General features: G+C 70.8%; 45 protein-coding genes (2 of these 45 only partly in view). 29 read left to right on the forward strand and 16 right to left on the reverse strand.

Translation table 11 applies throughout. The features are described from left to right. Both ACFYXC_RS32615 and ACFYXC_RS32620 read left to right on the forward strand, forming a co-directional pair. Positions 1-606: the 3' portion of a glycosyltransferase gene (locus ACFYXC_RS32615; RefSeq protein WP_389555725.1), read on the forward strand. The gene continues 960 nt to the left of window position 1, outside the view; only the last 606 of its 1,566 coding nucleotides appear in the window; its start codon lies off the left edge, out of view; the stop codon is at positions 604-606. Then, entirely contained in the window at positions 606-1,496 is an 891-nt protein-coding gene (locus tag ACFYXC_RS32620; RefSeq protein WP_389555726.1) for a glycosyltransferase family 2 protein, read from the forward strand. The genes ACFYXC_RS32615 and ACFYXC_RS32620 overlap by 1 nt, the downstream gene beginning before the upstream one ends. Positions 1,497-1,505: 9 nt before the next feature. On the opposite strand, the gene ACFYXC_RS32625 is transcribed toward ACFYXC_RS32620, so the two are convergent. Beyond that, positions 1,506-2,314, reverse strand: a protein-coding gene (locus ACFYXC_RS32625) for an IS5 family transposase (RefSeq protein ID WP_389555727.1) whose coding sequence is annotated in 2 segments (ribosomal slippage) — positions 1,506-1,967 and positions 1,970-2,314 — 807 coding nt in all. Because the reading frame shifts where the segments join, the coding sequence is not laid out codon by codon here. Between the two features lie 256 nt (positions 2,315-2,570). Here ACFYXC_RS32625 and ACFYXC_RS32630 point away from each other — a divergent pair. From ACFYXC_RS32630 to ACFYXC_RS32655, 6 genes are all read left to right on the forward strand, one after another. Then, positions 2,571-3,242 carry an ANTAR domain-containing protein gene (locus ACFYXC_RS32630; RefSeq protein ID WP_389555729.1) on the forward strand — a complete coding sequence of 224 codons (672 nt, stop codon included), beginning with the start codon at positions 2,571-2,573 and terminating at the stop codon, positions 3,240-3,242. Between the two features lie 73 nt (positions 3,243-3,315). After that, positions 3,316-3,552 (forward strand): hypothetical protein, encoded by a 237-nt coding sequence (locus ACFYXC_RS32635; protein WP_389555730.1) that lies wholly within the window; start codon positions 3,316-3,318, stop codon positions 3,550-3,552. 119 nt (positions 3,553-3,671) lie between these two features. Further along, positions 3,672-4,124 carry an ANTAR domain-containing protein gene (locus ACFYXC_RS32640; RefSeq protein WP_389555731.1) on the forward strand — a complete coding sequence of 151 codons (453 nt, stop codon included), beginning with the start codon at positions 3,672-3,674 and terminating at the stop codon, positions 4,122-4,124. Between the two features lie 123 nt (positions 4,125-4,247). Beyond that, a complete protein-coding gene (locus tag ACFYXC_RS32645) occupies positions 4,248-5,768 on the forward strand; it encodes a cryptochrome/photolyase family protein (RefSeq protein WP_389555733.1) in 1,521 nt (506 codons plus the stop codon). 20 nt (positions 5,769-5,788) lie between these two features. Further along, complete coding sequence (locus ACFYXC_RS32650; RefSeq protein WP_389555735.1) at positions 5,789-6,964, forward strand: spore photoproduct lyase family protein; 1,176 nt, start codon at positions 5,789-5,791, stop codon at positions 6,962-6,964. 142 nt (positions 6,965-7,106) lie between these two features. Continuing rightward, positions 7,107-8,123, forward strand: a complete 1,017-nt coding sequence (locus tag ACFYXC_RS32655; protein ID WP_389555737.1) for a DNA topoisomerase IB — start codon at positions 7,107-7,109, stop codon at positions 8,121-8,123. A 93-nt stretch (positions 8,124-8,216) separates the two neighbouring features. Here the strand turns inward: ACFYXC_RS32655 and katG are convergent, their stop codons facing one another. Both katG and ACFYXC_RS32665 read right to left on the reverse strand, forming a co-directional pair. Next, positions 8,217-10,448 carry a catalase/peroxidase HPI gene (gene katG / locus ACFYXC_RS32660; protein WP_389555739.1) on the reverse strand — a complete coding sequence of 744 codons (2,232 nt, stop codon included), beginning with the start codon at positions 10,446-10,448 and terminating at the stop codon, positions 8,217-8,219. Positions 10,449-10,481: 33 nt separating this feature from the next. Then, complete coding sequence (locus ACFYXC_RS32665; protein ID WP_388908159.1) at positions 10,482-10,934, reverse strand: Fur family transcriptional regulator; 453 nt, start codon at positions 10,932-10,934, stop codon at positions 10,482-10,484. A gap of 245 nt (positions 10,935-11,179) precedes the next feature. On the opposite strand from ACFYXC_RS32665, the gene ACFYXC_RS32670 reads away from it, so the two are divergent. The 7 genes from ACFYXC_RS32670 (at position 11,180) to ACFYXC_RS32700 (ending at position 19,264) form a co-directional block, all read left to right on the forward strand. Further along, a complete protein-coding gene (locus ACFYXC_RS32670; RefSeq protein ID WP_388908157.1) occupies positions 11,180-11,614 on the forward strand; it encodes a cell division protein SepF in 435 nt (144 codons plus the stop codon). A gap of 148 nt (positions 11,615-11,762) precedes the next feature. Then, positions 11,763-12,929 carry an ATP-binding protein gene (locus ACFYXC_RS32675; protein ID WP_389555741.1) on the forward strand — a complete coding sequence of 389 codons (1,167 nt, stop codon included), beginning with the start codon at positions 11,763-11,765 and terminating at the stop codon, positions 12,927-12,929. Continuing rightward, entirely contained in the window at positions 12,926-13,252 is a 327-nt protein-coding gene (locus ACFYXC_RS32680) for a nucleotide pyrophosphohydrolase (RefSeq protein ID WP_389555743.1), read from the forward strand. The genes ACFYXC_RS32675 and ACFYXC_RS32680 overlap by 4 nt, the downstream gene beginning before the upstream one ends. A gap of 223 nt (positions 13,253-13,475) precedes the next feature. Next, positions 13,476-13,937, forward strand: a complete 462-nt coding sequence (locus ACFYXC_RS32685; RefSeq protein WP_388908151.1) for a DUF6099 family protein — start codon at positions 13,476-13,478, stop codon at positions 13,935-13,937. A gap of 101 nt (positions 13,938-14,038) precedes the next feature. Beyond that, positions 14,039-14,959 (forward strand): LLM class F420-dependent oxidoreductase, encoded by a 921-nt coding sequence (locus ACFYXC_RS32690; protein WP_388908149.1) that lies wholly within the window; start codon positions 14,039-14,041, stop codon positions 14,957-14,959. 205 nt (positions 14,960-15,164) lie between these two features. After that, complete coding sequence (locus tag ACFYXC_RS32695; RefSeq protein WP_389555820.1) at positions 15,165-16,646, forward strand: 3' terminal RNA ribose 2'-O-methyltransferase Hen1; 1,482 nt, start codon at positions 15,165-15,167, stop codon at positions 16,644-16,646. Beyond that, entirely contained in the window at positions 16,643-19,264 is a 2,622-nt protein-coding gene (locus ACFYXC_RS32700) for a polynucleotide kinase-phosphatase (protein ID WP_389555744.1), read from the forward strand. Before ACFYXC_RS32695 ends, ACFYXC_RS32700 begins: the two co-directional genes overlap by 4 nt. A 128-nt stretch (positions 19,265-19,392) precedes the next feature. Here ACFYXC_RS32700 and ACFYXC_RS32705 read toward each other — a convergent pair whose 3' ends face one another. Together ACFYXC_RS32705 and ACFYXC_RS32710 are read right to left on the reverse strand one after the other, a co-directional pair. Then, complete coding sequence (locus ACFYXC_RS32705; RefSeq protein WP_389555746.1) at positions 19,393-20,355, reverse strand: hypothetical protein; 963 nt, start codon at positions 20,353-20,355, stop codon at positions 19,393-19,395. Next, positions 20,352-21,389, reverse strand: a complete 1,038-nt coding sequence (locus ACFYXC_RS32710) for an SPFH domain-containing protein (RefSeq protein ID WP_389555747.1) — start codon at positions 21,387-21,389, stop codon at positions 20,352-20,354. Before ACFYXC_RS32710 ends, ACFYXC_RS32705 begins: the two co-directional genes overlap by 4 nt. A gap of 139 nt (positions 21,390-21,528) precedes the next feature. Here ACFYXC_RS32710 and ACFYXC_RS32715 point away from each other — a divergent pair, with 139 nt between their 5' ends. Together ACFYXC_RS32715 and argF are read left to right on the forward strand one after the other, a co-directional pair. Beyond that, positions 21,529-22,755 (forward strand): arginine deiminase, encoded by a 1,227-nt coding sequence (locus tag ACFYXC_RS32715; protein ID WP_389555749.1) that lies wholly within the window; start codon positions 21,529-21,531, stop codon positions 22,753-22,755. A 188-nt stretch (positions 22,756-22,943) separates the two neighbouring features. Then, on the forward strand, positions 22,944-23,951 hold the full coding sequence (gene argF / locus ACFYXC_RS32720) for an ornithine carbamoyltransferase (RefSeq protein ID WP_389555750.1): 1,008 nt from the start codon (positions 22,944-22,946) through the stop codon (positions 23,949-23,951). A 6-nt stretch (positions 23,952-23,957) separates the two neighbouring features. Here argF and ACFYXC_RS32725 read toward each other — a convergent pair whose 3' ends face one another. The 3 genes from ACFYXC_RS32725 to ACFYXC_RS32735 all read right to left on the reverse strand — a co-directional run bounded on the left by ACFYXC_RS32725 (position 23,958) and on the right by ACFYXC_RS32735 (position 25,931). Further along, positions 23,958-24,431: an ATP-binding protein gene (locus tag ACFYXC_RS32725; protein ID WP_389555752.1), complete on the reverse strand. Its 474-nt coding sequence runs from the start codon at positions 24,429-24,431 to the stop codon at positions 23,958-23,960. A gap of 209 nt (positions 24,432-24,640) precedes the next feature. Then, the gene (locus ACFYXC_RS32730) at positions 24,641-25,480 is read right to left on the reverse strand and encodes a PaaX family transcriptional regulator C-terminal domain-containing protein (protein ID WP_389555753.1); all 840 of its coding nucleotides are present in this window, start codon (positions 25,478-25,480) and stop codon (positions 24,641-24,643) included. Between the two features lie 247 nt (positions 25,481-25,727). Beyond that, entirely contained in the window at positions 25,728-25,931 is a 204-nt protein-coding gene (locus ACFYXC_RS32735; protein ID WP_388908131.1) for a DUF5999 family protein, read from the reverse strand. Positions 25,932-26,163: 232 nt separating this feature from the next. On the opposite strand from ACFYXC_RS32735, the gene ACFYXC_RS32740 reads away from it, so the two are divergent. After that, positions 26,164-26,604, forward strand: coding sequence for a DUF6299 family protein (locus ACFYXC_RS32740; RefSeq protein WP_389555755.1), 441 nt, complete (start codon positions 26,164-26,166; stop codon positions 26,602-26,604). Positions 26,605-26,906: 302 nt separating this feature from the next. On the opposite strand, the gene ACFYXC_RS32745 is transcribed toward ACFYXC_RS32740, so the two are convergent. Together ACFYXC_RS32745 and ACFYXC_RS32750 are read right to left on the reverse strand one after the other, a co-directional pair. Further along, entirely contained in the window at positions 26,907-28,436 is a 1,530-nt protein-coding gene (locus ACFYXC_RS32745) for a helix-turn-helix domain-containing protein (protein WP_388908127.1), read from the reverse strand. 63 nt (positions 28,437-28,499) lie between these two features. Next, entirely contained in the window at positions 28,500-28,697 is a 198-nt protein-coding gene (locus tag ACFYXC_RS32750; RefSeq protein WP_389555757.1) for a DUF4236 domain-containing protein, read from the reverse strand. A gap of 406 nt (positions 28,698-29,103) precedes the next feature. Between ACFYXC_RS32750 and ACFYXC_RS32755 the strand changes: the two genes are divergently transcribed. Beyond that, positions 29,104-31,953 carry an aconitate hydratase gene (locus tag ACFYXC_RS32755; protein ID WP_388908123.1) on the forward strand — a complete coding sequence of 950 codons (2,850 nt, stop codon included), beginning with the start codon at positions 29,104-29,106 and terminating at the stop codon, positions 31,951-31,953. A gap of 813 nt (positions 31,954-32,766) precedes the next feature. Here the strand turns inward: ACFYXC_RS32755 and ACFYXC_RS32760 are convergent. Beyond that, the gene (locus ACFYXC_RS32760) at positions 32,767-36,507 is read right to left on the reverse strand and encodes a GH92 family glycosyl hydrolase (RefSeq protein WP_389555822.1); all 3,741 of its coding nucleotides are present in this window, start codon (positions 36,505-36,507) and stop codon (positions 32,767-32,769) included. Positions 36,508-37,203: 696 nt separating this feature from the next. Here ACFYXC_RS32760 and ngcE point away from each other — a divergent pair. The 9 genes from ngcE to ACFYXC_RS32805 all read left to right on the forward strand — a co-directional run bounded on the left by ngcE (position 37,204) and on the right by ACFYXC_RS32805 (position 49,428). Then, entirely contained in the window at positions 37,204-38,652 is a 1,449-nt protein-coding gene (gene ngcE, locus ACFYXC_RS32765) for an N-acetylglucosamine/diacetylchitobiose ABC transporter substrate-binding protein (protein WP_388908121.1), read from the forward strand. 136 nt (positions 38,653-38,788) lie between these two features. Next, positions 38,789-39,718: a carbohydrate ABC transporter permease gene (locus ACFYXC_RS32770; RefSeq protein WP_388908119.1), complete on the forward strand. Its 930-nt coding sequence runs from the start codon at positions 38,789-38,791 to the stop codon at positions 39,716-39,718. A gap of 37 nt (positions 39,719-39,755) precedes the next feature. Beyond that, the gene (locus ACFYXC_RS32775) at positions 39,756-40,670 is read left to right on the forward strand and encodes a carbohydrate ABC transporter permease (RefSeq protein ID WP_389555760.1); all 915 of its coding nucleotides are present in this window, start codon (positions 39,756-39,758) and stop codon (positions 40,668-40,670) included. Positions 40,671-40,865: 195 nt separating this feature from the next. Then, complete coding sequence (locus ACFYXC_RS32780; protein WP_389555761.1) at positions 40,866-42,065, forward strand: ROK family protein; 1,200 nt, start codon at positions 40,866-40,868, stop codon at positions 42,063-42,065. Positions 42,066-42,198: 133 nt separating this feature from the next. Beyond that, positions 42,199-43,308, forward strand: a complete 1,110-nt coding sequence (locus ACFYXC_RS32785; RefSeq protein ID WP_389555824.1) for a sugar ABC transporter substrate-binding protein — start codon at positions 42,199-42,201, stop codon at positions 43,306-43,308. A 160-nt stretch (positions 43,309-43,468) separates the two neighbouring features. Then, positions 43,469-44,260, forward strand: coding sequence for an ATP-binding cassette domain-containing protein (locus ACFYXC_RS32790; RefSeq protein ID WP_388908115.1), 792 nt, complete (start codon positions 43,469-43,471; stop codon positions 44,258-44,260). Then, positions 44,257-45,549, forward strand: coding sequence for a sugar ABC transporter permease (locus ACFYXC_RS32795; protein ID WP_388908113.1), 1,293 nt, complete (start codon positions 44,257-44,259; stop codon positions 45,547-45,549). The genes ACFYXC_RS32790 and ACFYXC_RS32795 overlap by 4 nt, the downstream gene beginning before the upstream one ends. Before the next feature lie 298 nt (positions 45,550-45,847). Next, positions 45,848-47,776: a 1-deoxy-D-xylulose-5-phosphate synthase gene (gene dxs / locus ACFYXC_RS32800; protein ID WP_389555763.1), complete on the forward strand. Its 1,929-nt coding sequence runs from the start codon at positions 45,848-45,850 to the stop codon at positions 47,774-47,776. Between the two features lie 137 nt (positions 47,777-47,913). Next, positions 47,914-49,428, forward strand: coding sequence for an amino acid permease (locus ACFYXC_RS32805; RefSeq protein ID WP_388908109.1), 1,515 nt, complete (start codon positions 47,914-47,916; stop codon positions 49,426-49,428). A 91-nt stretch (positions 49,429-49,519) separates the two neighbouring features. On the opposite strand, the gene ACFYXC_RS32810 is transcribed toward ACFYXC_RS32805, so the two are convergent. Beyond that, positions 49,520-49,894, reverse strand: coding sequence for an NTP pyrophosphohydrolase (locus ACFYXC_RS32810; protein ID WP_389555764.1), 375 nt, complete (start codon positions 49,892-49,894; stop codon positions 49,520-49,522). Positions 49,895-49,951: 57 nt separating this feature from the next. Here ACFYXC_RS32810 and ACFYXC_RS32815 point away from each other — a divergent pair, with 57 nt between their 5' ends. Further along, the gene (locus ACFYXC_RS32815; protein ID WP_388908105.1) at positions 49,952-50,983 is read left to right on the forward strand and encodes a hypothetical protein; all 1,032 of its coding nucleotides are present in this window, start codon (positions 49,952-49,954) and stop codon (positions 50,981-50,983) included. Positions 50,984-51,097: 114 nt separating this feature from the next. Here the strand turns inward: ACFYXC_RS32815 and ACFYXC_RS32820 are convergent, their stop codons facing one another. From ACFYXC_RS32820 to ACFYXC_RS32835, 4 genes are all read right to left on the reverse strand, one after another. After that, positions 51,098-53,224, reverse strand: a complete 2,127-nt coding sequence (locus ACFYXC_RS32820; protein ID WP_389555766.1) for a 3-hydroxyacyl-CoA dehydrogenase NAD-binding domain-containing protein — start codon at positions 53,222-53,224, stop codon at positions 51,098-51,100. Beyond that, on the reverse strand, positions 53,221-54,447 hold the full coding sequence (locus ACFYXC_RS32825; RefSeq protein WP_389555768.1) for a thiolase family protein: 1,227 nt from the start codon (positions 54,445-54,447) through the stop codon (positions 53,221-53,223). The genes ACFYXC_RS32820 and ACFYXC_RS32825 overlap by 4 nt, the downstream gene beginning before the upstream one ends. 399 nt (positions 54,448-54,846) lie before the next feature. Continuing rightward, positions 54,847-55,884 (reverse strand): LacI family DNA-binding transcriptional regulator, encoded by a 1,038-nt coding sequence (locus tag ACFYXC_RS32830; RefSeq protein WP_389555770.1) that lies wholly within the window; start codon positions 55,882-55,884, stop codon positions 54,847-54,849. Then, positions 55,881-57,671, reverse strand: the 3' portion of a protein-coding gene (locus tag ACFYXC_RS32835; protein ID WP_389555772.1) for a glycoside hydrolase family 2 protein. The gene runs 684 nt beyond the window's last position; only the last 1,791 of its 2,475 coding nucleotides appear in the window; the start codon falls outside the window, past its right edge; the stop codon is at positions 55,881-55,883. Before ACFYXC_RS32835 ends, ACFYXC_RS32830 begins: the two co-directional genes overlap by 4 nt.

Genomic DNA, 57,671 nt, shown 5'->3' on the forward strand with positions numbered 1-57,671 from the left:
GGCAACGGCGCCACCCACGCCGCCACAGCCCTGACCAAAACAGCCGGATCCACGCCCGACCCGCCTGCGACAGCCGGGTCTGCGACCGACGCGCCTGTGCCGGCCAAGTCCGCGACCGACCGGTCTGTGTCGGCCAGGTCCGCGACCGACTTGCCTGCGGCAGCCGGGTCCACGACCGACCGGCCTGTGTCGGCCAGGTCCGCGACCGACCGGCCCGCGGCAGCCCGGTCCGTGACCGACCCACCCGCGCCGGCGACGCCCGCGACAGCCTCGCCCGAAACGGCGGCCCCGCCAACCCCGTCTCCGCTGTCGGCCAGGTCCGCGACCGACTCGCCTGCGACAGCCGCGGCCGACCGGCCTGCGACAGCCGCGACCGACCGGCCTGCGACAGCCGCGACCGACCGGCCTGCGACAGCCGCGGCCGACCGGTCTGCGACAGCCCGGTCCGTGACCGACCCACCCACGCCGGGGCGGCCCGCACCGGCGACGCCCGCGACAGCGGCCACGCCAGCCTCGCCCGCGACAGCGGCCCCGCCGACCCCGTCCCCGACAACCCGGCCAACCCCGCACAAGGGCGCCCCCGTAGCAGACGAGCGGTTTCTCTGATGCGTACCGCTGTGGTCACTCTCGCGGCCGGGCGGCACGGGCATCTCTCGCTGCAGCAGGCCGGACTCGCCGGCGGGACGTGCGTGCCGGACCAGTACGTCGTCGTCGCCATGGACGACCCGGACCTCGGCGCCGTCCTCGCCGACGGGCGGCCCGCCGCGACCGTCGTCGACTGCCCGGTGCGTGCCGGGAACCTGCCCCTGGCCCGCGCCCGGAACCTGGGCGCAGCCCACGCCTTGGAGCGCGGTGCCGACCTGCTGGTCTTCCTGGACGTCGACTGCGTCCCCGGCGAACGACTGCTCGAACGCTATACGCAGGTGGCCCGCGACCCCGCCCACCAGCGTTCGCTGCTCTGCGGCACCGTCGCCCATCTGCCCCCGCCGGGCCCGGCCGGCTACCGCCTGCGCGAGCTCCCCGCGCTCGCCGGGCCGCACCCCGCCCGGCCGGCCCCGGCGCCCGGCGAGACCCGTGCCGGTACGGACCACACGCTGTTCTGGTCGCTGTCCTTCGCGCTGACGGCCGACACCTGGCACGCGGTCGGCGGCTTCGGCGAGGAGTACGAGGGCTACGGCGGCGAGGACACCGACTACGGCCAGCGGGCCCGCGCGGCCGGTGTCCGGCTCACCTGGGTCGGCGGGGCTCCGGCCTTCCACCAGTACCACCCGGTCGCCAGTCCGCCGGTCGGGCACCTGCACGACATCCTGCGCAACGCCGAGATCTTCCACCGCCGCTGGGGATGGTGGCCGATGACCGGCTGGCTCGACGCGTTCGCCGAGCGCGGACTGATCCACTGGAACCGCTCCGCCGCCCGCTGGGAACCCCGCGAGGAGTCCTGCCGGGCTCCGGCGGAGGACCCGCCGACCGCCGACCTGCGCGGGCGGCACGCCTAAGAGACCATCTCATTTGGCGAGTCTGCGGTAGCAGATGAGGGTGCAGGCGATGCTGGTGAAGGCCAGGAAGTGGTCGGCTTTGCGTTCGTAGCGGCGGTGTAGGCGTCGGCATCCGGCGAGCCAGGACATGGTGCGTTCGATGGTCCAGCGGTGCCGGCCGAGTCGTTGCGAGGTCTCGATGCCCCTGCGGGCGATGCGATGCCGGATCCCTCGGCTGGATAGCCATCGTCGCAGGTGGTTGTAGTCGTAGCCCTTGTCGGCGTGGAGTTTGTGGGGTCTGCGCCGCCGGGGTCCCCGGTGGGAACGGATCGGCGGTATGCCCCTCACCAGCGGGATCAGTGCCTGGCTGTCATGCGTGTTGGCACCCGAGATGCCGATGGACAGGGGCAGTCCCGACCGCTCCGTGATCAAGTGGATCTTTGACCCGTACTTGCCCCGGTCTACAGGATTCGGACCTGTCAGCTCCCCCTTTTCAGAGCCCGCATGTTGACCGAGTCGATCGCGCACCGGGACCAGTCCAGCTCGCCGCGGGATCCGAGTTCGTCGAGCACCAGGCGGTGGAGTTTGGCCCACACCCGGGCCTTCGACCACTCGGTGAACCGCCGGTGGGCCGTCGCGCCGGACGGGCCGAACGACGCGGTCGGCACTTGCTGCCACGTGCAGCCCGAGGTCGCCACGAAGACGATCGCGGCCAGCACTTCACGGTCGCCGTGCCGACGCCGGCCGCCACCCTGCGGCCGCGACGGCGCCTCCGGAACCACTCGCTGGAACAGCTCCCACAGCTCGTCCGGCACCAGCCGCTCAACGATCTTCGACATGCCACAAGTCTAGCTAGCCAAATGAGATGATCTCTAAAGCCTTCTAGAGCCCCGAGCCCCGAGCCCTAGAGCCCCGGAGCCCGCCCCGTCGGCCGTGCGGGAACCGGCGCATACCGGCAGCCGCTGCCAGTTGCGGCGGATGAGTCAACTGCCTGTCACGGACGGTACGTTCGTCACTACGCTGAGAGCGTGCGGCCAGTGCGGCCGGCGTGGCCGACGCCGCACCGGAGAAACCGGGAGGGCGGCGGACGGCGGGATGGGTGCCACTGTCAGAGAACTGCTGGACAACCTCCGCCCCGCGGCGGACGAGGAAGAGCGCCGCCGGTGGGCCGGGGCCTGCGCGCACGCCCTGGGACTCGGCGGGATCGCCGTCTCGCTGGGACGCGAACTGGTCTGGTTCAGCGACCGCACCAGCGCGCGCCTGGAGGATCTGCAGTTCGTCCTGGGACAGGGCCCCAGCCTCTCGTTCCACGACGAGACACAGGTGCGGCAGGTGCCCGACCTCGGCCGGCTGCCGGCCCGCCAGTGGCCGCAGTTCGCCGCCGAGGCGGAAGAACTCGAGATCGCGGCGCTGTTCGTCTGGCCCGTGCACATCGGCGCCGTACAGGCGGGGACGATGACGGGCCACCGACGCGTACCGGGACCGCTCAGCCCGCGGCAGCTGGCGGAGGGCCGGCTGGTCGCCGACACGCTCGCCGAGCAGGTGCTCGAACAGTGGCCGGCCGTCTCCGCCCACGACAACTCCGGCCACACGGGCACGGTGGACCTGCACCGGGCCGAGGTGCACCAGGCCACCGGAGTCCTCAGCGCGCGGCTCGGCGTCCCCCTGGCCGAGGCCCTGGACCGGCTGCGGAGCCAGGCGTACACCTCCAGCCGGTCCCTGGCGGAGACCGCCCGATCCGTCATCCATCGGGACCTGCCGCGATGACACCAGCAGACCCACCACCAGACCCGGTCGACCGCACCGAGGACACCCTGTGTGGGGGGCAAGGAGCCCGCCCATGAGCAGGGAGCAGCACATCGCCCGCAGCTTCGTGGAGCTCGCCGACACGCTGGTGGAGGACTTCGACGTCATCGGCTTCCTGCAGCAGATGACCGTCCGCTGCCAGGAACTCCTCGACGTCACCGACGCCGCGGTCTTCCTGTCGCACCCCGGCCCCCACCTGTACAGCCCGGCGCCGTGCGACCCGAATCCCGCCCTGCAGCGCGTACTGGAGGCCGCCTGCGTGCAGGGCTAGGCGGTGGACGCGCACCGCACCGCCCGGGCGGTCGACGCCCAGTACGCGCACGACCCCGGCGACCCCGGCGAGGTCGGCGAGGTCGGCGAGGCCGGCGGGGCCGACGGCCCGGTCGGCCGGTGGCCGGAGTTCACCACACACCTGCACCAGGCCGGCTACGCCAGCGCCACCGCCACCGCCCTGCCGCTGCGGCTGCGGCAGGACACCCTCGGAAGCCTGCTGCTCCTGCACTCCGCCGCCCGGCCCTGGCCGCCGACGACCTCGCCCTCGCGCAGGCCCTCGCCGACGCCGCCACCATCGGCCCGCTGCACTCCCGCACCCTCCAGCGGCCGGACACCGTCAACGAACACCTCCACACCGCCCTGCAGAGCCGCATCGTCATCGAACAGGCGAAGGGCCTGCTCGCCGCCCGCCGCGCCATCGGCCTCAACCGGGCCTTCGGCCTCATGCGCCGACACGCGCAGGACCACCGGATGCTGCTCAGCGATGTCGCCCGGGACACCATCGCGAACGGCTCCGCGCTCCCCGCCCCGCCCGGCCGGTCCGAGGCGAACCCGGCCGACGCCGAGTGACACGCGGCCCGCCTCGGCGTGTGCCGCGTACCGCCCGTGCTGTCGTGCGCTTTGATCTGCGAAGGAAGCGTCGCGCCACGCAGGGCGCCGGCGAGGCGACGACGCGTCGACGGAGCGCTCGGCATGACTGAGGAAGAGTCCGGCACCCCCCACTGGCTGTTCGGCGACCAGCTCGGCCCCCACTTCGCCGATCCCGCACGCGGCGGCCCGCGCCGGGACGCGCCGCTGCTGATGATCGAGGCCCGCAGCGTCCTGCGGCGGCGCCGGTTCCACCGCGCCAAGGCCCACCTGATCCTCTCGGCGATGCGCCACCGTGCCGCCGAGCTCGGTGACCGCGTGCGGTACGTCAAGGCGGACACCTACCGCCAGGGTTTGCGCGAGGCGGTGGGGGACGGCAGGGTGACCGTGCACCACCCCACCTCCCACGCGGCCCTCGCCCTCGTCCGCGCGCTGCCTGCCGTACGCGTTCTGCCGGCCCGCGGTTTCCTCGTGACGCACGACGAGTTCAGGCTCTGGGCGGACGGCCACGCCGGCAAGCACCTCCGCCAGGAGGACTTCTACCGCTGGGTCCGCCGGACGCACGACCTGCTGATGGACGGCGACCAGCCGGCCGGCGGCCGCTGGAACCTCGACCACGACAACCGCCGGCCCCCGCCGCGCGGCGCCACCGAGCTGGGCGTCCCGCCGCCGTACCGCCCGCGCGAGGACGACATCGACGCCGAGGTACGGGCCGATCTCGACCGCTGGTCGCGCGAGGGGGACGTCCGGTTCGTCGGCGAGGACGGCCCCCGCAGGTTCCCCGCCACGCGCCGGGAGGCACTCGCCGCCCTCGCCCGCTTCACCGAGCACCGGCTCGCCACGTTCGGCGCGTACGAGGACGCGGTGCTCGCCCAGGACACGACGATGAGCCACAGCCTGCTCTCCTCCTCGCTCAACCTCGGTCTGCTGGACCCCGCCGAATGCGCCGAACGGGCGGAGGCACGCTGGCGGGCCGGCGACGTGCCGCTCAACAGCGCCGAGGGGTTCGTACGGCAGATCGCCGGCTGGCGCGAGTACGTCTGGCACCTCTACTGGTACTTCGGCCCCCGGTACCGGGAGAGCAACGCCCTGGGCCACCACGAGCCGCTGCCCGACTGGTTCACGGAACTGTCCCCGGACGCGACCGACGCGAACTGCCTCACCCACGTCCTGCGACAGGTCGGCGAGACGGGCTGGACGCACCACATCCCCCGCCTGATGATCCTCGGCAGCTACGCCCTGCAGCGGGGATGGGAACCGCAGGCGGTCACGGACTGGTTCCACCGCAGCTTCGTCGACGGCTACGACTGGGTCATGGTCCCGAACGTGGTGGGCATGTCGCAGTACGCGGACGGGGGCCGCATGACGACCAAGCCGTACACGTCCGCGGGCGCGTACATCGACCGGATGACCGACTTCTGCCGTCCCTGCCGGTACAAACCGTCCGTACGGGTCGGCGAGGACGCCTGCCCCTTCAGCGCCGGGTACTGGAACCTGCTGCACCGGCACCGGAGCCGGTTCGAACACAACGCGCGGATGATCCGGGCGGTGCAGGGGCTGGACCGCCTCTCCGATCTCGGGGAACTGCTGGAGCAGGAACGCGACCGCCGGGACCGTAACGCCTGAGACGTGGAAAGGAACAGCACGTGGACCAGCCGGCGGAAGACCCCTCCTCGAAGGGGTCCGAGCAGCAGACCCTGTTCGACTGGGAGGACACCGGGCCCGCGCGAACCGCGGACGGGGCGTTCCGGGACAGCCCGGAAGCCCGCCGGATGCTCGACGTACGGGAGGTCTACGCGGAGCCGGCGGCCCTCGACTCACCGCGCGGCCGGCAGATCATGGCCCGGCTGCCGGGAGTGCCCGTGACCGAGGTCGCCAACCACTGGCAGATCCCCTCCCTGCACGGCAACGACGGCAACATCGGCCGGTGGGTCCGCATCAAGACCGAGACACTCGTCCTCGGGGTCAAGCACAAGCTCACGACACGCCACAACGGCAGATCGGCCGACTGGATCGCCCCGGGTCCCTCCAACGGCTGCGCGATGGCCTGCGCCTACTGCTACGTCCCCCGCCGCAAGGGTTTCGCCAACCCCATCACGCTCTTCACCAACATCGAGGCGATCGTGGCCCACGTACGGCGCCACGTCCGGGCCCAGGGCCCCAAGCCGGAACCCAACCAGTGCGACCCCGAGGCATGGGTCTACGACATCGGTGAGAACGGCGACTGCTCCGTCGACGCCCTGGTCAGCGACAACACGGCAGACCTCGTCGACGCGTTCACGACCATGCCGACGGCGAAGGCGTCCTTCGCGACGAAGTTCGTCAACCCGGACCTCCTCGCCCTCGACCCGCGCGGGCGCACCCGCGTGCGCTTCTCCGTCATGCCGACGGACGACGCCAGACTGCTGGACATCCGCACCAGCCCGGTCCCCGAGCGCATCGCGGCGGCGGCCGACTTCCTCGACGCCGGGTACGAGGTCCACTTCAACCTCTCGCCCGTGGTGCTGCGCCCTGGCTGGGAGCGGGACTGGGCCGACCTGCTCACCCACCTCGACGACGTCCTGCCCTCCCGGGTGAAGGCGCAGGCGGCGGCCGAGGTCATCATGCTGACCCACAACCAGTCGCTCCACGAGGTCAACCTGGGCTGGCACCCGCGGGCCGAGGACCTGCTGTGGCAGCCGGAGATCCAGGAGACCAAGCGCTCACAGAACGGCGCGCTCAACGTCCGCTACGACCTGGAGACCAAGCGGCAGGCCCTGGCGCGCATGCGGCACCTGCTGGCGGAACACGCGCCGTGGCTGCGTATCCGCTACGCCTTCTGAGACGGCTGTGCCTTCCTGGCACGGCTGCCCCTTCCTGGGACAGCCGCGCCCTCCTGGGACAGATGTGCCTTTTCAAGACAGGTGGGACGGGGAACCCACGTCCGTGTGGGCCGCGGGCCCGCGGGGACACAGGAGGTGCGTGATGCGGTTCCGGACGAGTGACCTCACCGGCCCGGGCTACCGGCGGCGCCGGCACGGCCGCGGCTTCGGCTACACGGACACCAAGGGCCTGCCCCTCCCCGCGGGCCCCGAGCTGCAACGCGTACGCGACCTCGTCATCCCGCCGGCCTGGAAGGACGTCTGGATCTCCCCGTACCCGAACGGCCACATCCAGGCGGTGGGCACGGACGAGGCCGGCCGCCGCCAGTACCTCTACCACCCCCTCTTCCGCGCGCAGCAGGAGGCCGCCAAGCACACACGCATCCTGGAGGTGGGCGCCACCCTGCCCGAAGTGAGACGGCAGGTCGGCAAGGGCCTGGAGGACCGCGGGCTGACCCGGCAGAAGGTGCTGTCGCTCGGTGTCCGGCTGCTGGACCTCGGCTTCTTCCGGGTCGGCGACGACCGCTACGCGAAGTCGAACGAGTCCTACGGCCTGACGACCGTACGACGCCATCAGGTCACCTGCCGCAAGGGCGCGGTCGGCTTCGACTACGCGGCGAAGAGCGGCCGCCGCTACTGCCGCGAGATCGTCGACGCCCAGGTCTACGACACCGTCCGGTCGCTGCTGCGACGCCGCGACGACGACGAGCACCTCTTCGCGTACTACGCGTCGCGCCGCTGGCACCCGATCGACGCCACCGACCTGAACGGGCACCTGCGCGGCCTCGCCGGCCTGGACATCACCAGCAAGGACTTCAGGACCTGGCACGCCACGGTGCTCGCCGCGGTCGCGCTCGCCGTGTCGGCCGAGGTGGCGGGCACCTCGCCGAGCGCCAGGAAGCGTGCCTCCGCACGGGCGGTCCGCGAGGTCGCCGACTACCTCGGCAACACCCCGTCGGTCTGCCGGGCCTCCTACATCAACCCGCGCCTCTTCGAACTCTTCGACGAGGGAAGGACGATCGCCCCTGCTCTCGCGTCCCTCGGCTCGGTCCCCGAGGCGGGCGGCCTCGCCACCCGGGGGCCGGTGGAGGAGGCGGTGCTGCGGCTGCTGAGCCGGTAGACGCCGGGGCCGCACAAGGCGATGCCCGGGCCGGTCCACCCGAAGGTGACCGGCCCGGGCATCGTCACCGCGCGGGCCGCGCGGGTGCGGTGATCAGACCAGGTCGAAGCGGTCCGCGTTCGAGACCTTGACCCAGGCGCCGACGAAGTCCTTCACGAACTTCTCCTTCGCGTCGTCGCTCGCGTAGACCTCGGCGAGCGCGCGCAGCTCGGAGTTCGAGCCGAAGACCAGGTCGGCGCGGGTGCCGGTCCACTTGACCTCGCCGGTGGCGGCGTCGCGGCCCTCGAAGGTGGTCTGGTCGGCGGAGGTCGAGCTCCACGTCGTGCCCAGGTCCAGGAGGTTGACGAAGAAGTCGTTCGTCAGGGTGCCCGGCGCGTCGGTGAAGACGCCGTGTGACGACTGGCCGTGGTTGGCGCCCAGCACGCGCAGGCCGCCGACCAGGACGGTCAGCTCGGGGGCGCTCAGGCCCAGCAGGTTCGCCTTGTCGAGCAGCAGGAACTCGGCGGGCAGGCGGTTGCCCTTGCCGAGGTAGTTGCGGAACCCGTCGGCGGTCGGCTCCAGCGCGGCGAACGACTCGACGTCCGTCTGCTCCTGCGTCGCGTCCACGCGGCCCGGCGTGAACGGGACCTCGATGTCGACCCCGCCGTCCTTGGCGGCCTTCTCGACTCCCGCCGCACCGGCCAGCACGATCAGGTCGGCCAGCGAGATCTGCTTGCCGCCCGTCTGCGCGGAGTTGAAGGACTGCTGGACGCCTTCGAGGGTGCGCAGCACCGAGGCGAGGCGGTCGGGCTCGTTGACCTCCCAGCCGCTCTGCGGCTGCAGACGGATGCGCGCACCGTTGGCGCCGCCGCGCTTGTCGCTGCCGCGGAAGGACGAGGCGGCGGCCCACGTGGTGGAGACGAGCTCGGAGACCGTGAGGCCCGAGTCGAGGATCTTCGCCTTGAGGGAGGCGATGTCCGCGGCGTCGACCAGCTCGTGCGTCACCGCCGGCAGCGGGTCCTGCCACAGCAGGGTCTCCTCCGGGACCTCCGGGCCGAGGTACAGCGACTTCGGGCCCAGGTCACGGTGGGTCAGCTTGTACCAGGCACGGGCGAAGGCGTCCGCGAACTGGTCGGGGTTCTCGTAGAAGCGGCGCGAGATCTGCTCGTACGCCGGGTCGAACCGCAGCGCGAGGTCGGCCGTCAGCATCTTCGGGGCGTGGCTCTTCGACGGGTCGTGGGCGTCCGGGATGGTCCCCGCGCCCGCGCCGTCCTTGGCGACCCACTGGTGGGCGCCGGCCGGGCTCTGCGTCAGCTCCCACTCGTACTCGAACAGGTTCTTGAAGAAGCCGTTGCTCCACTGGGTGGGCGTGCTCGTCCAGGTGACCTCAAGGCCACTGGTGATGGTGTCGCCGCCCTTGCCGCTGCCGTAGGTGCTCTTCCAGCCGAGGCCCTGCTGCTCCAGCGCGGCGGCCTCGGGGTCGTCGCCGACGTTGTCCGCCGGGCCCGCGCCGTGGGTCTTGCCGAAGGTGTGACCGCCCGCGATCAGGGCGACCGTCTCCTCGTCGTTCATCGCCATCCGGCGGAACGTCTCACGGATGTCGCGGGCCGAGGCCACCGGGTCCGGGTTGCCGTTGGGGCCCTCGGGGTTGACGTAGATGAGGCCCATCTGGACGGCGCCGAGCGGGCTCTCCAGCTCACGGTCGCCGGTGTAGCGCTGGTCGTCGAGCCAGGTGGTCTCGGGACCCCAGTAGACGTCCTCGTCGGCCTCCCACACGTCGGCACGGCCGCCGGCGAAGCCGAAGGTCTCGAAGCCCATCGTCTCCAGGGCGACGTTGCCGGTGAGGATCATGAGGTCGGCCCACGACAGGCTCTGGCCGTACTTCTTCTTCACCGGCCACAGCAGCCGGCGGGCCTTGTCGAGGTTGGCGTTGTCCGGCCAGCTGTTCAGCGGCGCGAAGCGCTGCTGTCCGGCGCCGGCGCCGCCGCGGCCGTCGCTGATGCGGTAGGTGCCGGCGCTGTGCCAGGCCATCCGGATCATGAGCGGGCCGTAGTTGCCGAAGTCGGCGGGCCACCAGTCCTGAGAAGTCGTCAGTACCTCGGCTATGTCCTGTTTCACCGCGGCCAGGTCCAGGCTCCGGAACGCCTCGGCGTAGTCGAACTCCTCACCGAGCGGGTTCGCCACGGCCGGGTTCTTGGCAAGGATCTTCAGGTTGAGGCGCTCGGGCCACCACTGACGGTTGCCGCCGCCCTGGGTCGGGTGCGGGGCGCGCTCGTGCGCGACGGGGCAGCCTCCCGTCTCCTCGGGCTTCGGGTCCGTGACGATCGCGTCATGGTTCTCGGTCATGGGGAATCCTTCCGAACGGCGTGGAGCACATGCTCAGGAACTGCTGGTGGTGGAGGGGGAAGCGGTGGAGCAGGAGGGGCACAGGCCCCAGTAGATGACCTCGGCCTCGTCGACCGAGAAGCCGTGGTCCTGCGACGCGGTGAGACAGGGGGCGTGCCCCGTCGCACAGTCGACGTCGGCCACGACACCGCAGGACCGGCACACGAGGTGGTGGTGGTTGTCCCCGACGCGTCCCTCGAAGAGGGCCGGGCTGCCGGGCGGCTCGATGCGGCGCACGAGCTTCGCCGTGGTCAGGGCGTGGAGCCCTTCGTACACGGCTTGCAGCGAGATGTGGCCCACGCGGGCCCGTACCCCGGTGGCGATCGCCTCGACACCGAGGTGGGCACCGTCCCGGACGGTCTCGAGCAGCGCGACACGGGCGGCCGTCACCCGAAGGCCCGCGCCGCGCAGCTCTTCGGCGGTGTTCGCAGGCCGGGATGCGGTCATGGGCTCAACCTACTGACATAAACACGAACAGTTCAAGTAAACGAACGATGCAAGTTTTGGCGCCTCGCGTCGGGGTACCGTTCACCGGCCTGTGCGCAGGCCCGTGTACCGGCCGTACACCGGCCACGGGGACGTTACCCCGGTCACATCACCGCGCTCGGCCGGCTGCCCCGGGGCCCGGGCGGATACGGTCGGTCGGCTGCGGACCGTGTCGCATTCGGCCGAACGGGTGACCATGCGCAACAATGGGCCGGGCAGGCAATCAGGTCGATTCAGGGCGGGGGGAGCCGGTGAACAGCCACGACGTCACCGATGAACAGTGGGAAGGGCTCGCCCAGGTCGTTCCGCTGCGCGGCCGCGACGCCTGGCCGTCGGCGGTCGACCACCGGTCGATGCCGGAGGCGGAGACCGAGACGCGGCGCCGCTTCGTGGTCCTGCGCATCAACGTCTTCGCGGACGCCCGCGAGGTCGCCGAGACCCTGATGGCCGGCGTCCCGGTCCTCCTGGACCTCACCAGCGCCGAGACGGACGTCGCCAAGCGCGTACTCGACTTCAGTACGGGCGTCGTCTTCGGCCTCGCGAGCGGGATGCACCGGGTCGACCGGAACGTCTTCCTGCTCACGCCGCCGGGCACCGAGGTCGGCGGACTGATGGAAGGAGCCGGGATCCCCGGCGTGTGAGGAGCCCGGCAGGGTGCGGACCCGCGGGTGCGGGCCGGACCCCGGGGGGTGAAGCGGGGCCCGCCCGCCGCGTGACCGGGTCCCCCGATCGTAGGAAGGTCCGCGGACGAAACGGTTCCGCCGCGATGCGTGGCCCTACCGTCCGCCTATGACCGTGTCATGTGGCAGGACCCGCGCCGAGGCCGGGACACGTCCCGACCGGCCGGCCATCACCGAACTGCGGCTCTCCGCCTTCGCCGGGCACCGCGGCGCCGCCTTCCCGCTCGGCCCCCTCAGCCTGTTCTCCGGGCCGAGCGGCAGCGGCAAGTCCAGCGCCCTGCGCGCCTACGAGGCACTGGCCCGGCTCGGCGGCGGCGCCGAACTGGCCGCGGTGTTCCCGGACCCGGCCGCCTGCGTACCCGAACGGGCCCGCCCCGACGCCCAGCGGCGGCGCGGGTTCCGCATCGGCTGCACGGCGGACGGCCCCGAGGGCCCCGTACGGCTCGACGTGGCCGTGCAGGCCGAGCCCGAACTGCGCATCGCGGGCGAGCGGTTGACCGTCGACGGGCTCACCCTGCTGGAGACCGCCCTGCGCGACCCGGGCCGGCGCACGGTGCAGGCGGCCTGGCACACGGCGGGTCTGTCCGCGGTGACCAGGGCACCGCTGCCCGACGACCGGCTCGGCACCGCGCTGCTGCCCCTGCGCGTGGCGGGCACGACGGACGGCCAGTGCCGGGTCATCGCCGCCGCCGAGCAGATGGTGGTCGCCCTGCGGTCGGTCTTCGCCTGTGACCCGGCGCCCCGCTCCATGCGCGCCGCCGTACCGCTCGGCGCGGGCCGGCTGCTGCGCGGCTGCGACAACCTCGCCGCCGTGCTGCTGCGCACGCGCGCCGAGTGCGGGCGACGGCACGGGCTGCTGGTCGACGCGGTGCGGACGGGCTGCGCCGGCCCGGTCCACGACGTACTGGCCGAGACCTCGGCCGACGGGGCGCGCGGGTCGGTCCGGGCGCTGCTCGACCGGGGCGAGGGTCTGCGGACACCGCTCGGACGGCTGGGCGACGGGGAGCTGCGGTATCTCGCGCTGGCCCTGGTGCTGCTGACCGGTCCCGGGGTGCTCGACGTCGACCCGGCCGGGGAGGTGCCCGCCGCACTGCAGACGCTCACCGTGCTCGCCGACGGCCTCGACCGTGATCTGGACGTCCGGCAGCGGGACGCTCTCGTACGGCTGGCGGCCCGCATGTGCGAACGCGGGCACCTGCGGCTGGTGGGCGCCGTGAGCGACGCCTCCTGGGCGGCGGGGGCGGGTGGGGTGACGGTGGTAGACCTGACGCCGTGACGGAACTCGATGTGGCGACACTGCAGCGGAGGCTGGCCGCGTTCGCCGAGGCGCGGAACTGGCAGCCGCACCACACGCCCAAGAACCTCGCCGCCGCGCTCAGCGTGGAGGCGTCCGAACTCCTGGAGATCTTCCAGTGGTTGACGCCCGAGGAGTCCGCCCGGGTGATGGACGACCCCGAGAGGGCGCCCCGTGTACGGGACGAGGTCGCGGACGTGCTCGCGTACCTCCTCCAGTTGTGCGAGGTGCTCGGTGTCGATCCGCTCGCGGCACTCGACGCGAAGATCGACCGGAACGAACGGAGGTTTCCGGTGGCGGAGTGAGTGCCAACTCCACCAACCCGGCCAACTTCCGGACAACGCCCGAGAACTGCGACCAACCATTCCGATTGTTACTCTCCGGAGTTGTTGATCTACGTTAATTCGATTCTGTGTCCGTAGATTTCAGACTTCCTCTGGCTTTTCGTCCCGACGCACTTCACTCTGGGTAGTGGCAGGCGGAGTTCGGGCAGGCGTGCGCAGCGCGTCGGACAGACGGGGACAGCCCATGGAAGCGGTGTGGCTCATCGGTGCGAGCCGGTGTGCGCTGATGCGGAGCGGCGACGCCCCCGAGACCATGGCCGAGGCATGGCAGGCCCAGGCCCTGGCCCAGGCGATAGGCAGCCGGCTGGCGGTGTCCGGTCCGCCCGAGTTACGGGGCGAGGCGCTGGGCCTGACAGAACTGGCCGGCCGGGGCTGCGGGATCCTGGGCGCCCCGGCGCTCGATGTCGGCCGGCTGCGGGCCGCGCAGCTCACCGGGCTCGGCGACGCGCGTCGGGCGCTGCGCGAACTGGGAGGGCTGCTCGCGGAGGTCGGCATCTCTCTGGTGGGCATAGCCTGCGCGGCTCCCGACGAGGCGACGTACTGGCAGTGCATGGAGGCGATCGACGCGGCGGACGAGGCCCGCGACCGGGTGCTGGAGATGCTGCGGCGGCTCGCCGTCCGGGACCAGGGGGCGGCGACGGCGTAGCGGACCGAAGCCGGGAGCGGGGGAAGGGGCGGCGGAGCGGAAGACACGATGTCGGCCCCACCTATGAGGTCGGGCGACAGCGCACCGTGCAGGATGGAGGCATGGATCTTCGCATCTTCACCGAGCCCCAGCAAGGGGCCACCTACGACACCCTGCTCACCGTGGCGAAGGCCACCGAGGACCTCGGCTTCGACGCCTTCTTCCGCTCCGACCACTACCTCCGCATGGGGTCCGTGGACGGCCTCCCGGGCCCGACGGACGCCTGGATCACCCTCGCCGGCCTCGCCCGCGAGACCAGCCGGATCCGGCTCGGCACGCTGATGACCGCCGGCACCTTCCGCCTCCCCGGCGTCCTGGCGATCCAGGTCGCCCAGGTCGACCAGATGTCCGGCGGCCGGGTGGAACTGGGCCTGGGCGCCGGCTGGTTCGAGGAGGAGCACAAGGCGTACGGCATCCCGTTCCCGAAGGAGAAGTTCGCCCGCCTGGAGGAGCAACTGGCCATCATCACCGGGCTGTGGGGGACCAGGGCCGGCGAGACCTTCTCCTACGACGGCACCCATTACCAGCTCACCGACTCGCCCGCGCTGCCCAAGCCCGCGCAGGCCAGGGTGCCGGTGCTCATCGGCGGCCACGGCGCGTCCCGTACACCGCGCCTCGCGGGCCGGTACGCCGACGAGTTCAACATGCCGTTCGCGTCGATCGACGACAGCGAGCGCCAGTTCGGCCGGGTGCGGGCCGCCGCGGTGGAGGCCGGCCGCAAGGGGACCGACCTCGTCTACTCCAACGCGCTCGTCGCGTGCGTGGGCAAGGACGACGCCGAGGTGGCCCGCCGGGCGGCGGCGATCGGGCGCGAGGTGGACGAGCTGAAGGCCAACGGCCTGGCGGGCTCCCCGGCCGAGGTCGTCGACCGGATCGGCCGTTTCGCGGAGATCGGCTCCCAGCGGATCTACCTCCAGATCCTCGACCTCGACGACCTGGACCACCTGGACCTCATCTCCTCCCAGGTCCAGTCCCAGCTCTGACCTCCGCGCCCCCGAGGGGCGGAGAACCGCGCGAGCGGCCGCGTGCGGCCCGCGGCGGCCATCCGCCCCCAAGGGAGTCCCGGCACTCGGCGAACGGCCCCGGGACGAGAAAAATGCCTGCGTGCGGCACAGGGGTTCGCTGTACGTTGGGCGGGCGCGCCGGCACGGCGTTCCCGCAGTTCAGAAGATGTTTCGAGGCAGAGCAGTGTTCCTGACGATCAGTACCACCGGCGCCCCGGAGCGCCCCGCGACCGACCTCGGCCACCTGCTCCACAAGCATCCCGACCGGGCGCAGACGTTCTCGACCTCCTACGGCACGGCGCACGTCCTCTACCCCGAGGCGAGCGCGGAGCGCTGCACGGCGGCGCTGCTCCTGGAGGTCGACGCGGTGGCACTGGTCCGGCGCGGCAAGGGCAAGGGCCGCGGCGGAGCACCGGACGCGGCTCTCGCGCAGTACGTCAACGACCGCCCGTACGCCGCCTCCTCGCTGCTCGCCGTGGCGCTGAGCAGCGTGTTCTCCAGCGCGATGAAGGGCAGTTGCCGGGCGAGGCCGGAGCTGCCCGCGTGCCCGCTGCCCCTGCGCATCGAGGTGCCCGCGCTGCCGGCCCGCGGCGGCGCCGACGTCGTCCGCGCGCTCTTCGAACCGCTCGGCTGGACGGTCGGCGCCGAACCGGTGGCGCTGGACACGGAGTTCCCGGAGTGGGGCGACTCGCGGTACGTGAGCCTCGTACTGGAGGGTGAGCAGCGTCTCGCCGACGCGTTGCGGCACCTGTACGTCCTCCTGCCGGTGCTCGACGACGCCAAGCACTACTGGGTGTCCTCCGACGAGGTGGACAAGCTGCTGCGGGCCGGGGAGGGCTGGCTGCCGGACCACCCGGAGCAGAAGCTCATCACCAGCCGCTATCTGTCGCGCCGCTGGTCGCTGACCCGGCAGGCCATGGAGCGACTGGAACTCGTACGGCTCGCCGAGACGGACGACAGCGCGGTCGAGGAGATCGACAACGCCGTCGACGAACGGACGGACTCCGAGGAGAAGCCGGTACCGCTCGCCGTCCTGCGGCGGGACGCCGTCGTCGCCGCGCTGCGGGACGCCGGTGCCACCCGGGTGCTCGACCTCGGCTGCGGACAGGGCCAGTTGGTGCAGGCGCTGCTCAAGGACACGCGCTTCACCGAGATCGTCGGGATGGACGTGTCGATGAGGGCGCTCACCGTCGCCGCACGGCGGCTCAAGCTGGACCGCATGGGCGAACGGCAGGCGGAACGCGTCCGGCTCGTCCAGGGTTCGCTCACGTACACGGACAAGCGGCTCAAGGGGTACGACGCCGCGGTGCTCAGCGAGGTCGTCGAACACCTCGACCTGCCCCGGCTGCCCGCCCTGGAGTACGCGGTGTTCGGCTCCGCGCGCCCCAGGACCGTGATCGTGACGACGCCCAACGTCGAGTACAACGTCCGCTGGGAGACCCTCCCGGCCGGTCACGTCCGGCACGGCGACCACCGGTTCGAGTGGACGCGCGAGGAGTTCAGGACCTGGGCGGGCACGGTGGCCGAACGGCACGGCTACGGGGTGGAGTTCGCACCGGTGGGCCCCGACGACCCGGAGGTGGGACCCCCGACCCAGATGGCCGTCTTCACGGTCACCACCGAGAACACGAGCACCGTGGACGCGAAGGAGGAGAAGGCCGCATGACCGGCACCGACGACAAGGTCCGTACCCTGCCCGTCACCGACCTCTCCCTGGTCGTGCTGATCGGCGCGTCCGGTTCGGGCAAGTCCACGTTCGCGCGCAGGCACTTCAAGCCGACCGAGGTGATCTCGTCGGACTTCTGCCGTGGCCTCGTCGCCGACGACGAGAACGACCAGAGCGCCAGCGGGGACGCCTTCGACGTCCTGCACTACATCGCGGGCAAGCGGCTCGCGGCGGGCCGGCGCACCGTCGTGGACGCGACCAGTGTGCAGCAGGAGAGCCGCAGGCAGCTGGTCGAGCTGGCCAGGAAGCACGACGTCCTGCCGATCGCCATCGTGCTCGACGTGCCCGAGGAGGTGTGCGCCGAACGCAACGCCGCGCGCACCGACCGCGCCGGCATGCCGCGCCGGGTCATCCAGCGGCACATACGCGAACTGCGGCGCTCACTGCGGCAGCTGGAGCGTGAGGGGTTCCGGAAGGTCCACGTCCTGCGGGGTGTGGCGGAGGCCGAGACCGCGGAGATCCGTACCGAGAAGCGGTACAACGACCTCACCCACCTCACCGGCCCGTTCGACATCATCGGCGACATCCACGGCTGCGCCTCCGAACTGGAGTCACTGCTGGCCAAGCTGGGCTATACGGACGGCGTGCACCCCGAGGGACGGACGGCCGTCTTCGTCGGCGACCTCGTCGACCGCGGCCCCGACTCGCCGGGCGTCCTGCGGCGGGTGATGTCCATGGTGGGCTCCGGCAACGCGCTGTGCGTGCCGGGCAACCACGAGAACAAGTACAGCCGGTACCTCAAGGGCCGCAAGGTCCAGCACACCCACGGCCTCGCCGAGACCATCGAGCAGATGGCGGGCGAGAGCGAGGAGTTCACCCAGCAGGTACGGGAGTTCGTGGACGGCCTCGTCAGCCACTACGTCCTCGACGGCGGCAGGCTCGTCGTCTGCCACGCGGGCCTGCCCGAGAAGTACCACGGCCGTACGTCGGGCCGGGTGCGCTCGCACGCGCTGTACGGCGAGACCACCGGCGAGACCGACGAGTTCGGGCTGCCGGTGCGCTACCCGTGGGCCGAGGACTACCGGGGCCGGGCGGCGGTCGTCTACGGGCACACCCCCGTGCCGGAGGCCACCTGGCTGAACAACACCATCTGCCTGGACACCGGAGCCGTGTTCGGCGGCAAGCTCACCGCGCTGCGCTATCCCGAGCGCGAACTCGTCGACGTACCGGCCGAGCGGGTCTGGTACGAGCCGGTCAGGCCGCTGGCCTCCGAGGCGCCGGGCGGTCACGAGGGACGGCCGCTCGACCTCGCGGACGTGCACGGCGAGCGCAGCGAGATGGGGGTCCCCCCGGCCGGAGGCAGGGGGAGGGCCGTCGAGACCCGGCACGCGGGACGCGTCTCCGTGCGCGAGGAGAACGCGGCCGCGGCCCTGGAGGTCATGAGCCGCTTCGCCGTGGACCCCCGGCTGATGCCGTACCTGCCGCCGACCATGGCCCCCACCGCGACCTCGCGGGTGGAGGGCCACTTGGAGCACCCGGCCGAGGCGTTCGAGCAGTACCGGGCGGACGGGGTCGAGCGGGTCGTGTGCGAGGAGAAGCACATGGGTTCGCGGGCGGTGGCGCTGGTGTGCCGGAACGCCGGGGTGGCGCGCGAGCGGTTCGGAGCGGCGGCCGGAGTCCTCGGCTCGCTGTACACCCGTACCGGGCGGCCCTTCTTCCCGGAGTCGGCGGCCGGTTCCGCCGGGGGTCCCACCGTGGAGGTCTCCCTCACCGGGGAGATCCTCGGGCGGGTGCGGGACGCCGTCACGGAGGCCGGGCTGTGGGAGGAGCTGGACACGGACTGGGTGCTGCTCGACGCCGAGCTGCTGCCCTGGTCGCTGAAGGCGTCCGGTCTGCTGCGCTCGCAGTACGCGGCCGTGGGCGCCGCGGCCGGAGCGGTGTTCCCGGCCGCGGTGGCCGCGCTGGAGGGAGCGGCGGCGCGGGGTGTCGACGTGGGTGACCTGCTGGTCAAGCAGCGGGAGCGGGCCGCCGACGCGGCCTCCTTCACCGACGCCTACCGGCGGTACTGCTGGTCCACGTCCGGCCTGGAAGGAGTGCGGCTCGCCCCCTTCCAGATCCTCGCCACCCAGGGGCGGAGCCTCGCGGGTGTGCCGCACGACGAGCAGCTCGCGCTGATCGACCGGCTGGTGACGGCCGACCCGTCCGGGCTGCTGGCGACCACCCGGCGCCTGTACGTCGACACGGGTGACGCGGACTCGGTGCGGGCCGGGGTCGACTGGTGGCTGGAGATGACCGGGCGGGGCGGCGAGGGCATGGTCGTCAAGCCGCTCGGGGCGCTGGTGCGGACCGCACAGGGGCGGCTGGTGCAGCCCGGCATCAAGTGCCGGGGGCGGGAGTACCTGCGGATCATCTACGGGCCGGAGTACACGCGGCCCGAGAACCTCGAACGGCTGCGGGGGCGGTTCCTCAACCACAAGCGCTCGCTGGCCCTGCGTGAGTACGCGCTGGGGCTGGAGGCGCTGGACCGCCTCGCGGACGGGGAGCCGCTGTGGCGGGTCCACGAGGCGGTCTTCGGGGTGCTGGCGTTGGAGTCGGAGCCGGTGGATCCCCGTCTGTAGCTCTCGGCTTCAGCGCTGCTGGGGTCCTTTCAGCCCGTCCGGCGTCCGAGGACGAGTGCGCAGCGCGACAAGGGGGGTCCGGGGGCGCAGCCCTCAGGGACGGGAAGGGGCGGCGGGGGCGGAAAACCTCAGACCACCAGCCGCAACCGCCCCCCGCAGATCCCCACCCGCACCGACTGCCCCCACGTGAGTTCCAGCGCGTCCCCCTCCATCCCGTCCCCGAACGCGATCAGGCGTTCGGACTCGACCGTGAGGGAGAGCCGGGACGTGGCGGACAACAGCCCGGCCACCCGCGAGGTGCCGGTCACTGGAGAGGGCCACGCCTCCCGGACGAACCACACCAGCCCGTCCTCCGTGGGCCGGGGGAGGGGCAGGGGCCCGCCCCGCCCCTCCCACACCGACCGGATCCACCCGGTCGCCCCCGTCCCGGTCCCCACCAGCACCCCGGAGGACGCCTGGGCCTCGACGACCCCCGGGTCATCCCCGCCGGTCCCGCCACCCCCGCCGGCCGCGTCGCCCGCGCGCCCTTCGACGCCTCCGACGCCCTCGACGCGCAGGCGGTACCGGGCCGTCTGGTGCCCGGCCGCGCCCACATAGATCTCGTTCAGGGCGAGCAGCCGCTGCGTGTCGTCGGCGACCGCCTCGACCATGGTGAGCTCGTCCACGCTCGCCGCGGGCGACAGCGCGGCGGCCAGCAGCCGCTTCGCGTCCGCGGGACGGTGGCGCACCAGGACACCCGGGTTGCGCCCGGGGTCCGCGTCGATGCCCACCACCGGCTGTCCGGCGAGGTACTTGGCCACGTTCGCCACCAGACCGTCCTGGCCGACCACGACCACCACGTCCTCCGGTGCGAACAGGAACCGGTCCAGATCGCCCCGCTCCACGCGGCTCTGCCGCCAGGTCAGGGGAATCGCCGCGGCCACGTCCGTCAGCGCGCGCCGGGTGCGGCGGTGGCGTTCGGCGACCTCCTCGATGTCCCGGCCCCGGGAGGAGAGGAAGAAGGCGGCCTGTCCGTGCGTGCCGTGGTGGGCCACCAACTCCTCGTACTCCGTGGTGCGGTGGACGATCACGACCCGGGGGGCGAGGCTCATGTCCCGTCCCGTGCGCCCAGCTTGGCCAGCAGGCCGGTCAGCACGTCGGGCGAGATGGTCACGCTGTCGATGCTGGGCAGGTTCTCCGCCAGCCGCGTCCCGGTCAGGGCGTGCAGCGTGGCGACGTCGACGTCGGCGTGCACCCGCAGCCAGGCGGCCTGGGCCTGCGCGCGCGCCTCCCCGACCTCGCGAGCGCCTTCCGCCTCCGCGCGCGCGAGCCGCACGGAACGGACCGCCTCGGCGTCCGCGAGCCGTACCGTGCGAACGGCCTCGGCCTCGGCGCGCACCGCGTCCGCCGCCGCGTGCTCCTCCGCCTCACGGCGCGTGTTCGTCCCGCGCTGCTCGACCAGCTGCTCCTCGCGACGGGCGAGTTCGATCTGGCTCGCCAGCTCGTTCTCGGCGATCGCCCGCTCCCGCTCGACGGCCACCGCCCGCCGCTCGTACGTCGCCCGGTCCGCCTCCTGCTGGATCTGCTCGCGGGCCGGGGTGCGCAGGGCCCGCTCCACCTCCGGTTCCGGACGCAGGGCCACCACGCGTACGGCGACCACCTCGATGCCGGTCGCCGGCAGCCGCGGTTCCGCGCCCAGCCCGGCCGCGACCCGGTCCCGTACCGCCGCCACGCCGTCGACCAGCGCCGACGCCAGTGTCGTACGGGCCAGTACGTCCAGGGCGTGCTGCTGGGCCGTCTCGGTCAGCAGGGTGCCCAGCTGTTCCAGCGGAGCGCCCCGCCACACCCCGGTGTCGGGGTCGACGGAGAAGTCCAGCCGGGCGGAGGCGAGCGCCGGATCGCTGACCCGGTAGGTGACGGTCGCCTGCACCGCCACGTCCTGGAAGTCGGACGTACGGGCGTGGAACGTCATCGCCAGTTCACGGTCGTCCACCGGGACCTCGGACAGCGCGGCGCTCAGCGCGCGGAACCAGAAGCTGAGTCCGGGACCGTCGTGCAGCAGCTGTCCGCCGCGATGGTGCCGGATGTGCGCCGTCGGAGCGCCGCGCAGGTGGCGCCAGCCAAGGCGCCGGGTGATGTCGGCCATCGGACCCCCTCGTTCTCGTCTACCCGACGATAATGGACCGCTCCGCTTATCGTCAAGAGGACGAGAACGGAAGGTCGAACAATTCGATTAATCCGCCCGTCCGCGGGTCAACCGCTCCCTCCGTGGTCAGGATGGAGTCATGGGATTTCACGTCGACTCCGAGGCCGGGCGGCTGCGCCGCGTCATCCTGCACCGGCCGGATCTCGAGCTCAAAAGGCTCACCCCCAGCAACAAGGACGCCCTGCTCTTCGACGACGTGCTCTGGGTGCGCCGGGCGCGCGCCGAGCACGACGGCTTCGCGGACGTCCTGCGCGACCGCGGAGTCACCGTCCACCTCTTCGGTGACCTGCTGACCGAGGCCATGGCCATCCCGGAGGCCCGGTCCCTCGTCCTGGACCGGGTCTTCGACGAGAAGGAGTACGGGCCGCTCGCCACCGACCACCTGCGCGCCGTCTTCGAGGCCCTGCCGGCGGGTGAGCTGGCCGAGGCGCTGGTCGGCGGCATGACCAAGCGGGAGTTCCTGGAGGCGCACCCGGAGCCGACGTCCGTGCGCTTCCACGTCATGGACCTCGACGACTTCCTGCTCGGGCCGCTGCCCAACCACCTCTTCACCCGTGACACCTCCGCCTGGATCTACGACGGCGTCTCCATCAACGCCATGCGGTGGCCGGCGCGCAGACGCGAGACCGTGCACTTCGAGGCGATCTACCGGCACCATCCGCTGTTCCGCCGCGAGGCGTTCCACGTCTGGTCCGAGGGGCAGGCCGACTACCCGTCCACCATCGAGGGCGGTGACGTGCTCGTCATCGGCAACGGCGCCGTCCTCATCGGCATGAGTGAGCGCACCACCCCGCAGGCCGTCGAGATGCTCGCGCACAAGCTCTTCGCCACCGGCTCGGCGCAGACCATCGTGGCGCTCGACATGCCCAAGAAGCGTGCCCTCATGCACCTCGACACGGTGATGACGATGGTCGACGGCGACACCTTCACCCAGTACGCGGGGCTCGGGATGCTGCGCTCCTACACGATCGAACCGGGCGTCGGGGACAAGGAACTGAAGGTCACCGACCACCCGCCGGAGCACATGCACCGCGCGGTCGCCGCCGCGCTCGGGCTGGACCGGATCCGGGTGCTGACCGCCACCCAGGACGTCCACGCCGCCGAACGCGAGCAGTGGGACGACGGCTGCAACGTCCTCGCGGTCGAACCGGGCGTCGTCGTCGCGTACGAGCGGAACCAGACCACCAACACGCATCTGCGCAAGCAGGGCATCGAGGTGATCGAGATCCCGGGCAGCGAGCTGGGGCGGGGCAGGGGCGGCCCGCGCTGTATGAGCTGCCCGGTCCAGCGGGATCCCGTGGGCTGAGGGGGTGGGTGCCCCGCGGGTCCGGGCCCGGGGGAGCCCGGCAGGGGCCCGTGGGACAGGTGCGGCCGCTGGGGCCGTGGTGGGGCCGATGGTGGGGCCGGTGGTGGGGTCGACCGAGGCCGTATAGAAATGTGGGGCGTCGTATAGAATTCCAAGAGTCCCTGTTTACGTAACCCTGGAGCGCCCTCATGGCGACAGTCCCGTACGCCCTCGCCGGCCGCCACTTCCTCAAGGAGCTGGACCTCACGCAGGAGGAGTTCCGCGGCCTGCTCGGGCTCGCCGCCGAGCTGAAGGCGGCGAAGAAGGCCGGGACGGAGACCCAGTACCTGCGGGGCCGGAACATCGCGCTGATCTTCGAGAAGACGTCGACGCGCACGCGCTGCGCCTTCGAGGTCGCGGCGGCGGACCAGGGCGCCTCGACCACGTACCTCGACCCGTCCGGCTCCCAGATAGGCCACAAGGAGTCGGTCAAGGACACCGCGCGGGTGCTGGGCCGGATGTACCACGCGATCCAGTACCGGGGGGACAGCCAGGCGAGTGTCGAGGAACTGGCCGCCCACGCCGGCGTGCCCGTCTACAACGGCCTGACCGACGCCTGGCACCCGACCCAGATGCTGGCCGACGTGCTCACGATGACCGAGCACTGCGCCAAGCCGCTGGACGGGATCACCTTCGCCTACCTGGGCGACGCCCGCTTCAACATGGGCAACTCGTACCTGGTCACCGGCGCGCTGCTCGGCATGGACGTGCGGATCGTCGCCCCGAAGGCGTACTGGCCCGCCGAGGACGTCGTGGCGCGGGCGCGGGAACTCGCCGTGCGCAGCGGGGCGCGGGTGACGCTCACCGAGGACGTCGCCGAAGGGGTCCGGGGGGCCGATTTCGTCGCCACGGACGTGTGGGTGTCCATGGGGGAGCCGAAGGAGGTCTGGGACGAGCGCATCGCCGCCCTCGGCCCGTACGCCGTGACGACGGACGTCCTGCGGGCCACGGGGAACGCCGACGTCAAGTTCCTGCACTGCCTGCCCGCCTTCCACGACCTGGGCACCAAGGTGGGTCGCGAGATCCACGAGCGGCACGGCCTGGACTCCCTGGAGGTCACCGACGAGGTCTTCGAGTCGGTGCACTCGGTCGTCTTCGACGAGGCGGAGAACCGGCTGCACACGATCAAGGCCGTACTGGTGGCGACGCTGGCCTGAGCGGTGTCACGCCCGGTGCGAGGGCTGTGACGACGGCTTCCGCTGGTGCGGTATCACCGGGAGCCGGAACCAGACCGCCTTGCCGGACTCCGTGGGGCGGTGGCCGCACGACGAGCTGAGGGTACGGATCAGCAGCAGCCCGCGGCCGTGTTCCTGCCAGGGGTCGGGCTCGGGCGACGGGGCGGGGACCGTGAGGTCGCCCGGCGGGGACGGGTCGCAGTCGTGCACCTCGACCTGGCAGCCGGTGGGCAGCAGTTCCACGACCAGCTCTATGGGCGCGTCGCCCGTGGTGTGCTCCACGGCGTTGGCCACCAGCTCGGCGGTGAGCAGTTCCGCGGTGTCGCAGTCGGCGGTGTGCTCGATCTCCGCCAGCGCGGTACGCACCAGGGCGCGGGCGACCGGCACGGCCGCGACGGAGTGCGGCAGGGCGATGCGCCAGGAGGCTGGGGCGGAGGGCTCGTACAAGGCGGATCCGTTCATGGAGCAGGATGTCCTGCTTTCAACTTTAGGAATGATACGTCGCACCCCGACAGAGGCGCTCGGCGGGCGTTTCCCGGGACGTTCGGCCCGGTGTCGGGCCGCCTACCCGGAGGAACGGTCCGGCGGCCCCGCCCGGCTCCCGCTGTTACCGAGCCATCGACGAGCCGTGACGCGGTGACCGGTCGCGCGACGGCTCACGTCGTGAGGACTCAGGTACCGGGGCCCGCCGGTACGTCCGACACACCGGCGAAGGCCGCCCCGGCGTCCCGCAGCCGCTCGTGCAGGGCCCGGAACACGGCCGCCGAGCGGGCCCCTGGCCAGTCCTCGGGCAGCAGCGCGGGAGGCAGTCCCGGATCGGCGTACGGGAGATGGCGCCAGGAGTCCAGGGCGAGGAGGTAGTCGCGGTACGCCTCCTGGGCCGGCGTGTCCGTCCGCGTCTCCCAGTCGTGCAGTACGCGCGCGTGACGGTCGAGGAATGCCTCGTGCTGCTTGGCGATCGCGGCCAGGTCCCACCAGCGTGCGACCGCCTCCGCCGTCGGCGCGTACCCCAGGTGCTCGGCGCGGAACAGGTCCACGTACGTGTCGAGACGGAGCCGTTCCAGCGTGTGGCGGACCTCTTCGTGGAGGCGGGCCGGGGCGATCCACACCCCGGGGGCGGCCGTCCCGAAGCCGAGGGCGGCCAGGCGGGAGCGCAGCACGTGACGCTTGTGCCGCTCGGACTCCGGCACGGAGAACACCGCCAGCACCCAGGTGTCGTCCTCGGGCGGCGAGGCCGCGTAGACCCGGCGGTCACCGTCGTCGAGGAGCTGCCGCGCGTCCGGCGACAGGACGTATCCGGCCGAGCCCGCCGCGGTACGGGCCGGCAGCAGCAGCCCGCGGCGTTTGAGCCGGGAGACCGACGATCGCACGGAGGGCGCGTCGACACCGGCCGCGGCGAGGAGTCGGATCAGCTCGGCCACGGGTACGGGACCGGGGGCGAAGCGGCCGTACGCGCCGTAGAAGGTGACGATGAGGGACCGGGGTGCGTGCTGCTCGGACACGTCGATCACTCTAGATCGTCACGGTCACGCGGGATCGCCCTGCAGGGACAGCGGTTCACCGGGCGACGGGCGGCGCGGGCGGTCGGCCGGGAAGCGGGGAGCGTGCGCGGGGACGGGTGTCGACGGGGGCGCCTGCCGGGGCACTCGGTGGCGCGGCATGCCGGGAACACCTGGGCTCCGTCCGGTCCGCCCCTCGTCGCGATGGGGTCGCACCGGAAGCGTAGCGACGCCGGGCGTCGGATGTCAGGCGTCGATGTCAGGCGGCGATGGTCAGTTGACCGGCGGGCACCCGGTGCGGAGCGACGACCTGTCCGTCGGGGAGCAGCGCGCCGGTGTCGTCGAAGACGATCGCGCCGTCGCACAGCAGGTACCAGCCCTGCTCGGGGTGCGCGGAGACGATGTGCGCGCCACCGCGGCCGGAGCGGTCGGCGGACGGGCACGAAGGCTGGCGAGAACACATGATGGGCCTCCAGCTACGAGGAGTTGGGCGGCGTTTTCGTCGTCCGTATGGATAGACCATGCGCCCACCGCGAACTCATCGGAACAGCCCGAGGGGAAACGTGACAACACGCGGACAACACTCGGACGAGCCGGGGACGGACGGTGCGGACTCGCCACCAAAGGGGTGAGGATGACGCGCGCGGACGCGTCGGGCCGGTACCTGTGGAGGCCCCACCCCAGGAGGTACTCCCATGCGCTTGCACCAGGTCATGGCCACAGCCGTCGGCGCGGTACTGCTGCTGCTCGCCGCGCCGTCCGCGGACGCCCTGTCCCGACCGGCCGGATCGGCCGGCCCGTCGGACACGGTGACGGTCGATCCGACGGGCCGTCTCGCCGCGGACGGCACGGTCACCCTGTCCGGCACGTACCGCTGTACGGGCGGCACCGGGCCCGTCTTCGTCAGCTCCTCCCTGAGCCAGGGCCAACCGGACCGGCGCAAGGGCGTGGGCGGCACCACCGCGGTGTGCGACGGCGCCCAGCACCGCTGGACGAACACCGACCGCACGGAGCCGGGCCGGTTCAAGCCGGGCGCGGCGAAGGTCGAGGCGACGCTGATGGAACTGCGCTCGAGCGGCCTGCCGCTGCCGATGTTCCACGCGGCGCAGGAGCGGGACATCACACTCGTCGGCTAGCCACCGACCGGGCCGCGCCGCCCCGCCCGCCGCTTCGAGGCCACGCCACGTCATGCCACGTGGAGGCCGGGCGACTTGACGCCACGACGCGGTCCGCGCGCTGAGCTTCGCGGGATTCTCGGAACCCGCGGGCTCGGCGGGCGGGCCGCGTCGGCGCGTCTCCGGCCCACCCGTCCGCGCGACGGGCCGTCAGGTGCCCGGCACTCGTGCACGGCTGCCTCGTCCGGCGGGACCCGCCCCGCCCCGCCCCGGTCCGGTCCTGCCCGGCAGGGCTGCCGTGCGGGACACCCGTCGGGCGCCGCTCAGATGTCCCGGAAGATCTCGATCTGCGCCCCCACCGAGTTGAGCCGCTCGGCCAGGTCCTCGTAGCCGCGGTTGATGACGTACACGTTGCGGAGTACCGACGTGCCCTCCGCCGCCATCATCGCCAGGAGCACCACGACCGCGGGCCGCAGCGCCGGCGGGCACATCATCTCCGCGGCACGCCAGCGCGTGGGGCCCTCGACCAGGACGCGGTGCGGGTCGAGGAGCTGGAGGCGGCCGCCGAGGCGGTTCAGGTCCGTGAGGTAGATCGCGCGGTTGTCGTAGACCCAGTCGTGGATCAGGGTCTGGCCCTGAGCGGACGCCGCGATCGCCGCGAAGAACGGGACGTTGTCGATGTTCAGGCCCGGGAACGGCATCGGGTGGATCTTGTCGATCGGGGCTTCGAGCTTCGAGGGGCGGACGGTCAGGTCCACCAGGCGCGTGCGGCCGTTGTCCGCGACGTACTCCGGGGTGCGGTCGTGGTCGAGGCCCATCTCCTCCAGGACCGCCAGCTCGATCTCCAGGAACTCGATCGGCACCCGGCGCACGGTCAGCTCGGACTCCGTGACGACCGCCGCGGCCAGCAGGCTCATCGCCTCGACCGGGTCCTCGGACGGCGAGTAGTCCACGTCCACGTCGATGGTGGGCACGCCGTGCACGGTGAGGGTCGTGGTGCCGATGCCCTCCACCCGGACCCCCAGCGCCTCCAGGAAGAAGCACAGGTCCTGGACCATGTAGTTGGAGGAGGCGTTGCGGATGACGGTCGTGCCGTCGTGCCGCGCGGCGGCCAGCAGCGCGTTCTCGGTCACCGTGTCGCCGCGCTCGGTCAGCACGATGGGCCGGCCGGGGGTCACCCTGCGGTCCACGCGCGCGTGGTACATGCCCTCGGTGGCCGCGATGTCCAGCCCGAACCGGCGCAGCGCGATCATGTGCGGCTCGATGGTCCGCGTCCCGAGGTCGCAGCCGCCCGCGTACGGCAGCTTGAAGCCGTCCATGCGGTGCAGCAGCGGGCCGAGGAACATGATGATCGAGCGGGTGCGGCGGGCGGCCGTCTCGTCGATGGACGCCATGTCCAGCTCGGCCGGCGGCACGATCTCCAGGTCCACGCCGCCGTTGATCCACCGGGTGCGTACGCCGATGGAGCCCAGCACCTCCAGGAGGCGGTACACCTCCTCGATGCGCGCGACGCGGCGCAGCACCGTGCGGCCCCGGTTCAGGAGGGTCGCGCAGAGCAGCGCCACGCACGCGTTCTTGCTGGTCTTGACGTCGATCGCGCCGGACAGCCGCCGTCCGCCGACCACGCGCAGATGCATGGGGCCCGCGTAGCCGAGCGAGACGATCTCACTGTCCAGCGCTTCACCGATTCGAGCGATCATCTCAAGGCTGATGTTTTGATTGCCGCGCTCGATGCGGTTCACCGCGCTCTGACTGGTGCCGAGCGCCTCGGCGAGCTGCGTCTGTGTCCAGCCCCGATGCTGACGGGCGTCACGGATGAGCTTGCCGATGCGTACGAGGTAGTCGTCTGCCATGACGGCAGGCTATCTCACATATGAGATGAGGCAACTCGGGGGAGCCGAGTGAGTGACGGTGCCTCAGTGGCGCTTGGTGTTGGTGGTCTTGCGCCAGCCGAAGGGGCCCGGGAGGTCCATGGAGGTGGTCCGGCGTCCCGTGCTGCTGCGGGTCTGCTTCGGCCCGTTCCGGCCGCCCGTGGTGATGGACCACGACTTCTTGTTGATGTTCAGCCGCACGCCGGGCAGGATCCGGAAGCTCTTGCGGAATGTGAGCGGCATGGGTGCCTCCTTGTCGTCCACTGTCGTCCGCTGTCGGATACCCCGGAAGCCGACCGATACGCCGAACGGCCTTGCGACCGGGCCGGGTTCGCCCCGGTCCCGTACGTGCAGCGGGGTGCTTGTGGGTCCCCGGCGGGTTCCCCGGGCGCCCCGGAGGCATGGGGTGGCGGAACGGTGTCACCCGGCTGCCCGGGGTGGCCGGGCTTCCGTGCGCGACAGGACACACCCTCCGGGCATGACCGTTCAGCGGTCATGTACTAGAGTTATCTCGACATCGAGATATCTGCCGAGGCGTGCCGCAGCCGCCCGGACCGTGAGTGAGCGGTAAGGCTTACCTAACTTAGCCCGCCCTCACCGGATCGGCCAAGAGGGCGTGGCGGCAGGATGCGGTGGTACGCGCACATCAATGAAGGAGACTGTCGTGTCGGCGAACAGCTTCGACGCCCGTAGCACGCTCAGTGTGGGCGACGAGTCGTACGAGATCTTCCGGCTGGACAAGGTGGAAGGCTCGGCCCGCCTTCCGTACAGCCTCAAGGTCCTGCTGGAGAACCTGCTCCGTACCGAGGACGGCGCGAACATCACCGCCGACCACATCCGTGCTCTCGGCGGGTGGGACTCGCAGGCCCAGCCCAGCCAGGAGATCCAGTTCACGCCGGCCCGCGTGATCATGCAGGACTTCACCGGCGTGCCCTGTGTGGTGGACCTCGCCACCATGCGCGAGGCCGTCAAGGCGCTCGGCGGCGACCCGGCGAAGGTCAACCCGCTCTCGCCGGCCGAGATGGTCATCGACCACTCCGTCATCGCCGACAAGTTCGGCACGAACGACGCGTTCAAGCAGAACGTCGACCTGGAGTACGGCCGCAACAAGGAGCGCTACCAGTTCCTGCGCTGGGGCCAGACCGCGTTCGACGACTTCAAGGTCGTCCCGCCCGGCACCGGCATCGTCCACCAGGTCAACATCGAGCACCTGGCCCGTACGGTCATGGTCCGAGGCGGCCAGGCGTACCCCGACACCCTCGTCGGCACCGACTCCCACACCACCATGGTCAACGGCCTCGGCGTGCTCGGCTGGGGCGTCGGCGGCATCGAGGCCGAGGCCGCGATGCTCGGCCAGCCGGTCTCCATGCTCATCCCGCGCGTCGTCGGCTTCAAGCTGACCGGCGAGCTGCCGGCCGGCACCACCGCCACCGACCTCGTGCTGACCATCACCGAGATGCTGCGCAAGCACGGCGTCGTCGGCAAGTTCGTCGAGTTCTACGGCGAGGGCGTGGCCGCCACGTCGCTGGCCAACCGCGCCACCATCGGCAACATGTCGCCGGAGTTCGGTTCCACCGCCGCGATCTTCCCGATCGACGGCGAGACCCTGAAGTACCTGCGGCTGACCGGCCGCGACGAGCAGCAGGTCGCGCTCGTCGAGGCGTACGCCAAGGAGCAGGGCCTCTGGCTCGACCCGGCCGCCGAGCCCGACTTCTCCGAGAAGCTGGAGCTGGACCTCTCCACCGTGGTCCCCTCCATCGCCGGACCGAAGCGCCCGCAGGACCGCATCGTCCTCGCGAACGCCGCCGAGCAGTTCAAGGCCGACGTCCTCAACTACGTCGCCGCCGGTGTCACCGGCGGCGACGGCCGCAAGCCCGGCGTCCCGGCGCAGGAGAAGCCGCACGGCGTGGCCTCCCCGGTGGACGAGGCGAGCTCCGAGTCCTTCCCGGCCAGCGACGCCCCGGCCTACGGCAACGACGACAACGGCTCCGGTGCCCCGGAGCACGCGGCCGCCGTCGCGGGCGACGGCCCGTCGAACCCGGTCACCGTCACCGCCCCCGACGGCTCGACGTACGAGCTCGACCACGGCGCCGTCACCGTCGCCGCGATCACCTCCTGCACCAACACCTCGAACCCGTACGTCATGGTCGCCGCCGCGCTCGTCGCGAAGAAGGCCGTGGAGAAGGGCCTGACCCGCAAGCCGTGGGTCAAGACCACCCTCGCCCCGGGCTCCAAGGTCGTCACCGACTACTTCGACAAGGCGGGGCTCACCCCCTACCTCGACAAGGTCGGCTTCAACCTCGTCGGCTACGGCTGCACCACCTGCATCGGCAACTCCGGCCCGCTGCCGGAGGAGGTCTCCAAGGCCGTCAACGACAACGACCTCGCGGTCACCTCGGTCCTCTCCGGCAACCGGAACTTCGAGGGCCGCATCAACCCCGACGTCAAGATGAACTACCTGGCCTCCCCGCCGCTGGTCGTCGCGTACGCCCTCGCGGGGTCCATGAAGGTGGACATCACCAAGGACGCGCTCGGCACCGACCAGGAGGGCAAGCCGGTCTTCCTCCAGGACATCTGGCCGACCGAGGCCGAGGTCAACGACGTCGTGGCGAACGCCATCGGCGAGGACATGTTCACCAAGTCCTACCAGGACGTCTTCGCGGGCGACGCCCAGTGGCAGGCCCTGTCGATCCCCACCGGCGACACCTTCGAGTGGGACCCGCAGTCCACCTACGTGCGCAAGCCCCCGTACTTCGAGGGCATGACGATGGAGACCACCCCGGTCTCCGACATCACCGGCGCGCGCGTGCTGGCCAAGCTGGGCGACTCGGTCACCACCGACCACATCTCCCCGGCCGGTGCCATCAAGGCCGACACCCCGGCCGGCAAGTACCTCACCGAGCACGGTGTGGAGCGCCGTGACTTCAACAGCTACGGCTCGCGCCGCGGCAACCACGAGGTCATGATCCGCGGCACGTTCGCCAACATCCGCCTGCGCAACCAGATCGCGCCGGGCACGGAGGGCGGCTACACCCGCGACTTCACGAAGGAGGACGCGCCCGTCTCCTTCATCTACGACGCCTCGCGCAACTACATCGAGCAGGGCACCCCGCTGGCCATCCTGGCCGGCAAGGAGTACGGCTCGGGCTCGTCGCGCGACTGGGCCGCCAAGGGCACCGCGCTCCTCGGCGTCAAGGCCGTCATCGCCGAGTCGTACGAGCGCATCCACCGCTCGAACCTCATCGGCATGGGCGTCCTGCCGCTCCAGTACCCGGAGGGCCAGAACGCCGAGACCCTCGGCCTCACGGGTGAGGAGACCTTCTCCTTCACCGGTGTCGAGGAACTCAACAACGGCACCACCCCGCGCACGGTGAAGGTCACCACCGACACGGGCGTCGAGTTCGACGCGGTCGTCCGCATCGACACCCCCGGCGAGGCGGACTACTACCGCAACGGCGGCATCATGCAGTACGTCCTGCGCAGCCTGATCCGCAAGTAGACGGCAGCCGCACGGACAGCCGCCCGGCAGGGCAGGCGAGGGGCCGCATCCCGAACCGGGGATGCGGCCCCTCGGCCGTCCCGCAGACGGCCGGTCGGGCCCGTCCCGCGGCCCGGCTCGCAATCGAGCAGAAGCCGCCCCGAGGCCCCGCAGGCGCGGAAGCCGCACCCGTGTGAGCACGGCCCACCCGCGTCAACCGTTTACAGCCGTACCGGTCCGCGCTAGCTTCGACGGCACGTGGGGTGGGAGCGCTCCCATCTCGGGTGGACCGGAACCCGCCCCCGGGGCCGCTCCCATCCCACACATCCTGCCCCGTGCCCGGGCTCCGGAGGTGACACGGCGACCGCCCTCGTACGCCGGTCGGGCCGAGCGGAACGGCGTCTCGCTCAGGGCGGACCCGGTGGCCGTAATCCACCGGGTCCGCGAGCCGGGCAGGTCGGGGGGATCCTGGCCGGATGGGAGTTGTCCGAGGGGACCGGTGGGACACGACAACGTTGTCCAGCGGTCTGGGCCCGACTCTACTCCTCCCGCGGACCGCACAGCTGATCCAGGGGAAATCTTGAGCCGGTTCTGAGGTTTGGCGGCGAGCGGCCGATCCGTCCGGGTCCCGCCCCGGCGACGGCCCGCGGCGACGGCCAGCCCCGGCGACGGCTCGCGCCGCCGACACACCCCCGTCGACGACACACCCCCGCCGCCGACTCGCCCCCGCCGACGACACGGCGCCGGTCACGGGTCTGCCGTGACCGGCGCCGTGTGCGCCGTGCGTGTTCTCCTGTTTCTCCGCGGGGGAGCGCGGTGCGCCGCCGCGGTGCGTCAGCGCAGCAGTTCCACCTCCGCCAGGGTCGCCTCACCGTCGAGGACCAGGCGGTACTTCGCGTACGTGCCGGGCGCCGCGACCGAGAAGGCCCGCGTCTGCTTGTCCCAGGTGAAGGACTGCCCGGAACGCTTGTCGAGGTCCTTCCACGTCGTCCCGTCGGACGAGCCCTGCAGGACCCAGCCCTTCGGGGCCTTGGCCCCTTCGGCCGACGTCAGCGTGTACTGGACCGCCTTGACCGGGTCGGCGGTCGGCAGGTCCGCGGACGCGACGGTGGCGTTCGTCGCCGAGGTGTCGTCGAACAGCGCGCCCTCGCCCCTGAGCGCGTCGGTCCGGGGCGTCGGCACCTCGTCGTCCTGCGTGATCGACACGGGCGCCGCGTTCTTGCCGGTGCCCCACGAGGACGGCTTCGAGCCCATGTCGAACTCGATCACCGCGCCGCGCGAGATGAGCGAGTGCGGGAGCGACGTCGACTTCCAGGACTTGCCGTTGACCTTCAGGCCCTGCACGTAGACGTTCTTCGCGCTGTTCTTCGGGGCCTTCACGACGAGCTTCCGGCCGTTCTCCAGGTGCACGGTCGCCTTCTTGAACAGCGGCGATCCGACGGCGTACTCGCCACTGCCCATCACCAGCGGGTAGAAGCCGAGCGAGGAGAAGAGGTACCAGGCCGACTGCTCGCCGTTGTCCTCGTCACCGTGGTAGCCCTGGCCGATCTCGCTGCCCGTGTAGAGGCGGGAGAGCACCTCACGCACGTTCTTCTGGGTCTTCCAGGGCTGGCCGGCCGCGTCGTACATGTAGTTGACGTGGTGGGCCACCTGGTTGGAGTGGCCGTACATGCCCATCCGTACGTCACGGGCCTCGGTCATCTCGTGGATGACGCCCCCGTACGAGCCGACGAACTCGGGCGCGGCGGTCTCCGGGGTGCTGAAGTACGTGTCGAGCTTCTCCGCGAGTCCCGACCGGCCGCCGTACAGGTTGGCGAGCCCGCGCGAGTCCTGCGGGGCGGTGAAGGCGTAGCCCCAGCCGTTGGTCTCCGTGTAGTCGTAGCCCCACACGCGCGGGTCGTACTTCTCGGAGTCCACCCGCCAGTCACCCTCGGCGTCCCGGCCCTGGAAGAAGCCGGCCTTCGAGTCGAAGAGGTTGACGTACTCCTGGGCGCGGTTGAGGAAGTACGCGGACTCCTCCTTGTACTTCTTCTTGCCGGTCTTCTTGTAGAGGGCCTCGCCCATCTTCGAGATGCCGTAGTCGTTCAGGTACCCCTCCAGGGCCCACGACAGGCCCTCGTGGGTGTCGGTGCTCGTGTAGCCGATGAAGGGCGAGGTGGTCATGCCCTTGCGGCCCACGCCCGAGGAGGGCGGCACGACGGTCGCGTTCTTCACGGCCGCGTCGTACGCCGACTCCGCGTCGAAGTCGACGCCCTTGACGTACGCGTCCGCGAACGCCACGTCGGAGGAGGTGCCGGTCATCAGGTCCGCGTAACCGGGTGAGGACCAGCGTGAGGTCCAGCCGCCGTCCTTGTACTGCTGCACGAAGCCGTCGACCATCTCACCCGCCTTGTCCGGCGTGAGGAGCGAGTAGGCGGGCCAGGTCGTCCGGTACGTGTCCCAGAAGCCGTTGTTGACGTACACCTTGCCGTCGACGATCTTCGCGCCGGTGTGCGTCGGCGAGTCCGGGTTCGGCATCGGCGAGAACGGCGAGGCGTACTGGTACTTGCCGCCGACCTTCTCGAAGCCCGAGTTGGGGTACAGGTACAGCCGGTAGAGGCTGGAGTAGAGCGTCGTCAGCTGGTCCGGGGTCGCGCCCTCGACCTCGACCTTGCCCAGGATCCTGTCCCATGCCTGCTGGGCACGGGACTTGACCTTGTCGAAGGACGTGCCGTCCGGGATCTCCTGGCGGAGGTTGTCCTTGGCCTGGTCGATGCTGATCAGGGACGTCGCGATGCGCAGGGTGACCGTGCGGTCGGCGCCGGGCTCGAACTTGAGGTAGCCCTTGACCCCGGCGGAGCCGCCCTCCTTCACGGGCGCGTCGAAGGTCCCGTACACGAAGAGGCGGGTGGCGCCCGTCGACAGGCCGGACTTCACGTCCGAGTAGCCGGTGAAGGTGCCGCTCTCCTTGTCGAGGGTGAGGCCCGCCTGGTCCGTGACGTTGTCGAAGAGGACGTTCGCGTCGTCACCGGGGAAGGTGAACCGCATGGCCGCCGCGTGGTCGGTCGGCGTCATCTCCGTCTTCAGCCCGTTCTCGAACGTCACCCCGTAGTAGTACGGGCGTGCCGTCTCCTTCTCGTGGCTGAAGGGCAGCGCGCGGGCGGTGCGGGCGGTGTCCGGGGTGCCGGACGCGGCCGACGGCATCACCTGGAAGGTCTGCCGGTCGCCCATCCACGGGCTGGGCTCGTGGCTGGCGCTGAACGCCTGGATGGTGGGCAGGTTGTCCGCGTTGTTGCCGCGTGCGTAGTCGTACAGCCAGCTCAGCGACCCCGCGTTCGTGACCGGCGTCCAGAAGTTGAAGCCGTGCGGCACCGCCGTCGCGGGGAAGTTGTTGCCGCGCGAGAAGCCGCCGCTGGAGTTGGTGCCGCGGATGGTCGACGCGTAGTCCGAGAGGTGCGCCTTCGGCTTCTCGGGCCTCTTCACGCTCAGGTTCACGTCGTCCAGCCAGCCGCGGAACTTCGCGGGCCCCTTCGGGGAGTCGTACGCGACCAGGATGCGGTCGACCGTGCGGCCGGCCGCGACCGAGCCGATCCGCGAGGTCACGTTGTTCCACTGGTTGACGTACAGCACCTTCGAGGCGCCCTGGCCCTGCGGTGTCAGCGCGAACCCGTGCTGGTCCTGGGCCCGCAGCTCACTCAGGTAGGTGCCGTCCGTGAAGGCCAGGTCCACCGACACGTTCGTGGCGTCGTAGTCCCGGTCGCCGTCCGCCATCGACGGGTAGATCCGGTACGCCAGTTCGGTGTCGCGGCCCACGGCCACGTTCACGTCGAAGACCTTGTTGTACGAGTAGGCGCGGCCGTCGCCGTTGTGCGTACCCGCGTAGCGCAGGGCCCGCTTGCCGGTGAAGCCCGCGCCCGACTTGGCGGTCGGGGAGCCGCTCGGGCCACGGTCCACGAGGGAGAGCATGTCCTTGGGCGTGGGGTCTTCCTCGTCGCCCGTGGAGAACTGGACGTCGGCGAGCTGCAGGGCGTCGGAGGCGCCGTTGTTCTTGGTGATGTCGAGCCGGAAGTGCTGGTACTCGGCCGGTTCGCCGAGCTTGTACGACTTCGTCTGGAACCGCTCGCCGAAGGACTCGCCGGTCCGGGTGTCGAGGGTCTTCCAGTCCTTGCCGTCCGTGGAGCCCTGGAAGGTCCAGTCGACGGGGTCGCGCTCGTCGTGGTCGTTGGCCGACGTGAGCGCGTACGTGAGCAGCTTGACGGGGGCGTCCAGCTCGAACTCCGCCCAGCCGGTGGGCGCGAAGGTCAGCCACTTGGTGCCGGGCTCGACATCGGTGAGGTTCTCCTTCACCTCGCCCCCGCCGGTGTTCTCGGCGCTCGCGCGGACGTCGGTGACGTGGTCCGTCACATTGCCCGGGATGCCGGTGGTGTAGCCGCCGTCGACGCCCGAGGCACGCTTGGTGCCGTCGGCCGTGGTGTCGACCGTGTTGAGCCAGTCGGGTGCGGGGTCGCCGGCCTCGAAGGAGGAGCCGAACTCCCGCTCCGCGGCCGCCGCTTCACCGGGACGGGCCACGGCGGCGCCCTGTGAGGCCACCACCAGTGCGAAGGCGGCCGCTCCGAGGACCGCCGTGGAACCCCACCCCTGGCGTGTTCCGAGCCGCGGTCTGTGCCAAGAACCTTGCCGAGATCTGTGGTGCATGCGCCAGCACCCTCCCTGTCACGTGCGCCTGGACAACGTTGTCAACTTCGCTGCGCAGGTCCAGTAGGGAGTCAAGTGGCGATTGATGTCAAGGGCGTTGCCCGAGGCGTACGGGGCCCATGCCGGCAGCAGGCCCGACGGCCCGCACGCACGGCCCAGTCGTCCGCTTCCTGTTCGGGCGCTGATCGTTGCCTGATCAGTACCTGTGCGGCAAGCCTGCGGGCAGCTCATATTTCCGCGAGGTCTCACTTCGGGAAAGAGTGTCGGCCAACTGTGCATTCGATCTTGCTCCGCTGGCGGGAAGTGGACTATACCTGTCGGCGTCCGCCCCGTCGTACAACCGGTCGTCGGCGGACACGGGCCGGAGACAAAGGGGGACACGGTGATCGGCGATGTGCCGTGCATTTCCGCGACTCCCGCTGTTCCACGCACGATCCAGCTCTACTGACGTCCTCCCGCGGAAGCGCCGGGCAAGTCTTCCGACCTGCTTTTCCTGCCGGGGGGCCGGGGATTCTCCCCGGGTAATGCAGTACCGACCGCGGTGCCGGGGAGGGTCCGGTTCACCGCCTGAGTCCTGATGAAGGCGAGGACTTGAGCATGGGATCCACTTCCGCGCACAACAACCGTGGGGGTTTCGGCCGCCGCGACCTGATCAAGCGGTCCGCCGCACTCGGTCTGATCACCGTTCCCACGATGGGCTTCCTGTCGGCGTGCGCCAGCGGTGACAGCGGCGACGACGAAAAGGTCGACAAGGGCAAGAAGACCAAGGAGAACCCGCTCGCCGTCAACGAGAGCGCGCCGCTGGAGATCGTCATCTTCGACGGCGGTTTCGGCACGAAGTACGCCGAGGACGCCAAGGCGGTCTACGAGAAGAACTTCCCCGAGGCCAAGGTCAAGTTCTCCTCGACCCAGAAGATCCAGTCGGTCCTGCAGCCGCGCTTCAACCAGGGGACCCCGCCCGACCTCATCGACAACTCCGGCGCCGAGCAGATGGACATGGGCGTCCTGGTCGGCAAGAAGCAGCTCGCCGACCTCACCCCGCTCCTCGACGCGCCGTCCGTCGACGACCCGGCCAAGAAGGTCCGGGACACGCTGCGCCCGGGCATCGTCGAGATGGGCCAGTTCGACGGCGACCCGGTCTGGATCATGTACTACGCGTACACCGTCTACGGCGTGTGGTACTCGCAGAAGGCGCTGGAGTCGCTCGACGCCACGTACCCGGAGACCTGGGACGACATGCTCGCGGTCTGCGCCAAGGCGAAGAAGAAGGGCATCGCGGGCTGGACGTACGCGGGCAAGCACCCGTACTACATCCCCTTCTCGCTCTACCCGATGATCGCCAAGGTCGGCGGCCGCGAGGTCCTCGACGCCATCGACAACCTCGAACCGAACGCGTGGAAGCACCCCGCGGTCAAGACCTGTTTCGAGGCGTACTACGAGCTCTACAAGAAGGGTTACATCCTCAAGGGCACCCCGGGCCTGGACCACATCCAGTCCCAGACCGCCTGGACCGAGGGCAAGGCGCTCTTCATCCCGAACGGCTCCTGGGTGGAGAACGAGGCGGCGAAGACCATGCCGAAGGACTTCGACCTCGCGGTGAACGCGCCCAGCGGCATCGACGGCTCGGACAAGATGCCCTTCGGCACCATCTGGGCGTCCGGCGGTGAGCCCTTCATCGTCCCGGCGAAGGCCAAGAACACCGACGGCGGCATGGAGCAGCTGCGCATCATGCTCAGCGAGGCGTCGTCGAAGAACTTCACCTCGTCCGTCAAGTCGCTGACCGCGTTCAACGGCGGCACCGACGGCATCGAGCTGACGCCGGGTCTGAAGTCCGGTGTCGCGGCCCTGGAGAAGGCCGGCGACAACGTGGTCAACCCGCGCATCCAGGACTGGTACGTGGCGCTCCAGAAGGAGAAGATCGGCGTCGGCGGCCTGGGCGAGATGATGGCGGGCCGGCTCACCCCGGCCGAGGCCATCAAGAAGATCCAGGGCTACGCCGACGAGGCGGCCAAGGACGACAACATCCAGCACTACAAGCACCAGTGAGCGCGGCCGTGGCCCCGGGCGGTGTCCGGGGCCCCGGCTCCCTGCTCTGTCTCCCCGAGACGCTCTGTCTCCCCGAGACAGGACCTGGATGTGCGGCATCGACGGCAGCCCCCGCGGGAAGATCGGGTCGGTAGGAATGCAACACGGCAAATACCGTTTCATCGTGGGGTTCTTGACAGCCCCTCTGGCCATTTACGGCCTCTTCGTGATCTGGCCCTTCATCCAGTCCATCTACTATTCGTTCACGGACTGGAGCGGTCTGAGCCCCGAGTTCGAGATGGTGGGCTTCAAGAACTACACGAGAATGCTCGACGACGAGGTTTTCTGGAAGTCGTTGCAGCACAGCGTGCTGTTCGTCCTGCTGCTTCCGCTGGTGACCCTCACCATGGCGCTGTTCTTCGCCTTCATGCTCAATGTCGGCGGACGGCGCCGGAAGAACGCCGCGATCTCGGGAGTCCGCGGCTCCTCCTTCTACAAAGTGGTCTACTTCTTTCCGCAGGTGCTGTCGATCGCGATCGTCGCGCTGCTGTTCCAGTTCGCGTACAACCCCAACAGCGGTGCGATCAACTCCGGTCTGCAGGCGGTGGGTCTGGACAGTGTCCAGCCCGACTGGCTCGGCGACCCCGACCTCGCGCTGTGGTGCGTCTTCGCGGTCCTCGTCTGGTGCACCGTCGGTTTCTTCGTGGTGCTCTTCTCCGCGGGCATGGCCTCGATCCCCAAGGACTACTACGAGGCCGCGCTGCTGGACGGCGCGAACCGCATCACGACCTTCTTCAAGATCACCCTGCCGCTGCTCTGGGACACCGTGCAGTCCGGCTGGGCCTATGTGGGCATCCTGGCGCTCGGCGCGGAGTCCTTCGCGGTCGTGCAGATCATGACCGTGGGCCCGAACGGCGGCGGCCCCGACTACTCGACGACCGTCCTGCCGCTGTACGTCTACCAGAAGGCGTTCCGCGACGGCCAGGCCGCCTACGCGACGACGATCGGTGTCGCCCTGCTGGTCGTGACGCTGCTGTTCGTGGCCGTCGTGATGAAACTGGGCCGGCGCGAGCGGCTGGAGTACTGATGCGCACCATGCAGACCGAGCCGCGAGGAGGCCACGAGTGAAGACGACCGACACGCCTCCCGCGGACACCACGGGAGAGAGGCCACCCGTCGTGAAGACACCGCCGGCCGCGCCGCGGGAGAAGAGCACCGGCGCGACCCTCAACATCTTCTCGCACGGCTTTCTGATCCTCTGGGCGTTCATGGTCGTGCTGCCGCTGCTCTGGGCGGTGATGACCTCGTTCAAGACCGACAAGGACATCTTCAGCTCGCCGTGGTCGCTGCCCGACACGCTGCACTTCGACAACTGGTCGCGCGCCTGGACCTCGGCGAACATGAGCGACTACTTCCTCAACACGATCATCGTGGTGGGGTGCTCGCTCCTCGGCACCATGCTGCTGGGCTCCATGGCGGCGTACGTCCTGGCGCGCTTCGAGTTCCCCGGGAACCGCTTCATCTACTTCCTCTTCATCGGAGGGATGAGCTTCCCGATCATCCTGGCGCTGGTCCCGCTGTTCTACGTCATGCAGAACCTCTCCCTGCTGAACACGCTGCCGGGGCTGATCCTGGTCTACATCGGCTACTCGCTGCCGTTCACCGTGTTCTTCATGACGTCCTTCTTCCGCACGCTGCCCACCTCGGTGGCCGAGGCGGCGTTCGTGGACGGCGCCTCGCACACCAGGACGTTCTTCCAGGTGATGCTGCCGATGGCCAAGCCCGGCCTGATCAGCATCACCATCTTCAACTTCCTGGGGCAGTGGAACCAGTACCTGCTGCCGACGGTGCTGAACACCGAGCCGGAGAACAAGGTGCTCACCCAGGGACTCGTGCAGCTGGCCGTCAGCCAGGGCTACAAGGGCGACTGGTCGGGACTGTTCGCGGGCCTGGTGATGGCGATGCTGCCGGTGCTCGCCGCGTACATCGTCTTCCAGCGGCAGGTCGTTCAGGGACTGACGGCCGGCGCTCTCAAGTAACGGTTCGGTCACCGGTTCGGTTTGCGAGGGTGGTCCCGGAATGACGCCGGGGCCACTCCGCTGTGAACGGACGCGCGGACGCACCCCCCTTGCTCAACCTCTTGACGGGAGGCAACCCAAACGGCTCAGCTTAGAGTTCACTAGTTGGACATAGACGGGGCCTCACCGAGGCGGCCCCGTACGCAGGAGGTCGTCGTGGAGACTCCGGGGTCGCAGTCGTCGCTGCACCGAGCCAATCTCGAACGGGTCGTACGTGCGGTGCGCCTGGCCGGGTCGCTCACGCAGGCGGAGATCGCGAGGACGACGGGCCTGTCCGCGGCCACGGTCTCCAACATCGTCCGGGAACTGAAGGACGGCGGAACGGTCGAGGTCACACCCACCTCGGCGGGCGGCCGCAGGGCCCGCAGCGTCAGCCTCAGCGGTGACGCCGGCATCGTCATCGGCGTGGACTTCGGGCACACGCACCTGCGCGTCGCGGTGGGCAACCTCGCGCACCAGGTGCTGGCCGAGGAGTCCGAGCCACTCGATGTGGACGCCTCCGCCCCGCAGGGCTTCGACCGGGCGGAACAGCTGGTCAGCCGGCTGATCGCGGCCACCGGCGTGGACCGTACGAAGATCGCCGGGGTGGGCCTCGGCGTGCCCGGGCCGATCGACGTGGAGTCCGGCACGCTCGGCTCCACCGCGATCCTGCCGGGCTGGACCGGCACCAAGCCCGCGGAGGAGCTCCAGGGGCGCCTGGGCGTCCCCGTGCACGTCGACAACGACGCCAACCTCGGAGCCCTCGGGGAACTCGTCTGGGGCAGCGGCAGGGGCGTGCGGGACCTGGCGTACATCAAGGTCGCGAGCGGTGTCGGGGCCGGCCTCGTGATCGACAGCAAGATCTACCGCGGCCCAGGTGGCACAGCGGGAGAAATCGGGCATATTACTCTTGACGAGTCCGGTCCGGTCTGCCGCTGCGGTAACCGGGGCTGCCTGGAGACCTTCGCGGCGGCGCGCTATGTGCTGCCCCTCCTCCAGTCCAGTCACGGGACGGATCTGACCATGGAAGGTGTCGTGCGGCTGGCGCGGGACGGAGATCCCGGCTGCCGTCGGGTGATCGCCGACGTCGGCCGGCATATCGGGAGTGGAGTGGCGAATCTGTGCAATCTGCTCAATCCGAGTCGGGTGGTCCTCGGCGGTGATCTCGCCGAGGCCGGAGAGCTCGTACTAGGACCCATCAGGGAGTCCGTCGGCCGCTATGCGATCCCGAGTGCGGCACGTCAACTATCCGTTCTGCCAGGGGCACTTGGCGGTCGGGCGGAGGTCCTCGGGGCACTCGCCCTCGCGCTCAGCGAGATGGGCGATTCAACCCTTTTGGACGGATCGCTCACTGCCGCCACACCTGCCTTCACTTAGAGAACGGATGGCACCGTTGCCATCTCGTTAAGGATTTACTTCTTGACGTCGCACTTGTGGCCGAGTTGACTTCCAGCCACCTCGGCCGCAACGTCGCGGCCTCGTCAGGGAGGTTTCTGAAGTGAACACGCGTATGCGTCGCGCCGCCTTTGCCGTTGCCGCTGGTGCGATGGCCGTCTCGCTGGCTGCCTGTGGCAGCGCCGAGGAGTCCGGCGACAAGAGCGACGACTCCACGAAGTCCGCCGCCAAGGGCGACAACATCAAGGTCGGCCTCCTCCTTCCGGAGAACCAGACCGCTCGGTACGAGAAGTTCGACAAGCCCTTGATCGAGAAGAAGGTCAAGGAGCTCACGAACGACAAGGGCGAGGTCGTCTACGCCAACGCCAAGCAGGACGCCACCACGCAGTCCCAGCAGGTCGACACGATGATCACCAACAAGGTGGACGTGCTGATCGTGGACGCGGTGGACTCCAAGGCCATCGCCAACGGCGTGAAGAAGGCCAAGGACGCCGGCATCCCCGTCGTCGCCTACGACCGCCTCGCCGAGGGCCCGATCGACGCCTACACTTCCTTCGACAACGAAGAGGTCGGCCGCGTCCAGGGCAAGGCGCTCCTGGAGGCCCTGGGCGACAAGGCCAAGGCTTCCGCGAAGATCGTCATGATGAACGGCGCGGTCACCGACCCGAACGCCGCCCTCTTCAAGAAGGGCGCGCTCTCCGAGCTCGACGGCAAGGTGGACATCGCCAAGTCGTACGACACCAAGGAGTGGAAGCCGGAGAACGCCAACGCCAACATGGAAGGCGCCATCTCGTCCATCGGCAAGGACAAGATCGTCGGCGTCTACTCCGCCAACGACGGCATGGCGGGCGGTATCATCACCGCCCTGAAGGCCGCGGGCGTCTCCCCGCTGCCGCCGGTCACCGGCCAGGACGCGGAGCTCGCGGGCGTGCAGCGCATCGTCTCGGGCGAGCAGTTCATGAGCGTCTACAAGCCCTACCCGCAGGAGGCGGACGTCGCCGCGGAGATGGCCGTTGCCCTGGCCAAGGGTGAGAAGCTCGACTCCATCGCCAAGGACTCGGTCGACAGCCCCACCACGAAGGGCGTCCCGTCGGTGCTCGTCCCGGTCATCTCGCTGACCAAGGACAACATCAACGACACCGTCATCAAGGACGGCATCTACACGATCGACGAGATCTGCACCGCGAAGTTCAAGTCCGCCTGCAGCAAGGCCGGCCTGAACTAGGTCCGAGTTGGCCTGCACACAGGTCCTCGGTCCCACCAGAAGCCCCTCCGGCGCCCCGCATCCATCAGCCCCGCAAGCTAGGGCGGGGCGCCGGACGGAACACTTCACCCCCCCCCGAACTCTTCTGCACAACCTCCCGCCGGGTCAGGCGGCGAAGGAGATGGTTAACGTGTCCGCTACGCCTGTCCTGGCGTTGCGCGGGGTCTCGAAGCGGTTCGGTGCCGTTCAGGCGCTCACCGACGTAGAGCTCGAGGTCCACGCCGGCGAGGTGGTCGCCCTCGTCGGCGACAACGGCGCCGGAAAGTCCACGCTGGTGAAAACGATCGCCGGCGTGCACCCCATCGATGAGGGCGTCATCGAATGGGACGGCAAGGCCGTCCAGATCAACAAGCCGCACGACGCCCAGAACCTGGGAGTCGCGACCGTCTACCAGGACCTCGCGCTGTGCGACAACATCGACGTCGTCGGCAACCTCTACCTGGGCCGTGAGCTGAAGAAGCGCGGCATCCTGGACGAGGTCGAGATGGAGCGCCGCTCACGCGAACTGCTCCAGACGCTGTCGATCCGCATCCCCAGTGTGCGCATCCCGATCGCCTCGCTCTCCGGCGGTCAGCGCCAGACCGTGGCCATCGCCCGCTCCATGCTCGGCGAGCCCAAGCTGGTCATCCTCGACGAGCCCACCGCGGCGCTCGGCGTGGAGCAGACCGCCCAGGTCCTCGACCTGGTCGAGCGGCTGCGTGAGCGCGGCCACGCCGTCCTCCTCATCAGCCACAACATGGCCGATGTGAAGGCCGTCGCCGACAAGGTCGCCGTACTCCGGCTCGGCCGCAACAACGGCGTCTTCGAGGTCAAGGCCACCTCGCAGGAAGAGATCATCTCCGCCATCACCGGCGCCACGGACAACGCCGTGACCCGCCGTGCGGCGCGCAGCAACGGGGAGGCTCAGAAGTGAGCATCGACAAGACCTCCGCCACCACGGACGAGCACGTCGTCGCGAACCCCGAGGCCGCCGCCGACGCGGTGACCGTGGTCGACCCCCGGCTGCTCGTGCGCGAGCAGGGCATCGCCGGCTACGTCGGGGAGTTCAAGCGCAAGATGAAGGGCGGTGACCTGGGATCCGTCCCGGTTGTCATCGGCCTGCTCGTCATCTGCATCATCTTCCAGAGCCTGAACTCGGCCTTCCTCTCCGCCGAGAACCTCAACAACATCGCCGTCGCGATGGTCGCCACCGGCATGATGTCCGTCGGCATCATCTTCGTGCTGCTGCTCGGCGAGATCGACCTGTCGGTCGGCTCGGTCAGCGGTGTGGCGGGCGCCATCACCGCCGTGCTCAGCGTCACCCACGGCGTGAACGAGTGGCTGGCCGTCCTCGTCGCCCTCGTCAGCGGCGCGGCCATCGGCGCCCTGCACGGCTTCTTCTTCGCCAGGATCGGCGCCCCGGCCTTCGCGGTCACGCTGGCGGGGCTGCTGTTCTGGCTCGGCTTCATGCTCCAGATCCTGGGCGAGAACGGCACCATCAACATCGACGGTGACGGCGTGGTCGGCAAGCTGACCACGTACTACTTCTCGGACGTCGCCGCCGCCTACGGCCTCGCGCTCGTCGCCGTGGTGCTCTTCTTCGTCACCAGCTTCCTGGACACCCGCCGCCGCGAGGCCGCGGGCATTCCGTCCCGGCCGCTGGGCGACCTGATCCTGCGCACGGCCCTGCTCGCGGTCGTGGCGTTCGCCGCCGCGATCATGTTCAACCAGTACAAGGGCCTGCCGCTGGCGCTGCTGCTGTTCGTCCTGGTCCTGGTCGTCACCGACTTCGTGCTGCGCCGCACGGGCTACGGCCGCAAGATCTTCGCGCTCGGCGGCAGCGTCGAGGCGTCCCGCCGTGCCGGTATCAACGTCACCGCGATCCGCGTCTCGGTCTTCGCCCTGGCGGGCTTCTTCGCCGCCGTCGGCGGTCTCTTCTGGGCCTCGAAGATCGCGGCGGCCAACCAGAGCGCCGGTGCGGGTGACCTCCTGATGAACGTCATCGCGGCGGCCGTCATCGGTGGCACCAGCCTCTTCGGCGGGCGCGGCCGTACGTGGAACGCGCTGCTCGGTGTCATGGTGATCACCTCGATCCAGTACGGGCTCGCCCTGGAGGGCATCGCCACGCCGGTCCAGTACATGATCACCGGTGGTGTGCTGCTGGCCACGGTCGTCATCGACTCGATCACGCGCAAGACGCAGAAGACGGCCGGTCGCGCCTAGCGGTCTGCGGTTGCCCCGAGGTTGTGGGGCTTGTTGTCCGTAGGGGACTGCGGACGCGCCGTGGCTGGTCGCGCAGTTCCCCGCGCCCCTTTGGGGCGCCCCTGGTGCCCGGTGCCTCAATGGTGCCGGGCACTTTTGGGTTGGTTGGGGCGTTTGGGGGGAGTCGGGACGGGCGGGGTGACGTACACCCGATCGCGTGATGTACGACGCACGGCCCGGGCGTCGTCACCGGAGACGGAACATTAGACTCGACAGGCCCGGGAAGCTCGATCGCTCTACCGCACGCAAGGAGGCACGGGTGCCGCTGCTGACCCGCATCAAGGGACCGCGCGATCTGGACCGGCTCGGTCCGGAGCAGCTGGACCAGCTCGCGGAGGAGATCAGGACCTTCCTCGTCGACGCGGTTTCCAAGACCGGCGGCCACCTCGGCCCCAACCTCGGCGTCGTCGAGCTCACCATCGCCCTGCACCGGGTCTTCGAGTCCCCCAAGGACCGGATCCTGTGGGACACGGGGCACCAGTCCTACGTCCACAAGCTGCTCACGGGCCGCCAGGACTTCTCGCGCCTGAAGATGAAGGGCGGCCTGTCCGGCTACCCCTCGCAGGCCGAGTCCGAGCACGACGTCATCGAGAACTCGCACGCCTCCACGGTCCTCGGCTGGGCCGACGGCCTCGCCAAGGCCAACGAGGTCCTGCGCAAGGACGACCACCACGTGGTCGCCGTCATCGGCGACGGGGCGCTCACCGGCGGCATGGCCTGGGAGGCGCTCAACAACATCGCCGACGCCAAGGACCGCCCCCTCGTCATCGTGGTCAACGACAACGAGCGGTCGTACGCGCCGACCATCGGCGGCCTCGCCAACCACCTCGCGACCCTGCGCACCACCGACGGCTACGAGCGCTTCCTGGCCCGCGGCAAGGACCTCCTGGAGCGCACTCCGGTCGTCGGCAGGCCCCTGTACGAGACGCTGCACGGCGCCAAGAAGGGCCTCAAGGACTTCATCGCCCCGCAGGGCATGTTCGAGGACCTCGGTCTGAAGTACGTCGGGCCCATCGACGGGCACGACATGGAGGCCCTGGAGTCCGCGCTCGCCCGCGCCAAGCGCTTCGGCGGCCCCGTCATCGTGCACTGCCTCACCGAGAAGGGCCGCGGCTACCAGCCCGCCCTGAGCGACGAGGCGGACCGTTTCCACGGCATCGGCCCCATCCACCCCGACACCGGCCTGCCGGTCAAGGCTTCGGGCGCCGACTGGACCTCCGTCTTCGGCGACGAGATGGTCGCGCTCGGCAAGGAGCGCGAGGACATCGTCGCGATCACGGCGGCGATGCTGCAGCCGGTCGGCCTGAAGAAGTTCGCGGACGCCTTCCCGCACCGCATCTACGACGTCGGCATCGCCGAGCAGCACGGCGCCGTCTCGGCCGCCGGTCTCGCCGCCGGCGGACTGCACCCCGTCTTCGCGGTCTACGCGACCTTCCTCAACCGCGCCTTCGACCAGGTCCTGATGGACGTGGCACTGCACAAGTGCGGCGTCACCTTCGTGCTCGACCGGGCGGGCATCACCGGCACCGACGGCGCCTCCCACAACGGCATGTGGGACATGTCGATCCTCCAGGTCGTACCGGGCCTGCGGCTGGCCGCGCCGCGCGACGCCGACCAGGTCCGCGCCCAGCTGCGCGAGGCCGTCGAGGTCACGGACGCGCCGACCGTGGTCCGCTTCTCCAAGGGCGCGGTCGGTCCCGCCGTACCCGCCGTGGGCCGCGTCGGCGGCATGGACGTCCTGCGCGAGCCCGGCACCGACACCCCGGACGTGCTCCTCGTCTCGGTCGGCGCCCTCGCACCGATGTGCCTGGAGATCGCCGGCCTCCTCGACCAGCAGGGCATCTCCACCACCGTCGTCGACCCCCGCTGGGTCAAGCCCGTCGACGAGGCCATGGCCCCGCTCGCCGAGCGCCACCGCGTGGTCGTCACCGTCGAGGACAACTCCCGCGTCGGCGGCGTCGGTTCGTCGGTCGCCCAGGCCCTGCGCGACGCGGGCGTGGACGTACCGCTGCGCGACTTCGGCATCCCGCCGCGGTTCCTCGACCACGCCTCCCGCAAGGAGGTCATGGCCGAGATCGGACTGACCGCGCCGGACATCGCCCGGCAGGTCACCGGACTGGTCTCCAAGCTCGACGGCAGGTTCGACCAGGCCCAGGCCCACGCCGCGGCGGAACCCGCCCGCGACTGACACACCCGACTGGGCCGGTTCCCGCACCCTTTACGGTGGTGGAACCGGCCCATTCGCGTGAACTCCCACGCGCCGGGGCATACGGAGTACGCCCCCTCTCGATCATGTCGAGGACGACAAGCGTGGGAGGTACGCCCGTGAGCAACACCCTCTTCAGGACGAAGAAGATCGAGCAGTCCATCCAGGACACGGAAGAACCGGAGCACGCGCTCAAGAAATCCCTGTCCGCCCTGGATCTGACGGTCTTCGGCGTCGGTGTCATCATCGGCACCGGCATCTTCGTCCTCACCGGCACGGTCGCGAAGAACAACGCCGGTCCCGCCGTCGCCCTGGCCTTCGTCGTGGCCGGGGTCGTCTGCGCGCTCGCCGCGCTCTGCTACGCCGAGTTCGCGTCCACCGTCCCCGTGGCCGGCTCCGCGTACACCTTCTCGTACGCCTCCCTCGGCGAACTGCCCGCCTGGATCATCGGCTGGGACCTCGTGCTGGAGTTCGCCCTCGGCACCGCGGTGGTCGCGGTCGGCTGGTCGGGGTACATCGCCTCGCTGCTGGACAACGCGGGCTGGACGCTGCCGGCCGCCCTCAGCGGGAGGGAGTCGGCCGACGGCTTCGGCTTCGACATCCTCGCCGCCGCCCTCGTACTGGTGCTCACCGGCATCCTCGTCCTGGGCATGAAGCTCTCCGCGCGGGTCACCTCGGTCGTCGTCGCCATCAAGGTGACCGTCGTCCTGGTCGTGATCGTCGCCGGCGCCTTCTTCGTCAAGGGCAGCAACTACGATCCGTTCGTCCCTAAGGCCCAGGAGGTCGAGGCGGGCGGCGGCCTGCACTCCCCGCTCATCCAGCTGATGTTCGGCTGGGCGCCCTCGAACTTCGGCGTGATGGGCATCTTCACCGCCGCCTCCGTCGTCTTCTTCGCCTTCATCGGCTTCGACGTCGTGGCCACGGCCGCCGAGGAGACCAAGAACCCCCAGCGGGACATGCCCCGCGGCATCCTCGGCTCGCTGCTCATCTGCACCACGCTGTACGTCGCCGTGGCGATCGTCGTGACCGGTATGCAGCACTACAGCAAGCTCTCCGTGGACGCCCCGCTCGCCGACGCGTTCAAGGCCACCGGCCACCCCTGGTACGCGGGCTTCATCAGCTTCGGCGCCGCCGTCGGCCTGACGACCGTCTGCATGATCCTGCTCCTCGGCCAGACCCGGGTCTTCTTCGCGATGAGCCGCGACGGACTGCTGCCGCGGTTCTTCTCGCGCGTCCACCCGCGGTTCAAGACCCCGCACCGGCCGACCATCCTGCTCGGCGTCATCATCGCGATCCTCGCCGGCTTCACCAGCCTCAGCGAACTGGCCGAACTGGTGAACATCGGCACGCTGTTCGCCTTCGTCGTCGTGGCGATCGGCGTGATCATCCTGCGCCGTACGCGCCCGGACCTGCCGCGCGCCTTCCGTACCCCGCTCGTGCCGTTCCTGCCGATCGTGTCCGTCCTCGCCTCGCTGTGGCTGATGCTGAACCTGCCCGCCGAGACCTGGCTGCGGTTCGCCGTCTGGATGGCGCTCGGCGCCCTGGTGTACTTCGCGTACGGCCGCTCGCACAGCCGGCTCGGCCGGGAGCAGAAGCACGCCGTCGCGAACGCGCCGGACGGGAACGCCCGTTAGCCCGGCGCGCGCCCACGCCAGGCCCCGTACGTCTCCTTCCGAGGAGACTGCGGGGCCGGCGCCGTGCCCCCTGCGGGCCGCGGCGCGGGGGTCACGGCCGCACGGTGCGCGGGCCGGTGACCTCGGCGCCCAACTCCGTCACCCTGCGCCGCAGTTCGCGGTCCGCCGTCACCACCAGACGGGCGCGGCCCGGGTGTTCGGCGACCAGTTCCACGATGCGGTCGTCACCGCTGCCGGACGCCGCGTCGACCCGTACACCGGGCACGGACGTCACCCCTCGGGCACCGCCCTCGACCACGAGGACCAGCTCCAGCGGGCCGGGGAGGTCCGGGAGCCCTCCGTCGGCGTACGGCACGAGCAGGTCCCGTACGCGCTCCGCGGCACCCCGGCGGTCACGCCACCAGCCGTCGGGCACGGACCCCACCACGTTGGCGGCGTCGACGATCACGAGTGGGGGAGCGTCCATGAGGCCAGGGTCGCACGGAGGGGCGGCGCGGGGCCCGATTAGAGTGGGGGAGTGTCAATGGTCCGCACACTCAACGGCGTCTGGCTCATACGCGGCCGGGACGGCAGACTCAGCGCCTACGCTCCGCTGGAGGAAGCGGTGTGGTGCTGGGCCGAGCAGTATCCCGGCGGCCCCTGGACGGCACCCCGGACGGTCGGCGGCGACCAGCGCGTGAACCCGGTGCTGGCCGTCGGCCAGGGAGCCGACTCCTACGCCCACCTGGTCTCCTGGCGGCCCACCGGCGCCGACGAGGCCGGTCTCGTCCACTCCACCCACTTCCGGCCGCACCTCGCCGCCCTCGACTGGAACCGGCTCGGGCACCCCAACGACAAGGGGAAGCAGACCGGCGTACCGGCGGTCACCGTGGACGCCCAGGGCCGCGCGCACGTCTTCGTACGCAACCGGGGCGGCGGGGTCAGCATGCGCGGCCAGAAGGAGCGCGGCGGGTGGGGGCCCTGGCGCGACCTCAAGGGCCGCGAGGTCACCGGCGAACTCGCCGCCGTGACCCGGGCGTCCGGGCTGGTCGAGCTGTACGCGGCCTCGCCGGCCGGCATCCTGCGCTGGACCCAGGCCGGTCCCGGCCACATCCCCGCGCTCGACGAGGAGCCGCTGAAGGCGGGGGTCCGGCCGGGCACGCTGCGGGCCCTGGTCACGTCCGAGGACCACGTGACCCTGTTCTTCACGGACGAGAGGGACACGGTGTGCGCGTGGCGGGCGGGTACGGATCCCGTGGAGCTGCTCGGCAGCGCCGGGCCCGGACCGGTGTCGGCGATCCGCTGCCGCATCGACGACGTCGACTGCACGCTGCTCGCGCAGCGCTCCGCGAGCGGGCGGGTGGCCTTCGCCGCGTACCCGACCGAGCAGGAGTCCGCGGGGGCGTGGTGGACCGACTCGGGGCCCGAACTTCCCGCCGACGCGCAGGTGTCGCTCGCCGAGGACGCGGACGGGCGGGTGGTCGCGGCGAGCCTCGCCCCCGCCTCCGGGGCGCTCCTCCTGACCCGCCGCAAGGACGAACCGGGCCTGGCCCTGGAGGCATGGCGGACCATCTGATACCCGATCCGCCGGACGGGCTGAAAATTCAGCCCGTCCGGCGTCTGAGGACCGGGGGTTCGGGGGGCGGAGCCCCCGAGGTCGGGACGGGTAGGGGCGGCGGGGGCGAGAGAACTACGCCGGGACCGACGCCACGCCCGGAGCGAGGAACGGCTTGCCGTTGACCCGCTGGGAGACGCCCTCGCGGTCCAGGTACGGTGTGATGCCGCCCAGGTGGAAGGGCCAGCCCGCACCGGTGATCAGGCACAGGTCGACGTCCTGCGCCTCGGCGACGACACCCTCGTCGAGCATCAGCCCGATCTCCTGCGCGACGGCGTCCAGGACACGGGCCCGGACCTGCTCCTCGGTCAGCACCACATCACCCTGCCGCAGCAGCGCGGCGACCTCGGGGTCGAGCTCCGGCCTGCCGGAGTCGTACACGTAGAAGCCGCGCTTGCCGGCCTTGACGACCGCCGCGAGGTTCGGGGAGACCGTGAAGCGGTCGGGGAAGGCCCGGTTGAGGGTCTCCGAGACGTGCAGGCCGATCGCGGGCCCGACGAGCTCCAGCAGGACCAGCGGCGACATCGGCAGACCGAGCGGCTCGACGGCCTTCTCGGCGGTCGCGACCGGCGTGCCCTCGTCGATGACGTTCTGGATCTCGCCCATGAAGCGGGTGAGGATGCGGTTCACGACGAACGCCGGGGCGTCCTTCACCAGGACCGCGGTCTTCTTCAGCTTCTTGGCGACGGCGAAGGCCGTGGCCAGCGAGGCGTCGTCCGTGGCCTCGCCGCGGACGATCTCCAGGAGCGGCAGGACCGCGACCGGGTTGAAGAAGTGGAAGCCCACGACCCGCTCGGGGTTCTTCAGCTTCGACGCCATCTCGGTGACGGACAGCGAGGAGGTGTTGGTGGCGAGGATCGCGTGCGCCGGGGCGACCGCCTCGACCTCCGCGAACACCTGCTGCTTGACGCCGATCTCCTCGAAGACGGCTTCGATGACGAAGTCGGCGTCGGAGAAGCCCTCGGCCTTGTCCAGCACACCCGAGACCAGGGCCTTGAAACGGTTGGCCTTGTCCTGGTTGATCCGGCCCTTGACGAGCAGCTTGTCGATCTCGGCGTGGACGTAGCCCACACCCTTGTCGATGCGCTCCTGGTCGATGTCGGTCAGCACGACCGGCACCTCCAGACGGCGCAGGAAGAGCAGGGCGAGCTGCGAGGCCATCAGGCCGGCGCCGACGACACCGACCTTGGTGACCGGGCGGGCCAGCGACTTGTCCGGCGCACCCGCCGGGCGCTTGCCGCGCTTCTGTACCAGGTTGAACGCGTAGATGCCGGCGCGCAGTTCACCGCCCATGATCAGGTCGGCGAGCGCCTGGTCCTCGGCGTCGTAGCCCTGCTGCAGGTCACCGTTCTTGGCGGCGGCGATGATGTCCAGCGCGCGGTACGCGGCCGGGGCCGCCCCGTGCACCTTGCTGTCCGCGATGCGCCGGCCCTCGGCGACGGCCTGGTCCCACGCCTCGCCGCGGTCGACGGCCGGGCGGTCGACGACGATCTCGCCCTTGAGGACGGACGCCGTCCAGATCAGCGACTGCTCCAGGAAGTCCGCGCCCTCGAAGAGCGCGTCGGCGATCCCGAGCTCGTAGACCTGGGCGCCCTTGAGCTGCTTGTTCTGGTTGAGCGAGTTCTCGATGATCACCGAGACGGCCTTCTCGGCGCCGATCAGGTTCGGCAGCAGGGTGCAGCCGCCCCAGCCGGGCACCAGGCCGAGGAAGACCTCGGGGAGCGAGAAGGCGGGGAGGGACGCGGACACCGTGCGGTAGGTGCAGTGCAGGCCGACCTCGACGCCGCCGCCCATGGCCGCGCCGTTGTAGTACGCGAAGGTCGGTACGGACAGGGCCGCGAGGCGCTTGAAGACCTCGTGGCCGCCCTTGCCGATGGCCAGCGCGTCCTTGTGCTCCTTGAGGAGCTCGACGCCCTTGAGGTCCGCGCCGACGGCGAAGATGAACGGCTTGCCGGTGACGCCGGCGCCGATGATCTCGCCGGCCGCCGCCTCCTTCTCGACCTGGTCGATCGCGGCGTCGAGGTTCGCCAGCGAGGCCGGACCGAAGGTGGTCGGCTTGGTGTGGTCCAGGCCGTTGTCGAGCGTGATGAGCGCGAAGCGCCCGGCGCCGAACGGCAGGTCGAGGTGGCGCACGTGCGCCGACGTCACGACCTCGTCGGGGAACAGCTCTGCCGCGCCCTTCAGGAGTTCAGTGGTGCTCACTTGTCGCCTCCGGCGTCCTTGTGGTGCGGGTTCTCCCAGATCACCGTGGCGCCCATGCCGAAGCCGACGCACATGGTGGTGAGGCCGTAACGGACCTCGGGCTGCTCCTCGAACTGGCGGGCCAGCTGGGTCATCAGGCGGACGCCGGAGGAGGCCAGCGGGTGGCCGTACGCGATGGCGCCGCCGTACTGGTTGACGCGCGCGTCGTCGTCGGCGATGCCGTAGTGCTCCAGGAAGGCGAGCACCTGCACGGCGAACGCCTCGTTGATCTCGAAGAGGTTGATGTCCTCGATCGACAGGCTCGCCTTGGCGAGGGCCTTCTCGGTCGCCGGGATCGGGCCGTAGCCCATCACCTCGGGCTCGACACCCGCGAAGGCGTACGAGACCAGGCGCATCCGCACCGGCAGGTCGTGCTCGCGGGCGAACTCCTCGGACGCGATGATCGAGGCGGTGGCGCCGTCGTTCAGACCGGCCGCGTTGCCCGCGGTGACCCGGCCGTGCACCCGGAACGGGGTCTTCAGGCCGGCCAGGTTCTCCAGGGTGGTGCCCGGGCGCATCGGCTCGTCGGCGGTGACCAGGCCCCAGCCCGTCTCGCCGACCTCCGCGTTGGTGTTGCGCACCGAGATCGGCACCAGGTCCTGCTGGATCTTGCCGTTGGCGTACGCCTTGGCGGCCTTCTCCTGCGAGCGCACGGCGTACTCGTCGGCGCGCAGCTTGGTGATCGTGGGGTAGCGGTCGTGCAGGTTCTCCGCGGTCATGCCCATGAAGAGGGCGGACTCGTCGACCAGCTTGTCGCTGACGAACCGCGGGTTCGGGTCGACGCCCTCGCCCATCGGGTGGCGGCCCATGTGCTCGACACCGCCCGCGATGACGGCGTCGTACGCGCCGAAGGCGACGGAGCCGGCCGCGGTCGTCACGGCGGTCAGCGCGCCGGCGCACATACGGTCGATCGAGTAGCCCGGTACGGACTGGGGCAGGCCGGCCAGGATGCCCGCGGTGCGGCCCAGCGTCAGACCCTGGTCGCCGATCTGCGTGGTCGCGGCGATGGCGACCTCGTCGATCTTCTTCGGATCGAGGCCGGGGTTGCGGCGCAGCAGCTCCCGGATCGCCTTGACGACGAGATCGTCGGCACGGGTCTCGTGGTAGATGCCCTTCGGGCCCGCCTTGCCGAACGGGGTGCGGACGCCGTCGACGAAGACGACGTCCCTGACGGTACGAGGCACGATGGCTCTCCTCCAGATGCGGGATTGCACTACTGCGCGAGACACGCCCTGAGCGTGCGCTCACCTTCCATGCTACTTGCGGGTAACCGGCCTGCCCAGCCCCATGGGTCTGAGCGGCGAAGGTCACACTTCCAGTGGGGGTACGGGAAGGGTCGCATGACGGCTGCGGGCGCGTCGTGGCTCGTCGCGCAGTTCCCCGCGCCCCTGGGGGCGGGTGGGCGTGCCGGGTTGTGTGACGGCTGCGGGTGCGTTGTGGCTCGTCGCGCCGTTCCCCGCGCCCCTGAAAAACCCTGAGCGCCCCGGGCTTTTAGGGGCGCGGGGAACTGCGCGACAAGCCACGACGCGCCCGCACGTGCCGTGCGGCCCCGATACCCCACCCCCCCGGGAGGGGGGGAGCCGTCAGCGGGGTGGGGCCGTCGAGCCTCGTGGGGTCAGCACCGGTGTGGGGACCGGATGCGAGCCCACACCCCCGTCCCCACCCCCGGTGATCACCCCGAACAGCGTCCGGGCGACCTCCGCCCCGAACCCGTGCACGTCATGACTCATCGCCGACAACGTCGGATGCGTCAGCCGGCACAGCTGCGAGTCGTCCCACGCGAGCAGCGACACGTCACCCGGCACCGCAAGACCCATCTCGGACGCCACCGACAACCCCGCCACCGCCATGATGTCGTTGTCGTACACGATCGCGGTCGGCCGGTCGGCGGCCGACGCGCTCAGCAGCGACCGCGTCGCCCTCGCCCCCGCGTCCCCGGAGAAGTCCGTCGCGACCTGCCACGCCCCGGTCAGTCCCAGCGCCCGCGCGGCGGCGTCGAACGCGGCCGTGCGGATCGCCGTGTGCCCGAGCGCGGCCGCGCCGCCGACCCGGGCGACCCGCCGGTGCCCGAGCGCCGCGAGATACCGCACGGCCTCGGTCACGGCGCTGGCGTCGTCCGTCCACACGGAGGTGAGCCCGCCGGTGAGCGACGGATGGCCGACGGCCACCACGGGCATCCCGAGCCGTTCGACGGCGGCCACCCGCGGGTCGTCCGCCCGGAAGTCCACCAGGATCGACCCACTGACGTGCTTGCCCCGCCACCAGGAGTCCTGGAGCCCGGCCTCCTCCTCCACCGACCGCACGAGCCGCAGCAGCAGCGAGCACGAGTGCTCGGTGAGCACGCTCTCCACGCCCGAGACGAACTCCATGTAGAACGGTTCGAGCCCGAGCAGTCTGGCCGGCCGGCAGATCGCGAGGCCGACCACGTCCACGCGCCGGCCGGCCAGCGACCGGGCGGCGAGGTTCGGCGCCCAGCCCAGCTGGCGTGCCGCCTCGAAGATCCGGTCCCGGGTCGCCTCGGACACCCCCGGTTTGTGGTTGAAGGCGAGCGACACGGCCCCCTTGGACACCCCGGCGCGGGCCGCGACGTCCTTGATCGTGACGCGGGGTGGTGTCGTCATCGTGCGGGCTCCACGCAGTACAGGGCGGATCGTACGGTCTCCGCGTCCAGGTGCCCCAGAGTCTCCCAGCCCCGCACGCCGATGGTGACCCGTTCTCCCGGGAGCAGCGTCACGAGCCCCCGGTCGGCCGAGGCCGAGGGCGACAGCCGGTCGGCCTGCAGCAGCAGATCCCGTACGAGCGTGTGCGCGGTGACCACGACGGCGGCCGTGCCCTCTCCCGGCGTGACCGTGACGTCGAACCGCGGCGCGGGGTACGGGATCTCACGGTCCGCGACGGGAAAGTGCAGGGCCCGCAGCCCCACCGCGGCCCCGCCCGCGACCGCCCTCGCCCCGTCCACGACCCCCCTCGCCGCGTCCGCGTCCGTGTCCTCGTCCGCGATCAGGAACTCCTTCGGCCCGACCGGCTCCACCTCCCGCGGCACGCGCGCGTCGGCGACCGCCCGTGCCCCCGCCGCCAGTTCGACGTCGGCCCGCGCCACGACCTCGCCCTCCACCGACATCCTGCGCAACGTCAGCCGGCACGCCCATGGCTCGGCCGACTGGTTGACCGCCGCCAGCACGAGCCCGTCCGGCCCCGGCCGAAGGGTCAGCAGCCGGTCCGCGTACAGCCGTTTCAGCTCGTGGTAGAGCGGCTTCTCGCGGCCGTCCCCGTCGATCGCCGCCCAGGACGTCACCGGCCAGCAGTCGTTGAGCTGCCAGACGATCGTGCCCGCGCACACCGGCCAGTGCGCCCGCCAGTGTTCGACACCGGCCGCGACGGCCCGCGCCTGGTTCACCTGGGTGAGGTAGTGCCACCGGTCGAACCCGGCCCCGTCGAGACCCCGTCCGGGCAGGGCGAAGTGCCGGGCGAGCCCGCGCGCCAGCTTCCCGTTCCCGTCGTCGGCCTTCTGGTGGTGCAGCATGCCGGGGGAGTCCGGGGCGAGCACCTCGCCGGGCAGGGCGCGCCGCAGCGTGGCGTACGCGGGCGGCGCCTGCCAGCCGAACTCGGCCACGAAGCGCGGTACTTCGAGCCGGTAGTCCGCGTAGTCCCGCCGGTTCCACACCTCCCACGAGTGGTGGGTGCCGTGCCGCGGGTCGTTGGGGTGGTGCTCCCAGGAGCCGGACCAGGGGCTGCCGGCCGTGTACGGGCGGGTGGGGTCCGACTCCGCGACGATCCGGGGCAGCAGGCCGAGGTAGTAGCCCTCGCCCCACGAGTCCCCGGCCAGCCGGCGCTCCCAGTCCCAGTCCCGGAAACCCCACAGGTTCTCGTTGTTGCCGTTCCACAGCACGAGCGAGGGGTGCGGCATCAGCCGTACGACGTTCTCGCGGGCCTCGGCCTCCACCTCGCCGCGCAGGGGCTGCTCCTCCGGGTAGGCGGCGCAGGAGAACGGGAAGTCCTGCCAGACCAGCAGGCCCAGCTCGTCGCAGGCGTCGTAGAAGTCCTCGCTCTCGTAGATGCCGCCGCCCCAGACACGGACGAGGTCCACGCCCGCGCCGGCCGCCTGGGCCAGCCGGGTGCGGTAGCGCTCGCGGGTGAGCCGGGCGGGCAGGATGTCGTCCGGGATCCAGTTGACGCCACGCGCGAAGATCCGCACGCCGTTGACGACGAAGGTGAAGCCGGAACCGTGCTCGTCGTCCCGGCGGTCCAGCCCGACGGTACGGAAGCCGACGCGACGCCGCCAGGAGTCCAGCGGGCCACCCGCGTCCGACAGGGTCAACTCGACGTCGTACAGCGGCTGTTCGCCGTAGCCGCGCGGCCACCACAGGTCGGGGTCCGGCACGTCGACGCGGACGACCGCCCCGGTGCC

The organism is Streptomyces sp. NPDC002701, assembly GCF_042889045.1.
Classification (GTDB): Bacteria; Actinomycetota; Actinomycetes; order Streptomycetales; family Streptomycetaceae; genus Streptomyces.

Bases quoted from the DNA above. Each gene is read 5' to 3' on its own strand.
- ACFYXC_RS32705 (WP_389555746.1), bottom strand. From the start codon at position 20,355: ATGAGCCTCGCCCCCCGGGTCGTGATCGTCCACCGCACCACGGAGTAC.
- ACFYXC_RS32620 (WP_389555726.1), top strand. From the start codon at position 606: ATGCGTACCGCTGTGGTCACTCTCGCGGCCGGGCGGCACGGGCATCTC.
- ACFYXC_RS32830 (WP_389555770.1), bottom strand. From the start codon at position 55,884: ATGACGACACCACCCCGCGTCACGATCAAGGACGTCGCGGCCCGCGCC.
- ACFYXC_RS32645 (WP_389555733.1), top strand. From the start codon at position 4,248: ATGACTGAGGAAGAGTCCGGCACCCCCCACTGGCTGTTCGGCGACCAG.
- katG (WP_389555739.1), bottom strand. From the start codon at position 10,448: ATGACCGAGAACCATGACGCGATCGTCACGGACCCGAAGCCCGAGGAG.
- ACFYXC_RS32670 (WP_388908157.1), top strand. From the start codon at position 11,180: ATGGGCCGGGCAGGCAATCAGGTCGATTCAGGGCGGGGGGAGCCGGTG.
- ACFYXC_RS32665 (WP_388908159.1), bottom strand. From the start codon at position 10,934: ATGACCGCATCCCGGCCTGCGAACACCGCCGAAGAGCTGCGCGGCGCG.
- ACFYXC_RS32655 (WP_389555737.1), top strand. From the start codon at position 7,107: ATGCGGTTCCGGACGAGTGACCTCACCGGCCCGGGCTACCGGCGGCGC.
- ACFYXC_RS32690 (WP_388908149.1), top strand. From the start codon at position 14,039: ATGGATCTTCGCATCTTCACCGAGCCCCAGCAAGGGGCCACCTACGAC.
- ACFYXC_RS32715 (WP_389555749.1), top strand. From the start codon at position 21,529: ATGGGATTTCACGTCGACTCCGAGGCCGGGCGGCTGCGCCGCGTCATC.
- ACFYXC_RS32810 (WP_389555764.1), bottom strand. From the start codon at position 49,894: ATGGACGCTCCCCCACTCGTGATCGTCGACGCCGCCAACGTGGTGGGG.
- ACFYXC_RS32635 (WP_389555730.1), top strand. From the start codon at position 3,316: ATGAGCAGGGAGCAGCACATCGCCCGCAGCTTCGTGGAGCTCGCCGAC.
- argF (WP_389555750.1), top strand. From the start codon at position 22,944: ATGGCGACAGTCCCGTACGCCCTCGCCGGCCGCCACTTCCTCAAGGAG.
- ACFYXC_RS32630 (WP_389555729.1), top strand. From the start codon at position 2,571: ATGGGTGCCACTGTCAGAGAACTGCTGGACAACCTCCGCCCCGCGGCG.
- ACFYXC_RS32700 (WP_389555744.1), top strand. From the start codon at position 16,643: ATGACCGGCACCGACGACAAGGTCCGTACCCTGCCCGTCACCGACCTC.
- ACFYXC_RS32750 (WP_389555757.1), bottom strand. From the start codon at position 28,697: ATGCCGCTCACATTCCGCAAGAGCTTCCGGATCCTGCCCGGCGTGCGG.
- ACFYXC_RS32725 (WP_389555752.1), bottom strand. From the start codon at position 24,431: ATGAACGGATCCGCCTTGTACGAGCCCTCCGCCCCAGCCTCCTGGCGC.
- ACFYXC_RS32675 (WP_389555741.1), top strand. From the start codon at position 11,763: ATGACCGTGTCATGTGGCAGGACCCGCGCCGAGGCCGGGACACGTCCC.
- ACFYXC_RS32710 (WP_389555747.1), bottom strand. From the start codon at position 21,389: ATGGCCGACATCACCCGGCGCCTTGGCTGGCGCCACCTGCGCGGCGCT.
- ACFYXC_RS32770 (WP_388908119.1), top strand. From the start codon at position 38,789: ATGCAACACGGCAAATACCGTTTCATCGTGGGGTTCTTGACAGCCCCT.
- ACFYXC_RS32815 (WP_388908105.1), top strand. From the start codon at position 49,952: ATGGTCCGCACACTCAACGGCGTCTGGCTCATACGCGGCCGGGACGGC.
- ACFYXC_RS32685 (WP_388908151.1), top strand. From the start codon at position 13,476: ATGGAAGCGGTGTGGCTCATCGGTGCGAGCCGGTGTGCGCTGATGCGG.
- ngcE (WP_388908121.1), top strand. From the start codon at position 37,204: ATGGGATCCACTTCCGCGCACAACAACCGTGGGGGTTTCGGCCGCCGC.
- ACFYXC_RS32785 (WP_389555824.1), top strand. From the start codon at position 42,199: ATGCGTCGCGCCGCCTTTGCCGTTGCCGCTGGTGCGATGGCCGTCTCG.
- ACFYXC_RS32740 (WP_389555755.1), top strand. From the start codon at position 26,164: ATGCGCTTGCACCAGGTCATGGCCACAGCCGTCGGCGCGGTACTGCTG.
- ACFYXC_RS32755 (WP_388908123.1), top strand. From the start codon at position 29,104: ATGAAGGAGACTGTCGTGTCGGCGAACAGCTTCGACGCCCGTAGCACG.
- ACFYXC_RS32790 (WP_388908115.1), top strand. From the start codon at position 43,469: ATGGTTAACGTGTCCGCTACGCCTGTCCTGGCGTTGCGCGGGGTCTCG.
- ACFYXC_RS32735 (WP_388908131.1), bottom strand. From the start codon at position 25,931: ATGTGTTCTCGCCAGCCTTCGTGCCCGTCCGCCGACCGCTCCGGCCGC.
- ACFYXC_RS32745 (WP_388908127.1), bottom strand. From the start codon at position 28,436: ATGGCAGACGACTACCTCGTACGCATCGGCAAGCTCATCCGTGACGCC.